Here is a 55,567-nt window from a genome sequence, read left to right on the forward strand (position 1 = left end):
GTAGACAGCTACGCTCGCGATCCCGGCATCCCGGCAGGCACGGGCGACACGAACAGCGATTTCGCCACGGTTGGCGATGAGCACCTTGCGCACGATGGCTCCCTCCTTGAAACAAGCTGAGTTTAGGGACTGCCGACACGGCCTCTCGACCTGACCCCACAGGTGAGCTTGCCCACACGGAGCGTGAATCGAGGGTCGCTCGGGTCGTGAATTCCCTTGTCGCACCAAGGTACGCAGGGTTCCTTTACGGCACAGTAGCTCCGAGGTGTGGCGCAGGTCTCTGTTCGTGGAGCCAGTCGCCATTCGGGTTTCTTTGTCGGGTCCCTACGAATGGCCCAACGATTCTTTGCCGCACCGTCGCCCTTCGGCCATCGCGTGCGGACTCTTGTCCGAGCGTTTACCGGCCAGTAGCCTTCGCGCTGTCGACCGTACTGTCGGTAACAAGCGAATCCAGGGGGTGGCCGAAATGGCCCGCAGACCGATCGCGTTCGTCACGGCCGCCGTCCTCCTCCTGGAGGCACCCGCGATCATCGGGATCAACGCGATCATGGCCCGTTTCGTGGAGGCCCAGTCGATGTCCCTGGACGGACTCGACCCCGACCACATGGTCACCGGCACCTGGGCCCTCGGCGTCGGGTCCGGTCTCGCCCTCGCGCTATGCGCCCTCGTCGCCTTCCTCGCCGGCCTCCGCGACCGCGCTCCCGGGCGTGTCGGCCGGGGGCTGCTCATCGGCTGCGCGGTCGTCCACGGCGTGCTGGGCGCGGTCGCCGTCGGCCTGCTCGGCTGGTCCGCCTTCGCCGTCCTGATGACCGTCGTCGGACTGATCGTGCTCACCCTGGTGGCGTACGGGAAGGAGCCCGCCGCCCCCGAGGAGGCGGCGGCCGCGGCGGCCTGAGGAAGCCTCAGGCCCAGAGCTCGGTGATCCCCACGTCCAGCTTGGCGAGGAGCCGGCGCAGCAGCGGCAGCGACAGGCCGATCACGTTTCCCGGGTCGCCGTCGATGCCCTCGATGAACGGCGCCGACCGGCCGTCCAGCGTGAACGCGCCCGCCACGTGCAGCGGTTCGCCGCTCGCCACGTACGCCGCGACCTCCTCGTCTGTAGGCTCGCCGAACCGCACCACGGTGGCCGCCGTCGCCGACTCGTACCGCTTGGCCGCCGTGTCGTAGACGCAGTGGCCGGTCTGGAGGATGCCGACCCTGCCCCGCATCTCCTTCCAGCGGGCGGTGGCCTCGGCGGCGTCCGCGGGCTTGCCCAGGGCGCGCCCGTCCAGCTCCAGGACCGAGTCGCAGCCGATCACCAGGGCGCCGCTCACCTCCGGGCGGGCGGCGACGTGGGCCGCCTTGGCCTCCGCGAGGGCGAGGGCGAGCTCCGCCGGGGTGGGGGCGTGGACCTTGTCCTCGTCCACGCCGCTGACGATCACCTCGGGGGCGAGGCCGGCCTGGCGGAGCAGGCCGAGCCGGGCGGGGGAGGCGGAGGCGAGGACGAGCCGGCGGGGCGTGCCGCCCGGACGATCAGCAGTCATGGGGGCAGCGTACTCAGCGCGCGCCCACCGCGAGCATCAGGACGACCATGGCCATCGCCAGCAGCACGCCGGATCTGCGCAGCATCTCCTGGGCCTCGCGCAGGAACTTCGGCGGCTTGTTCTCCGGGTCGGACCACAGCATGCCCCGATCCTGCTCCCCGGACGGCCGCGGCGCCTGAGTACGGATACTCAACACGGCGGCCGTACCGCCGCGGCCGCCCGGCACGGCGGCGCCAGCTCGTCGACGATGTCCAGGTAGGCGCGGACGAGCGGGTTCCGGCCGGCCGTGGGCCACATCGGGGCGTAGTCGACGGTCGGGGCGTCGCGGAAGGGCACGTAGGCGACCCCCGGCCGGCCGTGGAAGCGCTCCGCGCGGGCCGCGGTGGTGCCGACGCCGCCGCCGGCGGCGACATGGACCAGGACCTCCTGCCAGGAGTGCGCCGCGGGCCCCTGGGGGACCGGCCGTCCGGCCGGGGTCCGGCGCGGGAAGTGGCGGTCCATCCAGGGCCGCGGGGCGCGGGCGTCGGCGAGGGTGACGAGCACGGTCTCCGCGAGGTCCTCGACGGAGACGGACTCCCTGCGGGCGAAGGGGTGGTCCGCGGGGACCAGCAGCGCCCCCGGCTCCGCGAGGACCGGCCGTCCGGTGGTGATGTCCGGCTCGTCGACGGGGAGCTCGGTCAGCTGGACGTCGACGGTGCCGGCCCGCAGCCCGCCGAGGGGGTCGCGCAGCGGTACCTCCCGCAGCTCGACCTCGCAGCCGGGCCGCCGGGTCCGCAGGACGCGCGCGGCCCGCGCCGCGAGGTCGCCGCACCACGGCGCGGACCAGCCGACCCGGATCAGCCCCCCGGTCCGCCCCCCGCGTCCGGCCGCGATGGCCTGGGCGAGCCCGATGCCGATCTGCTCGTACGCGGGCAGCAGGTCGTCCCGCAGCCGCTCGCCGACCCCGGTCAGCGCGACGCTCCTGCTGGTGCGGGTGAACAGCGGGGTGCCGACCCGGCGTTCCAGCTTCCTGATGGTCTGGCTGATCCGGCTGGTCGTCACGTGGAGCCGGGCGGCCGTGCGCCCGAAGTGCAGTTCCTCGGCGAGCGTGAGGAACGCCTCCAGCTCCAGCCGGTCCAGCATCGGGTGCCGCACGGGGTGCCCGTCCCTTCGTGTAGCCACGCTCAACGAGCGTTCCTCCTTCCGGTCTTGTCGGCGGATCCGGCCGGTCCTGATGCTGGGTGGCCTCAGGAACCCCCTCTCGGCCAAGGAAGTGCACCGGCATGCGCAAGATCGTCAACTCGACGTACCTCTCCCTCGACGGCGACATCGAGAAGCTCGACCAGTGGTCCTTCGCCTACTGGAGCGACGACCTGGAGCGGTACGCGAACAAGCTCCTCTTCGCCGCCGACGCGCTGCTGTCGGGGCGGGAGACCTACGAGAACTTCGCCTCCGCCTGGACGGCGCGGGCGGGCACGGACGCCTTCGCGGACCGGATGAACGCCATCGACAAGTACGTCGTCTCCTCGACCCTCACGGGCGGCGCGTGGGGCGACACCACGGTGATCCCGAGGGAGGGGGCGGTCGAGGCGATCGCCGCGCTCAAGGAGCGGCCGGGCGGGGACATCCTGATGTACGGCTTCGGCCCGGTCGCCAAGACCCTGCTCGCGCACGGCCTGCTGGACGAGGTCCACTTCTGGGTGCACCCGGTCCTCGCGGGCGGCGGGACCCTGTCCGCCGACGGTTTCCAGGGGCGGCTCCGCCACGTCCGCACCGAGACCCTCGACACCGGCGTCGTGGTGCTCACCTACGCGCCCGCCTCCCCCGAGTAACTAGAAGACGAAACGTATCGTCTCGTCAGTTCACTATGGCGCCCTCCGCGCCCCGGGTCAAGCGGCCTTCCCGGGGCGCGGGGGGCGTCGGTGCGCTCAGGCCGTGTACGCGCCCGCCGTCGCGGCGGCCAGGGCGGCCGTCGCGGCCCGCTCGGCGTCGGCGGGGGTCAACTCCTCGTGGGTGACGGCGAAGCGGTAGTAGAGCGGCGCGGAGACGGCCCGCAGGAGCTCCAGCGGGTCGGTGCCGGCGGGGAGCTCGCCGCGCGCCACGGCCCGCTCGGCGACCGGCGCCCATTCGGCCAGCCGGGTCCGGTAGAAGCCGCCGAGGGCGCGGGCGCACTCCTCGTCGCAGGCGGCGGCCGCGATGACGGCGCGGAAGACGGCGCCCATCCGCGGGTCGGCGAGGGTCTGCCGCACGAGGACGGCGTTGGCCCGCAGGTCGCCCGCGAGGGTGCCGGTGTCGGCGGCGGGCAGCGACTGCTCGGCCATGTCGTGCAGGAGGTCCGTGACGAGACCGACGGGGGAGCCCCAGCGGCGGTAGACGGTGGTCTTGCCGACGCCCGCGGCGGCGGCGATCTGGTCCATGTTCAGGGTGTGGAAGCCGCCGGCGGCGAGGGTCTCCTCGGTGGCGTCGAGGACCGCGCGCCGGACCTTGGCGGTACGGCCTCCGGGGCGCTGGGTGCCGGGCACGGCCGACGGGCTCTCGCTCAAACGGGTCTCCTGTTCCATTAAGGCGGGGTGGTCTGCTACGGTCTCGTTCATCTTAACGGAACCAGTCTCCCATTAAGGGGTCCCGTGATGGCTTCCCTCGATGCTCCCCCCGCCCAGGCGACGTCCGCCCGCACGGACACCCGCGAAGACACCCGCGAAGACGTCCGCACAGACACCCGCACGGACGACCGCACGGGCACCCGCATGGACGGGCGGACCCGGCTCGTCCTCGTCGTCCTCCTCGTCGCCCAGTTCATGCTGGCCGTGGACTTCTCGATCCTGAACGTCGCCCTCCCCGTCATCGGCGAAGGGCTCGGCTTCTCCCTCGGCGGGCTCCAGTGGATCGCCACCTCCTTCGCCCTCGCCGCCGCCGGCTTCACCCTCCTCTTCGGGCGCCTCGCCGACCTCCTCGGCCGCCGCCGCGTCTTCCTCGCCGGCATGGGCGTCCTCGGCGCCGCCTCCCTCGCCGGCGGCCTCGCCACCACCCCCGAACTCCTCATGGCCGCCCGCGTCGCCCAGGGCCTCGCCACCGCCGCCGTCACCCCCGCCGGCCTCGCCCTGCTCACCTCCGCCTTCCCCGAGGGGCCGCTCCGCGCCAAGGCCCTCGGCCTCAACGGCGCCCTGATGTCCGCCGGGTTCACCACCGGCGCCGTCCTGGGCGGCGTCCTCACCGACCTGCTCTCCTGGCGCTGGGCCTTCCTCGTCAACGTGCCCGTCGCCCTCGCCGTCCTCCTCGTCGCCCCCGCCGTCCTCAAGGAGAGCCGCCCCGCCACCCGGCCCCGGCTCGACGTCCCCGGAGCCGTCACCGTCACCGGCGGCCTGCTCGCCCTCGTCCTCGGCCTCACCGCGGCCGGCGAGCACGGCTGGACCGCCCCCGGCACCCTCGTCCCGCTCGCCGCGGCCGCCGCCCTCCTCGCCGCCTTCCCCCTCGTCGAACGGCGCTCCGCCGCACCCCTCGTCCCCCTCCGGGTCCTCGCCCGCCGCACCGTCGTCGTCGGGAACCTCGCCGGGCTCGCCGCCTTCGCCACCGAGACCTCACTGGTCTTCCTGATGACCCTGCACCTCCAGGACGTGCTCGGCTTCTCCCCGCTCGCCGCCGGCCTCTCCTTCGGCGTCCTCGGCGCCGGCACCGTCCTCGGCGGCCTGCTCGCCCCCCGCTTCACCCACCGCTTCTCGCCCCGCGCCGCCCTCGTCGCGGGCGGCGCCCTCCAGGCCGCCGCCACCCTCGCCCTCCTCGGCATCGGCGACGGGCGGAGCACCTACGGGCTGCTGCTCGCGGCCACCTTCGCCGGCGGCGTCGGCAACATGCTCGCCATCGTCGGCTTCATGATCACCGCCACCTCGGGCCTCCCCGACACCGAGCAGGGCATGGCGACCGGCATCGCCACCATGACCCAGCAGATCGGCATCACCCTGGGAACCCCGGTCATGAGCGCCGTCGTCGTCACCGCCGCCGCGCTCCCCGACGGCATCGCCCGCGCCGTCGCCGTCAACGCGGCGCTCGTCGCCCTGGCCGCCCTCGCCTCCGCGCTCCTGCTGCGCCGCCGCTGAACGCACACGACGAGGGCCGGACCCCCCGCACACGGGGTCCGGCCCTCGCCGACGTACTCCTCTAGACCGGCCAGTAGGACCGCGCCCAGGCCCGCGGGCCCGGCCGGTGCCGTACCGAACGCGCGATCCGCGACGGGTCCGACCAGCCCTCCGGTGCCGCCGGGCCGCCGCCCTGCGCGGCCGCCGCCGCCGTGGCCGCGGCCCGGGCCTGGACCACCGCCAGTGCGGCGGCCAGCTCCTCGGGCGTCGGGTTGCCTCGTACGACCTTGATCATCGTGCTGTCCCTCCCGAGGGCTAGAGCGGGATGTTGCCGTGCTTCTTCGGAGGCAGGGATTCCCGCTTCGTCCGCAGCTGACGCAGGCCCTTCACGACCTGGGCCCGGGTCTCCGACGGCAGGACCACCGCGTCGATGTAACCGCGCTCCGCCGCGATGTACGGGTTGAGCAGGGTGTCCTCGTACTCCTGGATCAGCCGCGCCCGCACCGCCTCGACGTCCTCGCCGGCCGCCTCCGCCTCCGCGATCGTCCGCCGGTGCAGGATGTTCACCGCGCCCTGCGCGCCCATGACCGCGATCTGCGCGGTCGGCCACGCCAGGTTCAGGTCGGCGCCCAGGTGCTTGGAGCCCATCACGTCGTACGCCCCGCCGAACGCCTTGCGGGTGATGATCGTGATCAGCGGGACGGTCGCCTCGGCGTACGCGTAGATCAGCTTCGCGCCGCGCCGGATGATGCCGCCGTACTCCTGGTCCACGCCCGGCAGGAAGCCCGGCACGTCCACGAAGGTCAGCACCGGGATGTTGAAGGCGTCGCAGGTGCGCACGAACCGCGCGGCCTTCTCCGAGGCGTTGATGTCCAGACAGCCGGCGAACTGCATCGGCTGGTTGGCGACGACGCCGACCGGGAAGCCCTCCACCCGGCCGAAGCCGGTCAGGATGTTCGGCGCGAACAGCGCCTGCGTCTCCAGGAACTCGCCGTCGTCCACGACGTGCTCGATCACCTTGTGCATGTCGTACGGCTGGTTCGCCGAGTCCGGGATCAGCGTGTCGAGCTCCAGGTCCTCGCCCGACACCTCCGTCTCCGCCGTCTCCGGGAAGGCCGGCGCCTCCGAGAGGTTGTTCGACGGCAGGTACGAGAGCAGCTGCTTCACGTACTCGATGGCGTCCTTCTCGTCACCCGCCATGTGGTGCGCCACGCCCGAGGTCGCGTTGTGCGTCCGCGCGCCGCCCAGCTCCTCGAAGCCCACGTCCTCGCCGGTCACCGTCTTGATGACGTCCGGACCCGTGATGAACATGTGGGAGGTCTGGTCCACCATCACCGTGAAGTCCGTGATCGCGGGGGAGTACACCGCGCCGCCCGCGCACGGGCCCACGACCAGCGAGATCTGCGGGATCACACCGGACGCGTGGGTGTTGCGGCGGAAGATCTCGCCGTACATGCCGAGCGCGCTCACACCCTCCTGGATGCGGGCGCCGCCGGAGTCGTTGATGCCGACGACCGGGCAGCCCGTCTTCAGCGCGAAGTCCATCACCTTGATGATCTTCTGCCCGTACGTCTCGCCCAGCGCCCCGCCGAAGACGGTGAAGTCCTGCGAGAACACGGCCACCGGACGCCCGTCGACCGTGCCGTAGCCGGTGACGACACCGTCGCCGTACGGCCGGTTCTTCTCCAGGCCGAAGTTGGTCGACCGGTGCCGGGCCAGCTCGTCCAGCTCCACGAAGGAACCCTCGTCGAGCAGCAGGGCGATCCGCTCGCGCGCGGTCAGCTTGCCCTTCGCGTGCTGCTTCTCCACCGCGCGCTCCGAGCCGGCGTGCGTGGCCTCGCCGATGCGCCGCCTCAGATCCGCGATCTTGCCCGCGGTCGTGTGAATGTCGATCTCGTACTGCTCTGCCGGCTCGGACATCGGGATGCGGCTCCCTGCCTGGTCACGGGGGGTTCGTTGACTGCGAATGGGCTAATGACGGCCTACTGACCCGTAGCGTATCGGCGCGACCACGGCAGCGCAGTGCGGTCTATCCCACACCTAGTCTGGCTTGCATGACGTCCTCCCACGCATCAGGCGGACCCTGGTCCGACCTCGACCGGCCCCCGCTCAACGTCCGCGCGCTGCGCCAGGCACTGCTGCTCCCGGACGGCCTGTGGACCTCCCTCGACGTGGTCCCCACCACCGGTTCCACCAACTCCGACCTCGCGGCGCGCGCCGACGAACTGGCCGAGGGCGCCGTCCTCGTCGCCGAGGAGCAGACCTCGGGCCGCGGCCGCCTCGACCGCACCTGGAGCGCCCCCGCCCGCTCCGGCCTCTTCCTCTCCGTGCTGCTCAAGCCGGACGTGCCCGCCCACCGGCTCGGCTGGCTGCCGCTGCTCACCGGCCTCGCCGCCGCCACCGGCCTCGTCAAGGCCGCCGGCGCCGACGTCTCCCTCAAGTGGCCCAACGACCTCCTGGTGAAGGTCGGGGACGAGGAGCGCAAGACCGGCGGCATCCTCGCCGAGCGGGCCGGCGAGCACGGCGTCGTCGTCGGCCTCGGCATCAACGTCTCCCTCCGCGCCGACGAGCTGCCCGTCCCCGCGGCCGGCTCCCTCCTCCTCGCCGACGCCGTCTCCACCGACCGCGACACCCTGCTGCGCGCCGTCCTCCGCTCCCTCGCCGACTGGTACGGCGCCTGGACGCGGGCCGGCGGCGACCCCGAGACCTCCGGGGTCCGGGCGGCCTACGCGGCCGGCTGCGCCACCCTCGGCCACCGGGTCCGCGCCGACCTGCCGGGCGAGCGGATGCTGGAGGGCGAGGCGGTCGACCTGGACGGCGACGGACGCCTCGTCGTCGCCACCGAGGGCGGCGGCACGGAGGCGGTCGGCGCCGGCGACATCGTCCACCTGCGCGCGACCGGCTGACCCCGCCGCGCGCGACGGGCCGATCCCCCGGCCGTTCCGGGGTGAGCCAGCCCACACCTGTCGTATCGTGGAGCGCGATCCAGGCGAACAGATCGGCAGAGCGAACAGTGGGCAGCGGCAGGGAACGGGCAGGAGGCGGCCGGTGACCGTCGACGACGCGAACACGGGCGACGACCCGTCCGAGCCTTCCGAGCGGTCCGAGACCGCAGCGGAGACCTCGGCGTACCCGACCCCCCACCACGCCGTCGACCACACGGCCGAGCCGACCGACGACCCGCTCGCCATCCGCCTTGAACAGCTCATCCTCGGCGCCGACCGCCGCTACACCCCCTTCCAGGCCGCCCGTACCGCCGGCGTCTCCATGGAGCTGGCCTCCCGCTTCTGGCGGGCCATGGGCTTCGCCGACATCGGACAGGCCAAGGCGCTCACCGAGGCCGACGTGCTCGCCCTGCGGCGGCTCGCCGGCCTCGTCGAGGCGGGGCTGCTCAGCGAGCCGATGGCGGTGCAGGTCGCCCGCTCCACCGGGCAGACCACCGCCCGACTGGCCGAATGGCAGATCGATTCCTTCCTGGAGGGCCTGACCGAGCCGCCCGAGCCCGGCATGACCCGCACCGAGGTCACCTACCCCCTCGTCGAGCTGCTCCTGCCCGAGCTGGAGGAGTTCCTGATCTACGTGTGGCGGCGCCAGCTCGCCGCCGCCACCGGCCGGGTCGTGCAGGCCGCCGACGACGAGGAGATGGTCGACCGGCGGCTCGCCGTGGGCTTCGCCGACCTCGTCGGCTTCACCCGGCTCACCCGCCGCCTGGAGGAGGAGGAGCTCGGCGAACTGGTCGAGGCCTTCGAGACCACCTGCGCCGACCTGGTCGCCGCGCACGGCGGCCGGCTCATCAAGACCCTCGGCGACGAGGTGCTGTACGCGGCGGACGACGCCGGCATCGCCGCCGAGATCGCGCTGCGCCTCATCGAGACCCTCAGCCAGGACGAGACCATGCCGTCCTTGCGCGTCGGCATCGCCTTCGGCACCGTCACGACCCGGATGGGCGACGTCTTCGGCACCACCGTGAACCTCGCGAGCCGGCTCACCTCGATAGCGCCGAAGGACGCCGTCCTGGTCGACAGCGCCTTCGCCGAGGAGCTGACCAGGACCGGCGAGGTGCCGGTGTCGGAGGCCGAGGCGGCCGAGGAGGCCGCCCGCGCCGAGAAGGAGGGCCGGCCCCACCGGACGTACCGCTTCGCGCTCCAGCCGATGTGGCAGCGCTCCGTCCGCGGCCTCGGCGTCGTGGAGCCCTGGCTCCTGAACCGCCGGCCGACCTAAGATCCCTCCCGGGACGGTGTGAACCGTCGTTAACCGGGAGGGCGTGAGGGATGACCGAGCAGCGTTTTGGTGAGTTCGTGCTGGTCCGCAGGGAGGGGCACGTCGCCGAGTTCGTCCTCGACCGGCCTAAGGCGATGAACGCCGTCTCCTCCGCGATGGCCCGCTCCATCGGCGAGGCGTGCGCGGCCCTCGCCGCCGACCCCGCCGTCCGGGTCACCGTCCTGACCTCCTCGAACGACCGCGCCTTCTGTGTCGGCGCCGACCTGAAGGAGCGCAACTCCTTCACCGACGCCGAGCTGGTGCGTCAGCGGCCCACCGCCCGCGCCGCCTACACCGGCGTCCTGGAGCTGCCCATGCCGACCGTGGCCGCCGTGCACGGCTTCGCCCTCGGCGGCGGCTACGAGCTGGCGCTCGCCTGCGACCTGATCGTCGCCGACGCCACCACCGTCGTCGGCCTCCCCGAGGTCTCCGTCGGCGTCATCCCGGGCGGCGGCGGTACGCAGCTGCTGCCGCGCCGGGTGGGCGCGGCGCGCGCCGCCGAGCTGGTCTTCACGGCCCGGAGGGTGGAGGCCGCGGAGGCCCGCGAGCTGGGCCTGGTGGACGTCGTCGCGGAGGAGGCCAGGGCGGCCGCGCTGGAGCTCGCCGGGCGGATCGCCGCGAACTCGCCGGTCGGGCTGCGCGCCGCGAAGAAGGCGATGCGGCTGGGGCAGGGACTGGACCTGCGGGCCGGCCTGGAGGTCGAGGACGCGGCCTGGCGCTCGGTGGCCTTCTCCGGCGACCGGGCCGAGGGCGTGGCGGCGTTCAACGAGAAGCGGAAGCCGGAGTGGCCGGGGGAGTGAGCGTTCCCTCGTTCGCCTGCCCTGAATGATCCCATTTTGTACCGAATATCACTTTCCGTGACACCTCGGAAGGGAAATCGGATCAAACCTCCCTAAGCTGGAGGAATGGGAGAGGACGTGCGGCTGCGGGCCGTGGTGGCGCTGGCGCAGGGGATGGCGGCGGCGCACACCCCGCGGGAGTTCTGGCGGGCCGCGGCGCTCGGAGCGTGCGCGGGGCTCGACGGGAGCTTCGGCGCCCTGTCGGTCTGGGAGCGGGACCACGGCCGGCTGCGGGTGCTGGTGAACGCCGGGGCGCGGGCGGCCGGCGAGGAGGAGTTCCCGGACGGGGAGACGTACCCGGTCCACCAGTTCCCCGAGATCACCGAGTTCCTGCACGAGCGGTGGGCGGTCGGCGCCGGCCCGCACGCCTGGGTCGAGACCGCGGACGCGCCCGTCGTGACCGGCCGGGTCGAGGGCCTGCGGCGGCGCGGCCGGTCCTGCTGCGTGGTCGCCCCGGTGGTGCTGCACGGGCGGGCCTGGGGCGAGCTGTACGTGGCCCGGCCCGCGGGGGCGAAACCTTTCACCGAAGCGGACGCGGACTTCGCGAACGTCCTCGCCGCGGTCGTCGCGGCCGGCATCGCGCAGGCCGAACGCCTTGAGGAGGTCCGCAAGCTCGCCTTCACCGATCCGCTCACCGGCCTCGCCAACCGGCGCGCGGTCGACGCCCGTCTCGACGAGGCCATCGAGCGCTACCGGGCCGACGGCGCGGTGGTCAGCCTCGTCGTCTGCGACCTCAACGGCCTCAAGCGCGTCAACGACACCCACGGGCACGCCGTCGGCGACCGCCTCCTCGAACGCTTCGGCTCCGTGCTCTCCCGCTGCGGCGCGCGCCTGCGCGGCGCCCTCGCGGCCCGTCTCGGCGGCGACGAGTTCTGCCTCCTGGCCGTCGGCCCCGCCGCCGACGAGGTGGTCGCGGTGGCCGAGGAGCTGTGCGTCCGCGCCGCCGAGCTGGAGCTGGGCGAGGGCGTCGCCTGCGGGGTCGCCTCCACCGGCGACCCGATCGGCCCCCTCAAGTCCGCCCGCCGCCTCTTCCGCCTGGCCGACGCGGCCCAGTACCAGGCCAAGGCCGCCCGCTCCGCGAAGCCGGTCGTGGCCGGCCGCGACGGCACGGTCATCCGCCTGGCCGACGCCCCGCCCGGCGGCCGCGACCGCCGCCGCTTCCGCGACGCACCGACGGTGCAACTACCGCCGGAGCCGTGACGGCTGGCCGGCGCACCTCGCCGCCGACAGCCGGGCGGGGCCTCTGGCCCGGCACGCCACGGCCTTCGACGGCCGAGGCGTACAAGCAGCGCAACGCGGTCGAGCGGTGCATCAACCGGTTCAAGCGGTGGCGGGGCCTGGCCATGCGAACGGACAGGCTCGCGCTCGCCTATCGGGCCGCACTCCGCCTACCCGCCACCCTCATCTGGGTACGCGGGTGATGGGCGGGAGGCTGTAGGTGCCGTCGAAGACGCCTGTGCGGGGCTGGTACATGCGCAGGACGGGCCGGAAGCGGCCGGGCGGGGTGGGCAGCCAGTTCGCTGCGGCCTCAGGATCGGCGGGCCGCTGCGGCTGGAGGTGCAGGGTCAGCGAGCCGTCGGGAGCGTGGTGCAGGCGGGGGGTGCGGTCGCCGATGGAGTAGCGGTCGAGGGGGTTGTCGACGAGGTAGTAGTCGGGCAGGTCGTACATGGTGATCGACCAGAAGGCGTCCACGGGCGGGGGCGTGGTGAAGGTCAGGGTGTAGGCCTGGGTTCCGTCCAGGGGTCGGCCGTCGCCGTCGTTCCAGGTCATGGCGTACGCGGCCTCGTAGGCGTGGTTGCCCCACAGGCCGGCGCGGGCGGCGGCGGCCCGTTCGATGCGGGCGGTGGCCCGGTCGGCGATCACCCACTGGGGGGTCTCCAGGGTGCCGGTCTGGAAGAAGTCGAGGTTGTAGTCGAAGACGTGGTAGGTCAGCTTCCACCCGTTCTGCTCGGGGCTGTTGCCGTGGGCGGTGGCGTACTCCACCCGCTCCTTGCCCTGGCGGTAGCCGGCCGTCAGGACCTGGGCTGTCTCGGTGGCGGCAGCGGCGTAGGGGCTGGTCTCGTCCAGGAGGCCGAGTGGCGCGAACCGCTCCTGGTAGGCCCGATCGGCGGTGGAGGGCGGGAAGGCCCGGATCCAAGTGCGCAGCTTCTCGAAGAACAGCAGTTCGCCACCCTCGACCCCGTCATGCGGTGCGGGAAGCCCCGCGGGCGGTGTCGCGGCGTCGAGGGGTTCCAGCGTGGTGGCCTGCTGCAGGGCGCTGACGGCGGCCAGGTCACCGGGGCCGTCGCAGGCCCACCGCCCGACGATCGTGGCCACGGCGGTGGGCGCTGCGATCCGGGTGGCGCCCGCGGGGACCTCGCCTCTCCAGCCGGGACCGGTCAGCAGATAGCTTCCGGCGGCGGTGCCGGTGGCGCGCCGGCCGACGTAGGCGAAGTTGTTCGTCCAGGCGTCAACGAACTGGAGCACGTAGTACCGCCCTGCCGTGTCGGGCACGCGCAGCAGGAGCGGGCCGCCGCTCAGGTCGACCTGGGCGATGGAGTACACGGTGTCGTTGTTGACGGTTACGAAGGTGTCCTTGGGTCCGGCCAGGCCGGTGGCGTGGCTGAACCGGTTGAAGGGAGCCGCCGGCAGCGAGGCCATGCCCTTGCGGGTGAAGCGGTCCACTTCGTCCAGGTTGCACACCATCGGAAAGCCGTAGACGTACGCTTCCGCCGCCAGCGCCTTGAGATCCGACACCTCACACCGCCCTCTTCTGACCAGACCGGACAGCCAGCCTCCCCCCGGACGGTCCCCCTCGCCACCGGGACGAAAGCCCGTTGATCAGGCGCCTCGGACACACGCCAGACCCCCACCACTGACAGCGACGGCTCGCCGAAGGGACAGGCCCTAGGCGACGCACCGGGGGCACAGGTCCTCGTCGCCCACGGGTCGGAAGAGGTACGCCTGGTCGTGCCGTCCCTCGCACTCCCGCATCCCGGCGAGCCGCGTCGAGACCGGGGGTGCGGGGGAGGGCGGCGGGGGTACGAGCCCCGGGAGCGGCGGCGGTACCTGCTCCGGCACCTCCCGGAGCAGGTACCGCACCAGCCCGCCGGGCCGCAGCACCGGCGTACCGTCCTTCGGCAGCCCGGAGCGGATGTGGGCGCAGACGTCGGCGGGGGTGTGTCCGGCCTCCAGCCAGCGGGCGGCCAGCCGCGCCAGCTCGTCCCGCATGCCGGGCGGGATGTGCCGCAGGGCGGGCGAGAGCACGGGGAGCGCGCCGATGACGGCGCGGGCCTCGTCCGAGGGGGCCGGTTCCTCCACGGCGGGGGCCGTGGGTGCGGCGGGCGGAAGGAGGGAGGTCTTTCCCGCGGTGGGTTCTTGCTCTGGATGACCGTCGGCGGCCTGACGCACCGGCCCACCGGCGGCCGGGATCCCGTCGCTCGGCGCGACCTGCGGTGTCACCGGTCGGGGCGCCGCCCCCTCCCCGGCGTAGGCGGGCATCCCGGCGAGGATCTTCGCCGCCTCGCCCGCGCTCAAGGGGCGGCTGGAGACGAGCTGTTGGGTCATCCAGCGCCCGCCCCCGATCTGCACCCGCCGCTCGTGGACGAAGCCCTCCGTCTTCAGCTGCCGCTTGGCCGTCCCGAACGCGCATGCCCCGATCCGGGCACGTTCGGCGGTGCGGGACAGCGGTTCGCGGGCGTCCTGGGGGAGGGAGAGCTGCCAGGTCAGCAGCCGTACGGCGTCGGAACTGAGCCGGGGATGCCGGATGATCTCGTGCGAGAACCGGGTGAAGGCGCGCGAGGGCGCGATAAAGTTTCGGTAGATCACGGTGGCTGTTCTCCACTGGTGGTCCAGGCCCTCGCGCATGGGTGCAACCATCGCGGGGGCTGATTTCTTTGGCGAACGTACCGCACGGCATATGCCCGTCGAGCCGATCGAAACAAAGATCCACCGTACGGGTGACGGGTGTTGCTCAGTGGGCCTGGCGCCGGGCGGTGCTGATGACGCGGACCCCGCCGGCGGGCGTCAGGCCGGCCCGTTCCTGCGGGCTCGCCTTCCAGCACTGGTCGGCCTCGGCCTCCCACAGGAACCCGCTGGGCCGCAGGAGGACGAGCGTCCTCCCGTGCACGGCGTGGACCTGCCCGGTGAGGGCCCGGGTCGCGTCGGTCACGTACTCCCCGATGCGGTACATCACCGGCCGCTCCTGGCCGAGTTCAGGACGGCGGTCAGCCGCAGGGCCCCGGCGAGCGTGAAGGTCCCGATCCCGTAGAGGTGGGTGTCGGTGCCTGAGCCGCGCAGGACCTCGCGGTACAGACCGTTGGTCGGCAGCCCGGTCGCCTCCATGGCGGCCTTGAGCTCCCGGTAGGCCCGCGCGGCCTCGGCCTCGGAGACGGGGCGGACGGTGTGGACGGGGTGAGGGGGGAGGTGGTCGGCGGGAGGGGTGCTGAACGCGTGCATGGAGGGCTCACTTTCTGACGGATCTCCTCCGGGAACCCCTCCACGATGACGCCGACCCCCCTACGCTCACCAGGAGTTGGGTGACTGCGGGCGGGCGGGGAACGAGGCATATGCCAGGACCACAGGATCTGGAACCCGGAGAGAGCATCGAGCAGTACCTCGGCAACGTGGTCCGCGAGGCCCGGCTGGCCCTCGGGCGGGACTGGACGCAGGCGTACGTGGCGGGGAAGACGTTCAGCAGCGGGACGAGGATCTCCGAGATCGAGCGCGGGGAGGACCCGCCGGACCGGGAGCTGGCGAGGCGGCTGGAGATCGTGCTGAGGCTGCCGCCGGGGACGCTGGTGAACCTGGTGAAGATCCTCACGGAGCGGACGGTCCGTGACTACGCGAAGACCTACTTGAGACGGCAGCTCGAAGCCACAGCCATCCACGAGTTCTCCATCGTCGTCCCGGGACTTCTCCAAACCGCCCGATACGCCCGTGCCGCGATGCAGGCCGGACTGGCCGGCACCCCGGCGCAGATCGACGACTACGCAAGGCGGCGGCTGGACCGCCAGGCCGTACTCGACCGTCCTGACCCGCCATGGATGATGCTCGTCCTCGACGAAGCCTGTCTGCGCCGTGACATGGGCGGCGCCCAGGCCATGCGCGAGCAGATCGAGCATCTGCTCGCGATGGGCGAGCGGCCTCAGGTGAATATCCAGGTGCTGCCCATGAAGGGCGCGCCGGTGGCCGGCTCGGTGTCCCTCCTCACGTTCGCGAAGGGGCAACGAGGGGCCTACACGGAAGGATTCAACACGGGCAACTACACCGAGGATCCAGCCGAGGTGATGCACTTTCAGCGTGTCTATGATCTGCTGCAACAGGCTGCCCTGGGCGTTCGGGCCTCCCGAGAACTGATGCGCGACATCGCGAAGGAACAAGATGACTGAGCCCTCGCCGAACTGGCACAAGAGCACCTACAGCGGCAACACCAACGACTCCTGCGTCGAGATCGCCGATAACGCCCCCGACGTGATCCGCGTCCGTGACACCAAGGACCACGCCCGGGGCGAACTGACCGCCACCCCTACCGCCTGGACCGCGTTCACCGCCTTCGCGCGGACGCACGTGGTCTGAGCGGTCTACTTCGACGGGTAGAAGCCGGCTGTGAAGCCGCCGACCCACGAGCTCTTGCCGTGCTCGGGGACGTACGCGGCGACACCCTCCGCCACCCAGGCGGGAGGTTCGACGTCCGGGCCGAGCGGGGTGACCTTGTCGGCGGCGAGGTCGACCTCGACCGGGAGCGCGGGGTCCCGGCGGGAGTCGGCCGGGACCGTACCGTACGCGACACCGCGCCCGGCGTCGACGGACGTGAACGTGACCCGCTTGCGGTCCTCGGTCTCCTCGAAGCAGTAGCCCTTGTCCGCGCGCAGGTCCAGCACGACGGGACCGGCGTGGACGTAGCGGCCGCCGGACAGGGTGGGAACGGGCGGGCCGGTGTCCAGGTCCGGACGCTCCCCTTCGCAGCGCACCGCGACCCGCACCTTCCCGGTGGCGGGGTCGCGGACCTCGTACCGCCGGAGCTCTCCGCTGTGACCGGCCGTCCAGTCGGCGACGATGACGCCACCGAGGTAGTGGGGTCGCACGAGCTGGAAGGCACCGGTCCCCACCGCGTCGGACGGCTCGCTGGTACCGCTGTGCCAGGTGCCTCCGCCGAGCCAGAACGAATTGCCGTACGCGTCCGTCAGGGGGCCCTGGGGCGAGACGCCGAAAAGGTGGGCCCGCTTGTCGCAGTCGGCCTGCCCGATCATCCGCCGTTCGGTGCAGCGCCTGACACCCTTCGGCGCGGCGAACTGCCGCTCCGTGTAGGTGGTCTGGGTGCCGGTGGCGACGTCCAGCGCCACCGGTCGGGTGTCCTTGTCCGCCGTCGAGGCGCGGTTGTGCACGATCCCTTCGCTGTCCTGGGCGGTGAAGGTCTGCGTCTTGTACGGGAACTCGAACGTCCGGGCGGCCTCCACGGTGCCCGTGCCTCCGGCGGGGAAGACGGTGAGCTGCGTCGTGGACCTGGCCTTGGACACGCCGTCGCCGCCCTTCTCGCCCACGAAGCTCACCACCGCGTAGTCGGTGTCGCCCTTCGAGGTCACGAGGAGCCTCACCTCGCCGTCCACCCTGCCGTGCTGTCCCGACACCGGAAGGGGCACCGGCGCACCGGTCCAGCGCACCTCACCCGTGCGGAGATCGCGCGCCACGACCTGCGTGGACTCGCCGTCCTCGGCCTTCTTGAGGAACAGCACCTCCTTGGCGTGCGGCGCGTACACGGGACTGCGGAGCCCCTCCGAGGACTCGACGGCCCAACCCCTGGCGCCGTCGAAGGCGGCGGGGACCTCCACCCGGGGCTTCCGCTTCTCCGGGGGCGCCGCGCTCGTCGTGGCCGCCGGCTCCTGCCCGCCGGGCTTCGGCCCGCCCTCGGCACCGTCACCCCCGCCGCCAGTGCATCCCGCCAGCAGTGCCACGACCGCGACCAATCCGGCGGCACCCGTCCCCGCACGACGCTCGACCCTCACAACTCCGCCCCCGGCTCCCTCGCCCAACTCTGCACTTGCGCAACGTCGTTATGACCGTACAGCGCCGCTCCGACACCCCACCCGCCCGGCGCCCGCCGGTCCGCGACATCCGTATGTGCTGTTTCCGGTGGGGCAGCTGGTGAGCAGCGAAATGGTGAGGGTCGCTGTCCCGAGGGCGAGACGACGCATTGACTTCCCTTACTTTCCAGTGGTCTTGCCCTTGGGTTACTTGCACCAGGTAGCGGTGAGGCCGGGAACGTACGTCCGCATGAACTGTTCCGTGCTTGTCCGGAGATCGGTCGTTGAATCGGGCTTCTCCTCGCCTCGCCCGACTTCGACTATCAAACGGAGCCGGGTGTACGGGAAGCCCGGTATTTCTTCCTGCGGCTGACCGGGCTTCGGTAGGCAGTCGATCAACGCGGCGGCGCCATTGTCTCCTACTCCGGCACTCGTGACAGGTCCTCCCGGTGAGACCCTTCCGAGGCCTTCGATCTCCTTTTGCCAGTACGGGAAGAGATCTTCGGTCCCGCCACCACGCAAAACCGAAATGGCCAGTCCGGGTTTCTTGTCGACGACCACCCTGCAGATGAGATGCTCGAAATCGACGGCCTCGTCACCCGATACCCTTGCTTCCTTCCCTGGGGGGAGAACATTTTTCAGCGAGGAAGGGTCGACTTCGACGCCACACACCTGTGATGGGATGGCGTAGTCGTATCCCGGCTCGCCGTCGGAGCATCCAGAGGCGAGGAGAGACGCGGCCAGCAGCGTCCCGTGAAAGATCCTGCGATTTCTCATGAGCCGCCCCCTGCCGCCCCGCGCGCCGGTGCGGGCCTGAACGCGCGCAGGGGCGTTCACCTGCACCAGGTTCTGGTCAGTTCTGGAATGTAAGACCTCACGAAAGTCTCCATTCCTTTGCGTAGTCCGGTCGCTTTCCCGGAATTTCCCGTCTCTCTGTCGACTTTTATTTTCAGCCGGACATGTGTGTACGGAACTCCGGACATGTCTTTCTGAGGTTGACTCGTTCTCGGGTGACACTCCAGGGCGGCCGCGGCTCCATCGTCCCCCACCCCCGCGAGCACGGCGGCTCCCCCGAGCGAGGTCCTCGTGAGGTTATCGAACTCCTTCTGCCAGTATCCGAAGGCGTCGCCTGCCCCGATGTCGCGCAAGATCGATACGGACAGCACGCTTTTCCCGTCGATGATCACCGTGCAGGTGTGGTGCCTGAAGTCGTTTGTCCCACCATCCGCGGCCCCTGCTTTCTTCCCCGTCGGGAGTACTTCCTTCAGAGCTGACTGATCGACTCCGACGCCGCACACCTGTGATGGGATGGCATAGTCGTAGCCTGGCTCATCGCTGGAGCATCCAGCGGTGAAAAGAGCGGTGGCTGTGAGCAGACCCCAGAATTGACCGCGCTTCATGATCCCCCGCCTGCTAGGCCGCGTGCCGTGCTGTTCCCGTCGTTCACGGTGCCGTTTATCTTGGAGACCGTCACGTCCAGTGTTTCCCCGGTGGCCTCACTGGGATTCGCCCGCCTCCACACGTCGGCCAGCGCACCGATGCGGTTCTCTTGGTTCCTGGATGTCTCGGTATTGTCGGTGGCGAGTCTCTCGTTGATATGCCGTGTCTCGTCCTCCAACCACTTGGTCGTCAGGACGTCCACCCCCCGCTGCGCCGCGTCTCCCGCCTGAGGGATGAAGTTCACCAGGCCACCCCACTGGTGGTAGTCCATCTTCGCTTCCCACATGGCCTTGCTCTTCGCGTCGTCGGCATCGACCGCGAGCCCTTGATAGCGGGCTTCTTCGAGGAATCCGACCGTGTGGCCCGCCTTTCTCCAGGTCTCCTCAGGGCCTCCGACGCCCGTGTTGATGTCGTGGACGATCTCGTGGTTGATGGTGTCCTGGAGGGTGAAGTAGGCGAAGCGGTCGCGGGAGATCTGCTTCGACACCTCAAGGACCTGGTCACGGTCCAGCGGGCTGCTTGAGTCGAGTTGGGCGCTCGTCGTGGCGTGGACGTCGTCACCGTGATTGCCCATGACCACGGCCATCGGGGTGCGCAGACTCGGAGGGAAGTCGTCGCCCTCGGCGGAGAGGTGCTTCAGTGCGCCTTCGAACACGCGGTTGTTCGCGTCGGAGTGCTGGACGTAGCCGCCGCCCGAGTCGTTCGGGTCGATGCCGGTCGTGGCGGCGATGAGGGCCGCGCCGAAGCCGGCCCTGGTCTTCGCGTCCTCCATGTCGGAGCTGCGAAGGGGGTCGCCGAGGATGCCGTCGGGGTTGTACGCGATGTCCATGTACCGGTTCCCGTCGACGACGTCCCAGTCCCGCTGACGCGTCAGGTACTCCAGCCGGTCGCCGCCCTCGGACTCCGGGTCGAGGAACTCCGCCGCCGCGTCCGGGTCCTTGCTCATGAGGCCGAGCAGGCCGTCCAGGGGGTCGTTCGCGAACCATTCGTCCCGTGGCCCCGTGAACCGGGCGGGCAGGTCCCAGTTGTCGTTGCCCCTGTCCCCGCGCTCGGCGGCGATCAGGTCGTCGCCGAGGTCGTGGAGGAAGCGGTCCGAGTAGCCCTCGCCGTGCTGCATCAGGGTGACGAGGGACTGGTAGCCGCGGACCTGCTCGCCCTGCCACTCGTAGCGCTTCATCCCGGCCTCCTTCAGGCCGTCGCGGAACTGCCGGTAGAGCGGGGATCCCGGGTTCTGCGTGGCCGTGGCGAGGGCGTTCGCCAGTCCTCGCTCGCCGCTCAGGTAGTGCTGCCTGTTCCCGGAGTCGGAGTCGTAGGCGAGGGTGTTGATCTGGTTGGTGAGCCGGATGGTGCCCTCGGGGCCCAGGTGGCTGAGAACCATCCGGCTGAACCCCTCGTCGCCCGCGTTGTCGCGCATCAGGCGCGCCCACTCCTCCGGGTCGGCGGGCTTCTCGCCGGCCAGGATCCGGTCCGCGTACCTCTTCGCCTCACGTGCCTCGACCAGCTCGATGTCGCCGATCGCGCCGGCGTTGAAGCCGTGGCCGACGCCACGGGCGTTGTCGAGCGCCTGCTCGAAGAAGCCCTTGACGCCGGCGGCGTCCCGGAGGGCCAGCTTGGCTCCCTCGTCGGCGTCGTCCACCGCCTGGACGGCGGCGGCGACGGCGGCGGTCCAGCTCGCCTCCTGGGCGGCGCGGACGGTCGCGTCGGCGAGGCCACCGTGCTCCTTGTTCCCGGCCCTGCTCGGGTCCAGGCGTGCCCGGCCTTGTGCGTCGACGTGCAGCCCGGCCTCCTTCGCCGACGTGACCAGTTTTCGCACCGCCGCGATCCGTTCGGTGAACTGCCCGTGGATGTCGCGCAGGATGGACGCGATGGCCCGCGCCTCGGTCGCGGCGGCGGCGAACTGCTTGCGTGTCGACGCGAAGCTCGTGCCGGCGGCGTCGGCGCTCGCGCCCGCCCATTCGCCGCCCGTGGCGACGGTCTGGACCGTGTTCCCGTACACCTCGCCGAGGTCTTCGAAGCCGTCGGCCATCCGGTCCCACGACCCGGCCGCCGTGGTCAGCGGGGTCAGGCGCATCGTGAGGACGTCCTGGTAGGTGAGCATGCCCGCTTCCTTGAGGTCAGACGTTCCTGCGCGAGTCCCGCTCCGGCGGGTCGATCCGCGCCAGGGTGCTCCGGACGTCGAGGTCGATCTGCTGGAACTCCCGCTTCGTCCTGCTCAGCGCCGCCCGGTCGCGTTCGAGGCGGGCCTTGAGGCTCTTCACCTGTGACGCCCACGCGTCATGCGCGTCCTTCAGACCGCTTCCCGTCGCCCAGCCCGTGAACGCCGACTCCGCCGCGTCCGTCTGCGGGTCGGCGTGGCCTCCGGCCCGGTCCACGCCGGGGAGCAGTACGCCCTCCAGGGCCTTGACCGCCGCTCGTTTCCCCTGCGCGCTGGTTTTGAGATCGGCCCCGGAGGCCGCGCCTCCCGTCCCGTTCAACTCCATGCGGCCCCCGCCGTCGCCCCGGGCCGCCACGTCCGCCTTGATCCGCTCCCACTCGTCCCAGGCCATCCCTGCCCCCCGTACGTGCCGCGTTCGCGGTATGCGTTTTTCGTCCCCGTATCAACCTATCCAGGGAGCCGGCCTCGCCTGCCAGTACGGAACGCGCCAATGTCCAACCTGCACGCCGGGTCGCGCGGGCGGCCATCGAGCCCCGCCCACTCCGTCAGGTCGCGTACGCAGGAACCGCCACCCCGGGAGTGCCGCCTCCGCTGCCCCCGGCCCCTCGCGCGTCAGACTGGAACCGCCCCGTCCGCCACCGGGTCGCGTAAGGGTCCGTCCTGGTGAGGGACGGTGACGAAGTCGCCTAGTGACAGACAGGTCTTCAATCCGTAGGGTGCTGAATATGGATATGCAGACAGTCGTTCTCGGCACGTCCGGCACGACCCCGCAGGACGTCATCGCCGTCGCCCGCCACGGCGCCCGTGTCGAGCTGTCGGAGGAGGCCGTCCAGGCGCTCGCCGCCGCCCGTGCCGTCGTCGACGCGCTCGCCGCCAAGCCCGAGCCCGTCTACGGCGTCTCCACCGGGTTCGGCGCCCTCGCCACCCGGCACATCGACCACGAGCTGCGCACCCAGCTCCAGCGGAACATCGTCCGCTCGCACGCCGCCGGCATGGGCCCGCGCGTCGAGCGCGAGGTCGTCCGCGCCCTGATGTTCCTGCGCCTCAAGACCGTCGCCTCCGGGCACACCGGCGTCCGCCCCGAGGTCGCGCGGACCATGGCCGACGTCCTCAACGCCGGCATCACCCCGGTCGTCCACGAGTACGGCTCCCTCGGCTGCTCCGGCGACCTCGCCCCGCTCTCCCACTGCGCCCTCGCCCTCATGGGCGAGGGGGACGCCGAGGGCCCCGACGGCACCGTGAAGCCCGCCGGCGAGCTGCTCGCCGCCGCCGGCATCGAGCCCGTCGTCCTGCGCGAGAAGGAGGGCCTCGCCCTCCTCAACGGCACCGACGGCATGCTCGGCATGCTGATCATGGCCCTCGCCGACCTCGACACCCTCTACAAGTCGGCCGACGTCACCGCCGCCCTCTCGCTCGAAGCCCTCCTCGGCACCGAGAAGGTCCTCGAACCCGAGCTGCACGCCATCCGCCCCCACCCGGGCCAGGCCGCCTCCGCCGCCAACATGCTGGCCGTCCTCAAGGGCTCCGGCCTGACCGGCCACTTCCAGGCCGGCGAGGCCCCCCGCGTCCAGGACGCCTACTCGATCCGCTGCGCCCCCCAGGTCGCCGGCGCCGGCCGCGACACCATGGCCCACGCCCTGCTCGTCGCCGAGCGCGAGCTGGCCGCCGCCGTCGACAACCCGGTCGTCCTGGGCAGCGGCGAGGTCCGCTCCAACGGCAACTTCCACGGCGCCCCCGTCGCGTACGTCCTCGACTTCCTCGCCATCGCCGCCGCCGACCTCGGCTCCATCGCCGAGCGCCGCACCGACCGGCTCCTCGACAAGAACCGCAGCCACGGCCTGCCGCCCTTCCTCGCCGACGACGCCGGCGTCGACTCGGGCCTCATGATCGCCCAGTACACCCAGGCGGCCCTGGTCAGCGAGATGAAGCGGCTCGCCGTCCCGGCCTCCGCCGACTCCATCCCCTCCTCCGCCATGCAGGAGGACCACGTCTCCATGGGCTGGTCCGCCGCCCGCAAGCTGCGCACCGCCGTCGGCAACCTCGCCCGGATCATCGCCGTCGAGCTGTACGCCGCCACCCGCGGCATCGAGCTGCGCCACGGCCTGACCCCCGCCCCCGCCTCGCGGGCCGCCATCGACGCCCTGCGCGCCGCCGGTGTCGCGGGCCCCGGTCCCGACCGCTTCCTCGCGCCCGACCTGGCCGCCGCCGACGCCTTCGTCCGCGAGGGCCGGCTGGTCGCCGCCGTCGAGCCGGTCACGGGCCCGCTGGCCTGATCCGTACGAAGACGGCGGGGCCGCCCCTCACGGGGGCGGCCCCGCCGGCGTCAGGACGCGCGCCCGTGCCGCCGCATCGCCAGGGCCACGAACCCGGCGCCCACGCCGAGGAAGCCCGTCCCGCCCAGCAGGTACGCCGTCGTGTCGGGACCCCCGGTCTCGGCGAGGCGGTCGCCGCCGGGGGCGGCCGGGTGGGAGCTCCGGGCCGCGGCCCCGGCCGCTCCGTCGGAGGCGTTCGCCGACGGGACGAACCACAGGGCGCACAGCAGGGTCCCCGCCGAGGTGGCGGTCAGCAGCGGGCGTCGGGCGGCGGACACGCGGATCTCGATCTCCCTCACGGAAAGCCCCGCGGGACCCCGCGGTGGCCAGATGGTAGTGAACACAGCGGGTCGCGGGAAAGCGGAGGCCGGGCAGACCCTACGCTCCCAGCCATGAGCACCTCCGAAGCCCCCGGCACCCCGGGCACCGAGACCACCACCCGCCACGTCCGCCTCCGGGTCGACATCGTCCTGGAGATCGACGGACCCGCCGAGCTGACCGCCGCCGCGGAGGGGCGGATCGACTCCGACGAGTTCATGCCGGCCGAGGAGCGGGACCACGCCCGAGCCGCCGTCCAGGAGGACCCCTCGGAGGCCCTGGCCTACCTGGTGGAGCCGTTCGACCTGGTCCGCGACCTGCCCGGCGTCGAGCTCGTCCAGGCCGCCTGGAGCAGCGAGGAGATCGAGTACGACCCCGACGCGATGGAGTGGGAGCTCGACGAGGAGGATGGGGACGAGGAAGACGACGAGACCGATCGGCCGTAGGGCGTTCCTCCCGGACCGGGGCCGGTCCGGGAGCCAGGGCCCCGGGCGGTGTCCCGGGGCCTTTTCGCGCCGTTGCGCGGCGAGCGGGAACCGGAACGTTCCGCCGAGCGTGTCGATCAGTGGTGTTCCCCACAAACCCCCCGCTTCCGGAACCGGACGGGTGGCAGGGGTGTTCTGATGGACTGACAGGGAATCGGCGACGATGGAGAAGCGTGTGATGACGGTCGGCAAGCGCCGCAGGAGCCTGGCAGCCGCGGCGGCGGTGCTCAGCGGCGTACTGGTGCTCTCTGCCTGCAACGACGACGACGCCGGTACGGCCGCGTCCGGCTCGCCGTCCGCCACCTCACAGGCCCAGGTCGACGAGGCCGCCGAGCAGAAGACCTCCAAGGCGCAGATCACCATCTCGCCGGAGAACGGCGCGAAGAACGCCTCGATCAACAACGACGCCAAGGTCGCCGTCACCGAGGGCAAGCTCACCGAGGTCACCATGACCTCCGCCGAGGGCACCGCGGTCAAGGGCGAGATAGCGGCCGACGGCCTCTCCTGGAAGCCGACCGGCCAGCTGGAGCGCGCGACCGTCTACAAGATCGCCGCCACCGCCGTCGACGCGTCGGGCCTGGAGGCGCACGAGAACTCCTCCTTCACCACCGTGTCGAAGGAGAACAGCTTCATCGGCAACTTCACCCCCGAGGACGGCTCGACCGTCGGCGTGGGCATGCCGGTCTCGATCAACTTCAACAAGGCGATCACCGACAAGAAGGCCGTCCAGGGCGGCATCAAGGTCACCTCCAGCTCCGGCCAGGAGGTCGTCGGCCACTGGTTCGACGCCACGCGCCTCGACTTCCGCCCGGACGACTACTGGAAGGCCGGCTCGACGGTCACCCTCAAGCTCGACCTCGACGGCGTCGAGGGCGCCGACGGCGTCTTCGGCGTCCAGCAGAAGACCGTCACCTTCAAGGTCGGCCGCAGCCAGGTCTCCACGGTCGACGTCGCCACGAAGACCATGACGGTCGTGCGCGACGGCAAGGTGCTCCGGACGATCCCGATCTCCGCCGGCTCCCCGGAGAACACCACCTACAACGGCCAGATGGTGATCTCCGAGAAGTTCAAGGAGACCCGGATGAACGGCGCCACCGTCGGCTTCACCGACTCCGACGGCAAGGGCGAGTACGACATCAAGGACGTGCCGCACGCCATGCGCCTGTCCACCTCCGGCACCTTCATCCACGGCAACTACTGGGGCGCCCGCTCCATCTTCGGCTCCGTGAACACCAGCCACGGCTGCATCGGCCTCGCCGACGTCAAGGGCGCCGGCGACCCCAAGCAGGCGGCCGCCTGGCTCTACGACCAGTCGATCACCGGCGACGTCGTCATCGTCAAGAACTCCAAGGACGACACGATCGCCCCCAGCAACGGCCTCAACGGCTGGAACATGAACTGGTCGGCCTGGAAGGCCGGATCGGCGCTCTGACCAGCCCGTACGCATGACGAGGGCCCCCTCCGGGAACGGAGGGGGCCCTCGTCATGACCTCCGGGGTAATCGACCCCGCGGGACGGCTCCGACAGGCTGTACCCATGACCGCATACGCGATGGCGAACCTGAGCCCGAAGCCCGTCCTCGACCCCGAGGTGTTCGACTACATGGAGCGGATCCAGGCCACCCTGGACCCCTTCGGCGGACGCTTCCTCGTCCACGGCGCCCCCCGGCGCGAAGTGCTCGAAGGAGACTGGCCCGGCGCCGTCGTGATCATCGCCTTCCCCGACTTCGACGCGGCGAGGGCCTGGTACGACTCCGAGCCGTACCAGGCCCTGCTCCCGCTGCGCACCCGCCACATGCCGGGCGACGTCCTGATCGTCGACGGCCTCCCCGACGGCTACGACCCCGCCACGACCGCCGCGGCCCTGCGCGCCGCCTCCGCCGCACAGGACGGCACGGAGGCGTGAGAGACGGCCTCAGCCGTCCGCACGCCGGTACTTGCGGACGGAGAGGGTGCGGAAGATGACGACGATCAGGACCGAGTAGATCAGCGACGCCCACACCGGGTACTGCATCGGCCACGCGTCGGACGGCGAGAGGCCCGGATCGCCGAAGAGCTTGCGGCACGCCTGGACGGTCGCGCTGAAGGGGTTCCACTCCGCCACCGGCTGGAGCCAGCCGGGCAGCTTGCTGGAGTCGACGAAGGCGTTCGAGATGAAGGTGACGGGGAAGAGCCAGATCAGCCCTCCGGAGGTCGCGGCCTCCGGAGTGCGCACGGAGAGGCCGATGAGGGCGCCGATCCAGGTGAAGGCGTATCCGAGCAGGAGCAGCAGGGCGAAGCCGAGCATGATCTTCCCCGCGTTGGTCGGCGCGGCGTAGCCGGGCCGCCAGCCGATGAGCAGGGCGACGATCGCGAGGACCAGCAGGGTCACCGCCGTCTGCACGAGGTCCGCCATCGTGCGGCCGGTCAGCACCGCGCCCCGCGCCATCGGCAGCGACCGGAACCGGTCGATGAGGCCCTTGTGCATGTCGTCGGCGATGCCGGCGCCCGCTCCCGCGGTGGCGAAGGTGACGGTCTGCGCGAAGATGCCCGCCATCAGGAAGTTCTTGTAGACGTCGGGGTCCGTGCTGTTCCCGATCTGCATCGAGCCGCCGAAGACGTACGTGAACAGGATGACGAACATGACGGGCTGGATCAGCCCGAAGAGGATCATCTCCGGGATCCTGGACATGCGGATCAGGTTCCGCTTGGTGACGACCAGGGAGTCCCCGAAGGACTGGGCGAGGCCGCCGCGCGCGGCGGGCGTCCGCGGGGCTCCGTCGGTGAGGGTGGTCACGCGGCCGGCTCCTTCCGGTGCTTGCGGGCCCTGTCGGCGGGCTCCGCGCCGTTCTCCTCGGCCGGCGTCCGCTCGGCGGTGTGGCCCGTGAGGGAGAGGAAGACGTCGTCGAGGGTGGGACGGCGCAGCCCGATGTCGTCGATCTCGATGCCGGCGCCGTCGAGGTCGCGGATGACCTCGGCGAGCAGCTTGGCGCCGCCGGCGACGGGGACGGTGAGCTTGCGGGTGTGGTCCTCGACGGCGACGGCGTCCGGGCCCCGGTCGCCGGGGCCGTAGCGGGCGAGGATCGTCCGGGCGGGGGCGATGGCGTCCCGCTCGTGGACGACGACCTCGACGCGTTCGCCGCCGGTGCGGGCCTTGAGCTGGTCGGAGGTGCCGCGGGCGATGACCTTGCCGTGGTCGACCACGGCGATGTCGTGGGCGAGGTGGTCGGCCTCCTCCAGGTACTGGGTCGTGAGGAGGAGGGTGGTGCCGCCCGAGACGAGTTCCTTGATGACGTCCCACAGGGCCTGGCGGTTGCGGGGGTCGAGGCCGGTGGTCGGCTCGTCCATGAACATCACGGGCGGGGCGACGACGAGCGCGGCGGCGAGGTCGAGACGGCGGCGCATGCCGCCGGAGTAGGTCTTCGCGGTGCGGTCGGCGGCGTCGGCGAGGTGGAAGCGCTCCAGGAGCTCGCCGGCCCGCTCCTTCGCCGCCCTGGCCTTCATCTGGTAGAGCTGTCCGACCATCTGGAGGTTCTCGCGGCCGGTGAGGTACTCGTCGACGGCGGCGAACTGGCCGGAGAGGCCGATGGAGCGGCGGACCTCGTTGGGGTGCCGCAGGACGTCGATGCCGGCGACCGTGGCGGTGCCGCTGTCGGGGCGGAGCAGGGTGGTCAGGACCCGTACGGTGGTCGTCTTCCCCGCTCCGTTGGGGCCCAGCAGGCCGAGGACGGTGCCCTCGGGCACGTCGAGGTCCACCCCGTCCAGAGCTGTGACGTCGCCGAAGGTCTTCACCAGTCCCTCGGCGTGGATCGCGCCTGGCATGTCCACACTCCCGGATCAATTCGGGCATTTCTGCCGATCCTAGGGCAGTGCGGAGTGCGGCGCTCAGGCCAGGACCGTGTACCCCGCCTCCCGCAGCGCCCCCTCCACCTCCCGGCAGTGCTCCGGCCCCTTCGTCTCCAGACGCAGCTCCACCTCCACCTCCGTGAGGCCGAGCCGCGGGTCGGTCCGCACATGACTGACGTCGAGCACGTTCGCGTCGACCACCGTCAGCACCGCCAGCAGCGTCGCCAGCGCCCCCGGCCGGTCCGCCACCCGCAGCCGCAGACTCAGATACCGCCCGGCCGCCGCCATGCCGTGCCGCAGGATCCGCTGGAGCAGCAGCGGATCCACGTTCCCGCCCGAGAGGACCGCGACGACCGGACCCCGGAACGACTCCGGATCGCTCAGCAGCGCCGCCACCGGACTCGCCCCGGCCGGCTCCACCACCAGCTTCGCCCGCTCCAGACACAGCAGCAGCGCCGAGGAGAGCGCGTCCTCCGAGACCGTGCGCACCTCGTCCACGTACTCCTGCACCAGCCCGAAGGGCACGTCCCCCGGCCGCCCCACCTTGATCCCGTCGGCCATCGTCACCGGCGCGTCCACCACCACCGGATGCCCGGCGGCCAGCGACGGCGGATAGGCCGCCGCCCCCTCCGCCTGCACGCCCACGATCCGCACGTCCGGCCGGACCGACTTCACCGCGAGGCCGACCCCGGCCGCGAGACCGCCGCCGCCCACCCCGACCACGATCGTGCGGACCTCCGGGCACTGCTCCAGGATCTCCAGACCGACCGTGCCCTGCCCCACGATCACGTCCGGGTGGTCGAAGGGATGGATGAAGACCGCCCCGGTCTCCCGCGCGTACTCCTGCGCCGCGGCCAGCGTCTCGTCCACCACGTGCCCCTGGAGCCGCACGTCCGCCCCGTACTCCCGGGTCGCCGCGACCTTCGGCAGCGGAGCGCCGACCGGCATGAACACGGTCGCGCGCACCCCCAGCAGCTGTGAGGCGAGCGCCACACCCTGCGCGTGGTTCCCCGCCGAGGCGGCGACCACCCCCGCCGCCTTCTCCTCCGGCCGGAGCCCCGCGATCCGCACGTACGCCCCGCGCAGCTTGAACGAACCCGTCCGCTGGAGGTTCTCGCACTTGAGCAACACCGGCGCCCCCACCAGCGACGACAGGTGCCGGCTCCCCTCCAGGGCGGTCATCCGGGCGACCCCCGACAGCATCCGCTGCGCGCCGCGCACGTCGTCGAGCATCAGGCGGTGCAAGGGGTGTCGCGTACTGAAGGTCATGACCCCAAGTCTCGCAGCTCACCGGGGTCGCGGGCGCGCGGGCCACGGCCCCGGCGCCGGTTTGCGCACGGCCGGTACGGAGCCCGCCGCGTCCGCGTACTCTGTCCCCCACACCGACCACCCCCGCACGAGAGAGCCCCCCAGCCATGCCCCCATCTCAGGACATGACGACTGAGCTTGACCCCGGTCTCCTCGATGCCCTCCAGCACCAGGTGGCCGTCTTCGCCCGCCGGGCCGAGCAGACCCGCCTCGGCGGCACCGGCCAGCTCCGCAACTCCATGGACCGGGCCGCCTACCTCCTCCTCAACCGCCTCGACCAGGAAGGGCCGATGGGCGTCAAGGCGCTCGCGGCGGGCATGGGGATCGACTCCTCGACCGTCACCCGCCAGGTCGCCCCGCTCGTCGACTCCGGCCTCGTCAAGCGCACCTCGCACCCCGAGGACGGCCGCGCGGTCGTCCTCCAGCTCTCCGCACGCGGCCTGGAGCGCCTGGAGGAGGTCCGCTCCTCGCGCCGCACGCTGATGGCCGAGGTCACCGACGGCTGGACCGAGGACGAGCGCGACTCCTTCTGCTCGCTCCTCACCCGCTTCAACGCCGCCCTCTCCGCCCGCCAGTCGGCCCACCAGACCGGCACCGGGGGTTCCGCGCACGGGGGTTGACCCCGACTCCCGCCCGGGTCCTTGATGAGGCGTGGGCACGCACCGGACCCGATCCGAACACGCCGCCCGCGCCCAGGAGTTCGACGCCTTCGTGGCGGGCGCGGCGGGGCGGCTGCTGCACGTCGCCACCCTGCTCACCACCGAGACGCGGATCCGCAACCCGTACGCCCACGCCCTGCTGACCGCCGCCCTCGCCCACACCTACGCCGTCCGCGACCGGGGCGGCGACGAGGACCCCTACGCGCTCACCCGGGACGAGCTCGCCCTGCGCTTCGCCCGCACCGCCTGGCGGCACCGGGCCGGCCGCGGCGGGATCCTCGGCGTCCTCACCCCCCGGGAGCGGCTCGTGCTGGTGCTGCGCCTGTACGAGGGCGTGCCCGAGGAGCAGACCGCCGCGCTGCTCGGCCTCCCGGAGACCCGGATCCGCGCGGTCCACGCGCGGGCGGTGGCCCGGCTGCGGTCCGCGGGCGCGCGGGAGGCGGCGTGAGACCGCGTACGGGCGGGAGGCGGCCCGGGACCGGCGTGCGGAAGGGCCGTGGCACGGCAGCGGCGGACGGGAGGGCGGCGGCGTGAGCCACGGCGACAAGGAGGAGGCCGTCAGGCGGCTGCTCGACACCCCGCATCCGCGGGTACCGGCCGGCCTCGGGGCGCGGGCGGCGGAGCGCGGCGGCCGGATGCGGCGACGGGAGCGGGCGGTACGCAGGACCTGCGGCGCACTGGCCGGGCTCGCGGCGCTCGCCCTCACCGTCTGGGCGGCGGAGGCCCGGCCCTGGGAACCGCCGCCGGCCGCCACCACCCCGCCGTTCGCCGGGCCGTGACGACGGACCTAGCCTGGAAGGAGGGGTCGGTCGGAACACCGTCGCAGGACCAGGAGGCCGACATGACCAGGAAAGCCGCCGACTGCCGGGACGCGCCGAGCGTGTCGGGCTGCTCGCTCTACATCTCGGGCGAGGAGGAGGAGGTCGTCCGCGCCGCCACCGAGCACGCGGTCTCCGTCCACGAGCACACGGACACCCCGGAACTGCGCGAGGAGGTCAGAGCGGGCCTGAAGGACGCACTGCCCGGCACCTGACCGGGCCCGCCGACCCGGGCGCGGAACGCCGCACCCGGGCCGCGGGGAGCCGGAGCCGCGCCCGGGTCGCCGGGAGCCGGAGCCGCCCCCGGGAGGCCGGAGCCGTACCCGGGCCACGGGGAGCCGTACCCGGCCCGCAGGTAGCCGGAGCCGCCCCCGGGAGGCCGGAGCCGTACCCGGGCCCCGGGGCCGCACCCCGGCCGCAGCGTGCCGTGCGGTTCAGCCCAGCGACTCGCGCAGGTCCGCGATCAGGTCGTCCGCGTTCTCGATGCCCACCGAGAGGCGGACCAGGTCCGCGGGGACCTCCAGGGCCGAACCCGCCACGCTCGCGTGCGTCATCCGCCCCGGGTGCTCGATCAGCGACTCGACGCCGCCCAGCGACTCACCCAGCGTGAAGAGCTTCGCCCGGTTGCAGACGCCGACCGCCGCCTCCTCGCCGCCCTCGACGCGGAAGGAGATCATGCCGCCGAAGGACCGCATCTGCTTCGCCGCGATCTCGTGGCCCGGGTGCTCGGCGAGCCCCGGGTACAGCACCTGCGTCACCTTCGGGTGCCGGGTCAGGAAGTCCGCCACCTTCGTCGCGTTCTCGCTGTGCCGGTCCATCCGGACGGCGAGCGTCTTGATGCCGCGCAGCACGATCCACGAGTCGAACGGACCGGCCACCGCGCCCATCGCGTTCTGGTGGTACGCCAGCTCCTCGCCCAGCTCCGCGTCGGCCGCGATCAGCGCGCCGCCGACGACGTCCGAGTGGCCGCCCATGTACTTGGTGAGGGAGTGCACGACGACGTCCGCGCCGAGCGCCAGCGGCTGCTGGAGGTAGGGCGAGGCGAAGGTGTTGTCGACGACGAGCTTCACCCCGGCCTGCCGGGCCACGCCCGCGATCGCCTCGATGTCCGTGATGCCGAGCAGCGGGTTCGACGGCGTCTCGACCCAGATCAGCTTCGTACGCTCGTTCAGCGCGCCCCGCACGGACGCGATGTCCGAGGTGTCCGCGACGGAGAAGTCCACACCCCAGCGCTGCACGACCTTGGCGAAGAGCCGGAAGGTGCCGCCGTAGGCGTCGTTCGGGATCACCACGTGGTCGCCGGGGGCGAGGAGCGTGCGCAGCAGGCAGTCCTCGGCGGCGAGCCCGGAGGCGAAGGCGAGGCCGCGCCGGCCGCCCTCCAGTGCCGCCAGGTTCTCCTCCAGGGCGGTACGGGTCGGGTTGGCGCTGCGGCTGTACTCGTAGCCGCCGCGGAGCCCGCCCACACCGTCCTGCTTGTAGGTGGACACCTGGTAGATGGGCGGGACGACCGCGCCGGTCAGCGGGTCGGCGGTGTTGCCCGCGTGGATCGCGCGGGTCTCGAAGTTCTGGTGGTTGTGCTGGTCGCTCATGGTCAGGAGCGTAGTGCCGGGGCCCGCCCACCGCCGCGATTCGTCCACGACGGTGTCCTGGACAATGGACACATGGAGATTCTCTGGTTCCTGATCGCACTGGGCCTGCTCTTCGGCGTCCTCGGCCCCTACATGCTGCGCCGCCGCTCCGGCGGCATCCGGCAGGTCGCGCCCGGCACGCCGGACGCCGCCGACCCGGAGGCGTACGGGTTCGTCCGCCAGGAGGACCTGGACGTGCGGCTCCCCGGCCCGGACCAGGATCTCCTGGACGTCCTCGACGTCGTCCAGGCCACCCAGGACTGGCGGGCCGCCGCCCAGCTGCTCGCCGGCACCCCCAAGGAGGGCGAGGTCCGCTGGCAGCGCGTCCAGGCCTTCGCCGGAGCGGCCTCCCTGGAACTCGCGGAGAAGCCCGGCGTCGGCGGCGCCTGGCTGCGCGCCTGGCGCTCGGACGCGCCCAAGGACGCGGGCGCCGCGGCCGTGCACGCCGAGTTCCTGGCACAGCAGGCATGGCGCTCCTCGGCGGCCGGCTCCGACGACTTCCGGATCATCCTGGAGGAGGCCCGGAAGGTCGGCGACGAGGCGGCGCTGCTCGCGCCCGGCGACCCCGTCCCGTACATCACGCAGCTCGCGGTGGCCCGCGGACTCGGCTACAGCCACGAGCAGTTCGACCAGGTGTGGGCCAAGGTCATCGACCGGGCCCCGCGGCACATGGGCGCGCACCTGGCCGCGCTGCACTACTGGTGCGAGAAGTGGCACGGCTCGCGCGAGGAGGCCGACCACTTCGCCACCACCGCCGCCGCCCGCGCCCCGCAGGGCTCGCTGCTCGCCGCGCTGCCGCTCTTCGCGGTCTTCGAGCACGTGCCGGACGTGGTGCTCGTGCAGGACTTCTACCGGACGGCCGTGGTGAGCAAGGCGATGGAGGGCGCGCTGTACGCGGTGCACTCGGCCCGCGCCGACGACCCGATGCTCGCGCACGTGCGCCACCTGCTGGTCCTCTTCCTGGTCCGGGGCGAGCGCTGGGCCGAGGCGATGCACCAGCTGGTCCGCGTCGACGGGCACGTGGGCGCGCTCCCGTGGACGCTGAGCGGCGACCCGGCCGCCGACTACACCCTCCACCGCAACCTCGCGGTGGCCGGCTACGAGGCGAACGGCGGCACCCCGGCCACCCTCAGCCGGTGACCGGTCCGGGGGCCCCGGGAACAGGGCCGCCCGCGCCGGTGTTGTGAGGACTGCCGAACCGCGTCGAGGAGAGATGCCGCATGTTCCTGTCCCGCACCCCCGTCCTGCCCACCCCGGAGCAGGCCCTGCGCGGCCGCCCGGAGCCGGAGTTCTCCGTCCCCGAGCGCCACACGGTGCTCGGCAACCCGCTGCTCGGCCCGTACCCGGAGGGCCTCGAGGTCGCCGACTTCGGCCTCGGCTGCTTCTGGGGCGCCGAGCGGAAGTTCTGGCAGACCGAAGGCGTCTGGACGACGCTCGTCGGCTACCAGGGCGGCCACACGCCGAACCCGACGTACGACGAGGTCTGCTCGGGCCTCACCGGGCACACCGAGGTCGTCCGGGTCGTCTTCGACCCGTCGAAGGTGTCGTACGAGACCCTGCTGAAGCTCTTCTGGGAGTCCCACGACCCGACGCAGGGCTTCCGCCAGGGCAACGACGTGGGCACCCAGTACCGCTCCGCCGCCTACACCCACTCGCCCGCCCAGGCGGAGACCGCCGAGGCGTCCCGCGCCGCCTACCAGAAGGTCCTGTCGGCCTCGGGCTACGGCGAGATCACCACCGCCGTCCTCCCGGCCGCCGACCGCCCCTTCTACCCGGCCGAGGCGTATCACCAGCAGTACCTGGACAAGAACCCGGCCGGCTACTGCGGCATCGGCGGGACGGGTGTCTCCTGCCCGATCGGGGTGGCGAAGGCCTAGGGTCCCGGTCCGGCCGGCGCTCCCGGAGACGACGAAGGGCCGGCCCCCTGTGGGGGCCGGCCCTTCGGCACGTGGGGAAGGGGCTCAGCCGGTGTACGGCTTCGCGCTGAGGATCTTCACCATGGCCTTCTTGCCGTTCGGCAGCTCGTACTCGGCGTCGTCACCGGCCTTCTTGCCGTTCACGCCGACGCCGAGGGGCGACTGGGGCGAGTAGGTCTCGATGTCACCGCTCGCGTACTCGCGGGAGGCGAGCAGGAAGGTCATGGTGTCGGACTCGTCGCCGTCGAAGGCGATCGTCACGACCATGCCGGGCTCGACGACGCCGTCGTCCGCGGGAGCCTCGCCCACCTTCGCGTTCTGGAGCAGCTGGGTGAGCTGGCGGACCCGGAGCTCCTGCTTGCCCTGCTCCTCCTTGGCCGCGTGGTACCCGCCGTTCTCGCGCAGGTCGCCCTCCTCGCGCGCGGCGGCGATCTTCGCGGCGATCTCGGTACGCGCGGGACCAGACAGGTACTCAAGCTCGTCCTTGAGCTTGTTGTACGCCTCCTGGGTGAGCCAGGTGACGTTGTCGCTGGTCTGGGTCACAGGTGCTCCTCGTAGGTACTGGGAATACAAAGCATCGCCCTACGCGGGAGGTCTTCGCTTCCCGGGTGGGCGAAAGCACGAGCCTAACAATGAGTGGCGGAAAGCGGGAGGACATAAACCATCAGGATGGCGTCGGTCCAGGTCACCGCGGCGACCCGCCGGAACTCGCTCCTCCTCACCTACCCACCGCTACCGCTCCGTACACCCCATGAGCTCGGCGCTGGTCGCGCGGGCGGTGGTGCGGAGGGAGTACACGCGGTCGATCCTGCCGTCCGGCTCGTCGACGGTGACGTCCTTGCGGGCGACCTCGGCGCCGTCCTCGGACCGGGAGCGGAGCGTGCACACGCCCTGGACGCCCTGGTCCTTGCGGATCTCCAGGTGCACCTGCACCTCGGTGTCGCTCACCACGTCGAACTTGATCAGCTCGGCGCTGATCTTGTTGCCGGCCACGTGGTGCCAGCCGAACCAGCCGAGCATGGCCACGAAGAGGACCCCGAGGACCGCGCCGAGGATCCGGAGCTTCCGGTCGGCCCGCTCGTCCGCAGAGCGCCCGTAACGCCCCTCGGGCAGCTGGTCTCGCACGGCGCTCATCGTTCAGTCCTCTCGGGCGGGGGCGGCGGAATTTTCCTCCCCCCGATTCCGTCACTATAGAGACCACCCTCCGCGTCGAATCACTGAGGATCGAGTCTTGACTGAGCAGCTGCGACTGATGGCCGTTCACGCCCACCCCGACGACGAGTCGAGCAAGGGCGCGGCGACCATGGCCAAGTACGTGTCCGAGGGGGTGGACGTCCTCGTGGTGACGTGCACGGGCGGCGAGCGCGGCTCGGTCCTGAACCCCAAGCTCCAGGGCGACCCCTACATCGAGGAGAACATCCACGAGGTCCGCCGCCGGGAGATGGACGAGGCCCGGGAGATCCTCGGCGTCGAGCAGGAGTGGCTCGGCTTCGTCGACTCCGGCCTGCCCGAGGGCGACCCGCTGCCGCCGCTGCCCGAGGGCTGTTTCGCCCTGGAGGACGTGGACCACGCGGCCGGCGAGCTGGTCCGCAAGATCCGTTCCTTCCGTCCGCAGGTCATCACGACCTACGACGAGAACGGCGGGTACCCGCACCCCGACCACATCATGACCCACAAGATCACGATGGTGGCCTTCGACGGCGCGGCCGACGCCGAGAAGTTCCCCGAGGCGGAGTTCGGCCCGGTCTTCGAGCCGCGGAAGCTCTACTACAACCAGGGCTTCAACCGCCCGCGCACCGAGGCCCTGCACCAGGCGCTGCTCGACCGGGGCCTGGAGTCCCCGTACGGCGAGTGGCTGGAGCGGTGGAAGGAGTTCGAGCGCAAGGAGCGGACGCTGACCACCTTCGTCCCGTGCGCCGACTTCTTCGAGACCCGTGACCGGGCGCTGATCGCCCACGCCACCCAGATCGACCCCGAGGGCGGCTGGTTCCGGGTCCCGATGGAGATCCAGAAGGAGGTCTGGCCGACGGAGGAGTACGAGCTCAGCAAGTCGCTGGTGCCGACCTCCCTCCCCGAGGAAGATCTCTTCGCGGGCATCCGCGACAATGCCTGACATGAGCGCACACCTCGCACTGACGCAGCTGGTCCCCTTCGCCGCCGAGGAGCTGGACAAGAACAAGGTGACCCCGGGCGTCCTGGGCTTCGTCGTCTTCGCGGTCCTCGCCGCGGCGGTCTGGATGCTGATGAGGTCGATGAACCGCCACATGAACCGGATCTCCTTCGACAAGCCCGCGGACCCGGCCGAGGCCGGGGCGCCGGCCGGGGAGAAGACCGGGAAGAAGGCGTCCGCCGCCTCCTAGGGCCCGTCCCGGCCCCGGACAGCGCACCGGCCCGTACCCGCGGAGAGCGGGTACGGGCCGGTGCGGCGCGTCTCAGACGAGGGGGCGGTAGTCGAGGTTCGGGAAGTAGTCCTCCCGGACACCGTCACGCCGCACGTCCCAGGTGGCGCAGTGGAGCGAGCCGCCGTACTCGAAGACGTTCCGGAAGGGCACCGGGAAGACCTCGAAGCCGAGGCCGTCCAGCATGTCCTGGAGCGGCTTCTCCTGCTCCTCGCAGATCACCTTGGTCGGCGAGATGCTGAGCACGTTCATCGACAGCCACTTCGAGGACTGGCAGTACTCGGGCATCTCCTCGTTGGTGAGGACCGGCTCCGGGACCTCGACCAGCTTCCAGTCGTTCTCCAGGAACATCCGCTCCTCGCCCTCGCGCAGCGGGCGGTCCGGGTTGGTCAGGATCAGACCCGGGCGCAGCGGCACGAAGGTGCAGTCGATGTGCGAGGGGAAGAAGTCCAGCGGGAAGTGGACCGGGTGGACGCGGAAGCCCTTGGGCTCCAGGTGCCGCTTCAGCCAGCGGACGCCGGCCCGGTTGGTGGTCATCGACTCCTGGACGAGGACGTCACGGCCGAACCGGCTCATGTCGGCCGCGTCGAAGATCACCTCGTCCTGGTTCACGCAGAACTCGAAGCTGTGCATGCGCTCGTGCCGCTCCTCCAGCGGCCAGTCCCAGAACTCCTCGCGGTACATGCGGTCCGCCATCGACGGCTTCGGCGCCGTGGTCCACTGCACGCGCGGGTCGGCGTTCCAGTACTCGTAGACCAGCTTGCGGTAGGGCTGGTACTCGAAGTACCGGGCCCGGCGCGACATGGTCGCCTCGATGATCTCGTTGCCGAGGGTGATCATGACGTCGCGCGGGCAGACCGCGCAGTACTGGTTCTCGACCTCGAAGTCGGGCGTGCTCACCGGGGTGGAGAAGTCGTGGGTCTCGGGCCTGCGGACCGTGATGCCCTGGCCTTCGAGCACCTTCACCAGACCGGCCAGTTCCTCGTTGGCCAGGTCGATGGCCTCCTTGGACTTCGGGCCGGTGGGGAAGGGGGTGTCGGGGCGGTTCCGGATGCCGGGGCGGCTGCCGGGCTCGACGGGCTCGAACTGGGCGTTGTCGGCGGAACCGACCACGATCTCCTGGAGCGGGTCCCACTCGTTCCACGAGTTGACCTGGGGAAAACTCTGCTGCATAGGAGGCTGCCTGTCTGTGGAGTGCTGACGGGGAGCAAAGGTGGGGGGTGTGCAGGAGAAGGGACGGGGGAGTGGGGCCGGCCGCCAGGGGGGCGGGCCGGCGGGTCAGGAGGAGAGGTCCGAGCCCAGCTTCAGGGGCCGGTTCCGCTCGTCGACGAAGACGACCTTCGGCTCCAGCTTCTCGGCCTCCGCGTCGTCGACCGAGGCGTAGCCGATGAGGATGACCAGGTCGCCGGGGGCGACCAGCCGGGCGGCGGCGCCGTTGAGGCAGATGACGCCGGAGCCGCGCTCGCCCTCGATGACGTACGTCTCCAGCCGGGCGCCGTTGTTGATGTTGACGATGTGGACCTGCTCGCCCACGAGGAGGTCCGCGGCCTCCATCAGGTCGCGGTCGACCGTCACGGAACCGATGTAGTTCAGGTTGGCCTCGGTGACGGTGGCCCGGTGGATCTTGGACTTGAGCATGATGCGCTGCATGGCGTGTGGCTTCCTTGACGGCGGGGCGGACCCCGGCGGATCGGTCAGACGGCGTCGGCGAGGCTCGCCGGTCGCATATCGGTCCAGTGCGTCTCGATGTATTCGAGGCAGCTCTTGCGGTCGGTCTCGGTGACGACGACGTTCCAGCCGGGCGGGACCACGGCGAAGGCGGGCCACAGGCAGTGCTGGCGCTCGTCGTTGACCAGCACCAGGAAGGTGCCGTCCTCGTTGTCGAACGGGTTGGTCATGGCGTTCTCGTCCTTCTGGTCGGTCTCGGTCTCGGTGGTGCGGTCGGTGGTGCTCAGGCGGTACGGGGCCGGGCGACGGCCGCCGCCAGGGCGCGGGCGGTGCGGGCCCGGAAGACGGTGGCGACGTCCACCGGGCGGTCCAGCTCGGCCTCCAGGCGGCCGGCGAGGCGCAGCGCGAGCAGCGAGTCGCAGCCCAGGCCGAAGACGTCCTCGTCGGCGCCGACGGCGTCCCGGCCGAGGACCTCGGCGACCAGTTCCGTCACCCGGCCGCGCAGGGCGCCGTCCGGGTCGGGCTCCGGTGCCAGGAACCGCAGGACCGGTTCCGTCATGGCCTCGGGCAGTGCGTCGAGCAGCTCCCGCAGCAGGCCGGCGACCTCCGCGGCGACCTCGTCCCCGACGAGGTCGGGGCGGTGGCCGAGTTCGAGACGGAGCCGGTCCCCGGGCACCACCATCAGCTTCAGCGGGTAGTGGTACGCGTCGTGCCCGGACACTTCCACGAGGCGCAGGGTGTCGTCGGGGTCGGCCGGCAGCTCCTCGGCGCCCGGGAAGTTCTCGAAGACCACGCAGGTGTCGAAGAGCGGTCCCAGGCCGGCGGCCCGCTGCACGTCCGGCAGCGGCACGTGGTGGTACGGCAGCAGCTCGGCGTGCTCCTCCTGGAGCCGGGCGAGGAGCGCCGCGACGCTCTCCTGCGGCTGGAGCCGCACCCGTACCGGGAGGGTGTTGATGAACTGACCGACCATCTCCTCGACCTCGGGCAGCTCGGCCGGACGGCCGGAGACCGTCGCGCCGAAGACGAGGTCGTGGCTGCCGGTCCGGCGGTGGAGGCACAGTGCCCACGCGGCCCTGACCAGGGTGTTCACGGTGACGCCGTGGGTGCGGGCCGCCGTGTGCAGGGCCGTCGTGCGCTCCTCGGTGAGCTCGACGACGGTCGTCCTGGGCAGGGCCCGGACCCGCGCGGTCTCCTCGGGCGCGGAGAGCAGGGTGGGCTCCCGCAGTCCGGCGAGCGCCGCGGACCAGGCCGACAGGACCTCGGCCGGATCCTGGCCGGCCAGCCAGGACAGGTAGCGGGGGTACTCGGGCGGCGTGGGCAGCTCGGTGCCGGCGGGGTCGTCGTACAGGGCGAGCAGGTCGCGCAGGACGAGGGCGGTGGTCCAGCCGTCCACCAGCAGGTGGTGGAGGGTGAGCACCAGCTGCCGGCGGCGCGGGGCCAGGTCGATCAGCGTGCACCGCATCAGCGGCGGCCGGGCCGGGTCGAAGCGGCGGTGCCGGTCCTCGTCGAGGAGCGCGGCGAGCCGGTCGTCCCGCTCCGCCGGGTCCAGGCCGGTCAGGTCGTGCCGGTGCCACGGCATCCGGGCCTCGGCCGGGATCGCCTGCACCGGTTCGCCGGAGCGCAGCTGCGCGAAGCCCGCCCGCAGCATCGGGTGGCGGCGCAGCAGCGCGTCGCAGGCCGTCCGCACCCGGTCCGCCTCCAGGTCGCCCTGGACCTCCAGGACCATCTGCACGGTGTAGACGTCCAGGTTCCTGCTGTCGTAGCGGGCGTGGAAGAGCAGGCCCTCCTGGAGCGGGGTCATCGGCAGCACCTCGGCGACCGGCAGGCCGGTGCGGGCGGTGAGCCGCGCCAGCTCCGCCGGGTCGGCCTCGACGGTGCCGGACGGCAGGCGCCGGGCGCGGACCGTCTCGGCGTGCTCCACGAGCGCGCGGAGCGCGGCGGACCAGAGCCGGCCCAGCTCGGCGGTCTCGGCGTCGGTCAGGTGCAGCCGGGCCCAGAGCCAGTGGGCGACGAGCCGGGGGCCGGTCGGGGAGTCGTCGATCGCCGCGTTCACCTCGACGACGTGCGTCATCGGCATCCTCGGGTCGGCACCGAGCGGCAGCGCGTCCGCCTCCGCGGCCGGGCTCCAGTCCTCGTCGCCGTCGTCGGAACCGCCTTGCCTGCCCAGGTAGTTGAAGCCGATCTGGGGGGCGGGGCAGGCGGCCAGCTCGGCGCTCGTCTCCCGGTTCAGATGGCGCAGCAGCCCGAAGCCGATGCCGCTCTCCGGCACCTCGGCCAGCTGGGCGGCGACCCGGCGCACGGCGGCGCCGAGCCGCGGGTCGGCCGGGTCGCCGTCCGCCTTCCAGTCACCGGTCCCCGCGTCGACGCGCACCGGGTACATCGAGGTGAGCCAGCCGACGGTGGCGGACAGGTCGGTGGTGTCGTCGAGCGGCTCGCGGCCGTGCCCCTCGACGTCGATCAGCACGGCGGTGTCGGCACCGGCGCCGCCGGTCCCGCGCCAGGCCGAGACCGCCAGGGCGAGGCCGGTCAGGAGCACGTCGACGGTCCGCACCCCGAACGCGGCGGGCACCGTGGTGAGCAGCGGCGAGGTCAGCTCGGACGGCAGCGTGAGGACGAGCTCGCCGGCCGTCGCGTAGATGTCGTGGGCGGGGGAGAGGCGGGCCTCGCTGAGCGGCACGGAGCCCGCGCCGAGCGTCCGCCGCCAGTACGGGAGCTCCCGCAGCACCTCGGGGCTGTGGGCCGCCGCGTCGAGCCGCCGGCTCCACTCGGCCAGCGGGAACGGCACCGGTTCGAGGGCGGGCGCGGCGCCCGAGGCGACGCTCCGCCAGGCCAGGTACAGGTCGGTGAGGAGGATGCGCCAGGAGACCGCGTCCACGGCCAGGTGGTGGATGGTGACGAGGAGGCGGCCCGGCCGGGCGGGGCCCAGGTCGAACCAGGTCGCCCGGACCATCGCCCCGCGGCGGGGCGCGAGGGCGGCGGCGTCCTGGCGGGCGTGGACCGTGAGCTTGGCGCGCAGCGCGTCCTCGGTGAGGCCGGAGACGTCGACGCGGCGGACCGCCTCGCGGATCGCGGCCTCGTCGACCGGCTCCACGACGAGATCGCCGGTCTCGTTCAGCCGTCCGCGCAGCGACTGGTGACGCTCCGTCATGGCCTGCACGGCGGCGGTCAGATGGTCGATGCCGAGGCCGGGCGGGACGCGCAGCAGCGTCGACTGGTGGAAGGCGTCGATCGCGCCGCCGCTCTCGTGGAGCCAGCGCATGATCGGGGTCGCGGGCACGACCTCGGCGGGCGGGGTCTCGGCGGGCGGGGCGTCCTGCTTCGGCGGGCGCGGTGCCTGCGTCGTCGTCCTCCGGGGCGCCGTGTCCGCCGTCGGGCGGGACGGGGACGGGGGAGCGGTGGGGGCGTTCTGCTGGAGGAATTCGGCGAGGGCGGAGGCGGTGCGGTGGGTGAAGACGTGCTTCGGGGTGAGGCGGATGCCGGCCTTGCGGGCGCGGGCGACGAGCTGGATGGCGGTGATGGAGTCGCCGCCGAGGGTGAAGAAGTCGTCGCCGTCGGCCGCGTCCTCCAGGTTGAGCACCTGGCCGAAGAGCTCGCGCAGGGTGGCGATGACCTCCCGGTCGCTCGGCGCGTCCTTCGGGTCCTTCCGGGGCTTCTCGGTCCGCTCGCCCCGGGCGTCGTCCGCGCGCGGAGCCTCCGCGCGGTCCGCGGCCGGCGGGGTGGGGGCGTTCTGCTGGAGGAATTCGGCGAGGGCGGAGGCGGTGCGGTGGGTGAAGACGTGCTTCGGGGTGAGGCGGATGCCGGCCTTGCGGGCGCGGGCGACGAGCTGGATGGCGGTGATGGAGTCGCCGCCGAGGGTGAAGAAGTCGTCGCCGTCGGCCGCCCCCTCCAGGTTGAGCACCTGGCCGAAGAGCCGGGACAGCGTCTCCCGCACCGACGGGGCCGGCTCCTCCTCGGTCGTGGGCGGCGCGGCCTGGTCCTTCGCCTCCCCGCGCGGCTCCTCCTTCTCGGGCGTCCGCTGGCGCGGCTCCTCCTTCTCGGGCGTCCGCTGGCGCGGCACCTCCTGGGAGGGGGCCGGGGGTGTCTCGCGCGGGTCGCCTGCCAGGCCGCCGCCCGGGGCCCGTACCGGCTCCTGCTCGTGCTCCGGGCCGGGGGCGGGCAGCGCTCCGCGGTCCACCTTGCCGTTGCGGGTCACGGGCAGGTCGGCCAGCGGGACGAAGGCCGCCGGGACCATGTAGGCGGGCAGCCGGCGGGCGGTGCGCTCCGCGAGGCCGGGGAGCTCCGCGTCCCGGCCCGCCGCCGGCACCACGTACGCCACCAGGCGGGCCCGGCCGCGCCGGTCGGGGCGGACCGCGACGGCGGCCCGGGCCACCGCCGGGTCGGCGCCGAGGGCGGACTCCACCTCACCCAGTTCGATGCGGTAGCCGCGGATCTTCACCTGGTCGTCCACCCGGCCGCCGTAGACCAGCACGCCGTCGGGCCGCCACCAGGCGACGTCGCCGGTGCGGTACAGACGGGCGCCGGGCGGGCCGAACGGGTCGGCGACGAAGCGGGTCGAGGAGAGCCCCGGCCGGTTGAGATAGCCGCGGGCGAGCACCTCGCCGCCGATGTAGATCTCGCCGGGCACACCGGCCGGCACGGGACGGAGGAAGCCGTCGAGGACGTGGATCCGGGCGTCCGGCACCGGGCCGCCGATCGGCACCGCGCCGCTGGGCGTCGGGTCGCCCGGTTCGAGGCGGTACTCCATGCAGCCGACGGTCGCCTCGGTGGGACCGTACTCGTTGACCACCGTCACGCCGGGGTGCAGCTCCCGCCACGAGGCCAGTGCCTCGCCGGTCAACTGCTCTCCTCCCAGCACGAGTTCACCGGTGGGCGAGAACGTCTCCTCCGAGGCCTCCAGGATCGGGAGGTGGCTCGGGGTGGCCTTCACGAACGCCGGCGGGGTCCGGTGGTCGAGACCGGCGTCCGCCTGGTGGTCGTCCTCCAGGTCGACGACCCGCACCAGACCGCCCGCGGTGAGCGGACCGAAGATGCCGGTCACGGTCAGGTCGAAGGAGGGCGGCGAGTGCACCAGCGCCTCCGTCGCGAGACCGGGGTACGCGCCGCGGGCGAAGGCCAGATAGCTCTGCACCGTCCGGTGCTCCACGGCCACGCCCTTGGGCAGACCGGTCGAGCCCGAGGTGTAGATGACGTACACGAGGTCCTCGGACCGCGCCGGGCGGCCGCGCTCGGCCTCCGAGGGCGCCGTGTCCGGCATCAGCAGCAGCTCGGCCTGGACCGCCGGGTCGCCCAGCGGGAGCGGCGCCGGATGTCCGGCGAGCGCCGGGTGCGAGGTGTCGGCGCACAGCACGACACGCGGCTCGACGTCCTCCAGGACGAAGGTGATCCGCTCCGCCGGGTGGGAGAGGTCGACCGGCACGTAGTACGCGCCCGTCTTCAGCACCGCGAGCAGCGAGACGATCAGCTCCGTGCCGCGCGGCAGGGCGACGGCGACCGGGTCGCCGGGCCGCACCCCGTGGTGGAGCAGCAGCCGGGCCAGCCGGTTCGCCGCCGTGTCCAGCTCCCGGTAGCCGAGCGAGCCGAGCGCGTCGGCCACGGCCGGGGCGTCCGGGCGGAGCAGGACCTGCTCGGCGAAGCGGCCCAGGATCGTCTCCGTCGCGTCCGGCGCCGTCCGGCCCGACTCCGGCCGGCGGCCCCAGGTCTCCAGGACCCGGTGCCGCTCCTCCTCGGTCAGCAGCGGGACCTGCGCCACCGGGGTGGTGGGAGCCTGGGTGAAGGTGTCGAGCAGCAGCCGCAGCCGGGAGGCGACCAGCTCCACCCGCGCGGTGTCGAACACGTCGGCGCGGTGGTTGAGTTCGAGGCGCAGCCGGGCTCCGGGGACGGCGACCACGCTCAGCGGGTAGTGCGTCGAGCCGCTGATCTGCTGCTCGCCGCCGTCCCCGTCCCGTGTCGCGTCCTCCGCGAGCGGGCTGAGCCGCAGGCCGGGGGCGATCTCCTCCAGCGACGACCAGTCGGAGGGGGCGTTGCCGAAGCCGGTGGAGGTGTCGTACAGGGCGCCGAGCCCGGCCAGCCGCTGCACCTCGTCGAGGCCCAGGTGCTGGTGCGGCCCGAGCGCCAGCTGCTCCGCCTGCACCCGGGAGAAGAGCTGGGCGAGCGACTCGCCGGGCGTGATGCGCACCCGTACCGGTACGGCGTTCATCACCAGGCCCACCATCGCGTCGGCGCCCGGCAGTTCGGCGGGCCGGCCGTGCACGGTCTGGCCGAAGACCACGTCGTCGCGGCCGGTCAGCAGCGAGAGCAGCAGCGCCCAGGCGCCCTGCACCACGGTGTTGAGCGTCAGACCGTGGGTCCGCGCCGTCGCCGTCAGCGCCTCGGTCGCCTCCTCCGAGAGCGTCACCGGCACCATCGCCGGCATCGTCCCGATCCCCGCGGGCGGGGCGCCGGGCGCCACCAGGGTCGGCTCCTCCAGGCCGTGCAGGGCCTCCTGCCACGCCTTGCGGGCCGTGGCGCCGTCCTGCCGGCCGAGCCAGCGCAGATAGTCGGGGAACGGGGTGGCCGGCGCGAGAGCGGCGCCCGAGGGGTCGGCGTACAGCGCGCACAGGTCGCGGATGACCAGCGGCAACGACCAGCCGTCCAAAAGAATGTGATGATACGTCAGGGCCAGGACGTGACGCTGCTCGGCGAGCCGGATCAGCGTGAACCGCATCAGCGGGGGTGCCGCCATGTCGAAGCGGCGCAGCCGGTCCTCCTCGAAGAACGCGAGCAGTTCCGCCTGCCGCGCCGCACCAGCGCGGTCCGCCAGGTCCAGCTCCTTCCACGGCGCCGTCACCGTGCGCCGCACCAGCTGAACCGGCTGCCCGTTGGCCCGCACCCGGAAGCCGGTCCGCAGCACGGGGTGCCGGGCCAGGACGCCCGCGCAGGCGGCGCGCAGCCGCTCCGCCGACACCTCCCCGTGCAGCTCGAAGGCCGCCTGGATGGTGTAGACGTCCACCGCTTCGGTGTCGTACAGCGCGTGGAAGAGCATGCCCTGCTGGAGCGGTGTCAGGGGCAGGGCTGACTCGATCGGCGACTGGGTCACTTCGTTCACTGGAGGTCCTCCCCGGACGCGGGCGGGGCTCGGCTGCGCAGGGGCGCGCAGGGCGGGTGGCAGGGGGTCGGCGGGCGGGGGAGGGGGGAAGGCCGCCGCCTCGGCACCGGCGATGCTTCCGTGCGGCCGGAGGCAGGGGCCAGGCACACGACCGGCAACTTCCGGCCGTGCCCGGCCCGTCCGCGACTCAGTCGCGGGTGATCAGGTCCGTCATCGAGACCAGCACCCGCCGCTCGCCGGTGAACGCCTCGCGCCCGTGCGACCAGCGCATGTTGTCGATCACCATCAGGTCGTGGAGCTCCCAGTCGAAGCGCTGCGTCCGCCGGCCGAACGCCTCCCTGACCGCCGCCACCAGCGCGTCCGGGATCGGCGCGCCGTCCCCGAACACCACGTCGTTCGGCAGCCCGTCCTCGCCCAGCACCGCCAGCAGGTCCTCCCGCAGGCTCCCCGGCAGCGACGACTGGTGGAAGAGCACCAGGTGGTTGAACCACAGCCGGCGCCCGGTGCGCGGATGCACGGCGAGCGCGGGCGCCCGGCGCACCGTCCGCAGACAGTCGTCCTCCAGCCACTCCCACTCCATGCCGGCGTCCGCGCAGAACCGGTCGACCTCGGCCGGGTCGTCGGTCTGGAAGGCGTCCCGCCAGTCCAGACCGGCCCCGCTGCCGTAGTTCCGCACGTACCGCAGACCGCGCCGCTCCAGCTCCTCGACCACCTCGGCCGGGATGTCGTCGAGCACCCGCGTGACGTCCGTGATCGGCGTCGCGCCGCCGGTCAGCGCCGGCACGGCGCTGAAGAAGGCCAGCCGGCCCGGCCACGCCCCGGCGTACGAGGACTCGCAGTGCTGCGGGATGACCTCGCGCGCCGGATACTCCGTCGACGTGAAGACCCCGTCCCCGACCTCGCTGCGCGGGGTGGAGCGCTCCGTGTACTGGAGCGGGTCGAAGCCCAGCCGCTTCAGCGCCCGCCCGAACTCCTCCGCCCCGTCGGCGACGGCCCCGCGGACCAGGACCGCGCCCGCCTCGGAGACGGCGGCGCCGATCTCGGCGGCGTGGTCCCGGGCGTAGGACTCCAGGCCCGCGCCGGCGGCCTCGAACACGACAATGCCGGTCAGATCGTTCAACTCTTACAACTCCCTGGGAATGAGCGGCGGAGCCGGTGCCCCCGTGGCGGGGCCGGCCGGGGCGCCGGGGCCGGCGCCGGTGCCGTCAGAGCAGCGTCGCGGCCAGCGCGGCGGTCATCGCCGCCGCGCCGGTGAACAGGTAGTCGTGCCCGCCGGGCAGCAGCCGCGAGGTGAACCCGCCCGCGGCGCACTCCCGCCAGAGCTCCAGCTGCTCCCCGCCGATCAGCGGGTCCTCGGCCCCGCCGAAGACGTGCAGCGGGCAGTCGACCGGGACGGCGGCGGCAGGCCGGTACCCCTCGACCAGCGCCAGGTCGCGGCGGACCGTGCGCAGCGCGTACGTCAGATAGGCGGGGTAGCGGGACAGCTCCGGCGGGAAGCCGCCGAAGCCCTCCAGCCACGCCAGCAGCTCGGCGTCCTCCAGCTGCGAGACGCGCCGCCGCACCGGGGCGTGCGGCGCCCGCGAGGCGGACACCACCAGGGCGGACGGCGGGCGCAGGCCCAGCTCCGCCACCCGCACCGCGATCCGGTGGCCGAGGAGCGCGCCGAAGCTGTGGCCGAACAGCGCGTACGGCATGTCCAGCTCGTCGCGCACCCCGTCGATCACGGCGTCGGCCAGCTCTTCGAGGGTGCCCGGCACCGTCTCGCCGCTGCCCACCCCCCGGCCCGGCAGCTCCACGGTCGCCAGCTCGAAGCCGGGCAGCCCCATGGCGAGCCGCCAGGGTGCGAACGAGCCCGTGCTGCCGCCGGCCTGGGGCAGGCAGAGCAGCCGCAGCCGGTCCTCGGGGCCGCCGACCCGGCCGACGACCCACGGACGGCCCGCCGTGCCGGCGGCGTCCCCGCCGGGCCGGTGCGACGGCGCGTCCGCGACCCCGGGCCCCGGGCCGCCCGCAGGGGCGGGCTCCGTGGCGAGTTCCGCGGCGTAGGTGCCCATCCCGCTCCCCCGATTCCGTCTCGTGACGCTCCGGCCGGCGCCCGCTGGGGCGGCGGCCCGTTGCGGACATCGTGGGCAGCGGGCGGGCGCGGGACCAGGCACAGGCACCGGCAACCGGGCTGCCGCCTAGTTGCCTCGCAGGTTCCTGGAGGGGGGCCGGAGCCGCGCCGCACACTCCTGCCATGACCACTGTTCCCGATGAGGCGTCCGACGCGACGTTCTTCACCCTGGACTCCGTCGCCGCCGAACTCATGGAAGTCGACGCGGTGTTCAAGGCGTGCATGAACTGGAACTACGGATCCCGAGACAGCCGTGTGTGGAGCCTCTACGAGAAGAACAAGGTCTCGCAGTGGAACGCCGCCACCGACATCGACTGGAACCACGACATCCAGTTCGGTGCCCCGCTGAGCGAGGAGAACGGCGCCAAGCTCGCCTCCTTCGTCATCGGCGAGGACAGCCCCGTGCCGCACCACATGCTGACCGACTTCCGCTGGGAGTACCAGGCGTGGATGTGCAGCCAGTTCCTCCACGGCGAGCAGGGCGCGCTCGTCACCACCGCGCGCCTCGTCGAGACCGTGCCGGACCTGGACGCCAAGACCTACGCCGCCTCCCAGGTGGCCGACGAGGCACGGCACGTCGAGGCGTTCGCCAAGTACGTCGACGAGAAGCTCGGCGTCGTCTACCCGATCAACCCCGGCCTGAAGACCCTGCTCCAGGACCTCCTGTCGGAGTCCCGCTGGGACATCGTCTACCTCGGCATGCAGGTCGTCGTCGAGGGACTGGCGATCACCGCGCTGCGGCTCGCCAGCAGCAGCTTCGGCGACCCGATCATCCGGCAGATCACGCGGATGGTCGCGCAGGACGAGGCCCGCCACATCGCCTTCGGCGTCTCCGCCCTCAACGGCATGTACGCGGACGTCACCTCGGCGGAGCTGAAGGAGCGCGAGGACTTCCTGCTGGAGGCCATCCGGCTGATGTCCCGCCGCTTCATGCTCCGCGAGATCTGGGAGCGCATGGACCTGGACGTCGAGCACGGTCTGCGCTTCGCCCGCCACAACCCGATGATGTCGGCGTACCGCCAGATGCTCTTCCAGCAGATCATCCACATCCTGCGGCAGCTGGGCATGCTGTCGGACAGGGTCAAGGAGCTGCTGCTCGCGGAGAACCTGGTCCGCTCGGAGGAGATGCAGCTGCGCTGAGCCGGCCGGCGCCACCCACCACGGGTGCCGTGCGATCCCTTCCCGGGGGGCGCGCGGCACCCCTTTCGCGTGCGGGGTGCGCGGTGCGGGGTGTGCGGTGTGCGGTGCGTGCCTGGTGGGTGCCGCCCCCGGCAGCCCGGCGACGCACGGAAGGGGCCGGCGCGGATCGCGCGCCGGCCCCCTCCGTGGGTGGTTGCGGTACCGCGTCCGGACGGCCCACCCGGCGGGTGGCACCGGACTCCGGACGGACGCCCGCCCCGTCGGCGGGGCGGTGGACGGTGTGCGGACGCCTCGCCCCGGCTACTCCGCCGTCAGCGGTGACGCGGACGTCTCGTACCGGCCCGCGCAGAGCGCCTTCCACATCACCCGGCGGCGGGGCTTGCCGCTGGAGGTGACCTCGATGCCGCCCCGCCCGACCTCGACCGCGAGCAGCCGGGCGTCGCCCAGCCACTCGGACAGCACCTCGTGGGCCGCCTCGCGCCAGCCGGGCCGTACGTTGCCGAAGACGACGACGCCGGTCGGGGCGCCGTCGCGCACCCCGAGCAGGACCGCGACCTGCCGGTCCGGGATCCCCCGCTGGTGCAGCAGCGTCTCCAGGCTCTCGGCGAAGACCATCTTGCCGCTCACCTTGAGCCCGTCGCCGAGCCGGCCGATCACGTACAGCTGCCCGTCGCGCAGGAAGCCCGCGTCACCGGTGTGGAGCCCGGCCTCGCCGAGGGCCGTGCCCGAGGCGGAGCTGGTGTCGCCGACGTACCCGCTGGCGATCGAGACGCCGGTGACGACGACCTCGCCGACCTGCCCGTCGGGCAGCTCCTCGCCGTCCTCCGAGAGGATCCTGACGGTGCGGTTCTCCAGCGGCGTGCCGCAGCCGACGACGGCGGTGCCGGCCAGCGCCGACGCGTCGCCCTCGTCGGGCGCCGCGACCGTCCACCCCGCCCCCGGTGCGAGACCGGTCACCGCGAGGGTCGCCTCCGCGCCCCCGTACGCGGGCAGCAGCGCGCCGCGGTCCAGGCCGTGCGGGCCCATCAGCGCGTGGAAGTCCTCCAGGACCTGCGGGTCGACCCGCTCGGCGCCGATGATGATGGCCCGCATCGAGTCGAAGCGCAGCCCCTCCAGGCGTTCCGGCCGGACCCGCCGCAGGATGTAGGCGAGGCCGAAGTTGGGCATGCCCGTGATGGCGGTCCGGTTGTCGCTCATGCACTTCAGATAGCGCTGCGGCGAGCGGATGAAGTCGTCGGGCTGCATCATCCAGCCGCTGGCGCCGGTGACGACCACGTTCAGCAGATAGCCGACCAGGCCCATGTCGTGGTGGACCGGCAGCCAGCAGATGCCGGGCAGGTCCGGCGTCCAGCCGAAGCGGCGCCGCATCCCCGTGAGGTTGTCGCGCAGCGCCTCGGCGGAGATCAGCACCCCGCGCGAGTAGCCGCTCGACCCGGACGTGAACTGCATCAGCGCCGTCTCGGGCAGCGGCAGCGGCGCGGCCAGCGGCTCGACACCGTCGACCAGGGACTCGAAGACGACCGGCTCGGGCAGCGACAGACCGGCGGAGAGCTTGCGGATCCGCTCCTCCGACTCGTCGTCGCAGATGATCAGCTTCGGGTCGGCCGTCTCGAACAGGCGGGCCACGTGCGTCTCGTACTCGTCCGCCCGCTGGAACGCGAACGGCGGCGCGATCGAGCACGGCGTCGCACCGGCCGCCAGCGCACCGAAGAACCCGGCCACGAAGCCGGGGCTCGACCGCAGCACCAGCGCCACCACGTCCCCGCGCCCCACGCCGTTCGCCCGCAGCGCGGCCGCGGTGCGCAGCACCAGATCGGCGAGTTCGCGGTACGACCGGAAGTCCCAGCCGTCGTTCTTCTCCGCGTAGTACAGGCCGCGCTCGGCGGACGCCTCGTCCAGCCAGTCGAGCAGACCTCGGTCCGGGATCGCCAACGTCCTCGTCCTCTCCGGGATTCCAGGGCAGGCCCGGCGCATCCGAGTGGGGGACTCGGACGCACCGGACCGTCGGCATCCTCGCCCCGGGGTCCCGCGGTGGCCAGGCAAGCGGCCGGTAACTCGGCGGGCGCCGGGCGGCAGCTGACCGGGCACCCCGATTGCCGGTCGGTTGCCTGGTGACGGGCGCGGGGGGCGGGGCAGCATCGTCGCGCACCGTCCGTCCCCGGCCCCGCCGCGGCACGCCCCGCACCGAGCGGCACGGGCGGCCCGCCGGCCCGGCCACCGGGACGGTCCACCGGGGACGGCGCACCGAGAGCGGCTCACGAGAGAGCGGTTGACGATCCGAATGACTTCACGTGACGCGGAGACCTCCGTCCGCCCCGAGTCCGTCCGCCCCGAGGACGGCGGCACGCTGCCGCTCACGGCCGCCCAGCGCGGCGTCTTCTACGCCCAGCGGCTCGCCCCCACCGACCCGGCCTTCAACACCGTCGTCGTGATGGAGGTCAGGGGACCGGTGGACGGGCCGCTGCTCGCGCGGGCCGTGCGGGTGGCCGAGGGCGAGAGCGGAAGCTTCGACGTCGCGTTCGAGGAGCCGGCCGACGGCCCCCGGCAGCGCCCCGTCACCCCCGGCTGCTCGACCTGGCGGGAGCTGGACCTCACCGGCGAGGCGGACCCCTTCGCCGCCGCCCACGCCCTCATGGACGAGGACCGCCGCACCGCCAACGACCTCTTCACCGGGGTGCTCTCGGCGCACGTGCTCATGCGCGTGGGCGAGGACCACTACCTCTGGTACCAGCGCAGCCACCACATCCTCTCGGACGGCTACGGCTCCGTGCTGCACTCACGCCGGATCGAGGAGGTGTACGAGGCGCTGGTCGCCGGCGAGGAGCCGGCCGGCCGGCCGCTGGGCCCGCTCACCGACATCCTCGCCGACGAGGCCGACTACCGGGCCTCGGAGCAGTACACGGCCGACAAGGAGTACTGGACCCGGGCCTTCGAGGACCGGCCCGAGACGGTCAGCCCCGCCCCCGGCGTGCCCACCGGCGCCGCCGGGATCGCCCACGCCGGCTCCACCGAACTGGGCGAGGCCGGATACCGCGCGCTGCACGGCGCCGGACGCGAGGCCCGCGCCCCGTGGAGCGTCGCCATGCTCGCGGCGGTCGCCGCCTATCTGCACGGCATGACCGGCGCGCGCGACCTCACCCTCGGCGTCCCGGCCACCGCCCGGCTCGGCCCGCGCTCCCAGAACGTGCCCGGCATGCTCTCCAACACGCTGCCGCTGCGCCTCACCGTCGACCCCGCGGCGAGCCGCACCGAGCTGATCCGGCACGTCGGCAAGCGCCTCGGGGAGCTCCTCACCCACCAGCGGCACCCCTACGACGACCTCCGCCGCGACCTGCGCCTGCTCGGCTCCAACGAGCAGCTCTTCGGCGTGCTGGTCAACATCATGCCCGCGGGGTCCGAGAGCAACTTCGCGGGCCGCGAGGCCACCCTGACCGCGCTCTCCGGCGGACCGGTCATCGACCTCAACCTCACCTGCCACCCGGAGCCGGACGGCAAGGGCGTGCGGATCGCCTTCGAGGCCAACCCCGACCGCTACTCGGAGGCCGAACTCGCTGCCCACCAGGCCCGGTTCACCGCCTTCCTGGACCGCTTCCTGGCAGCCCCCGGCGACCTGCCGCTCGGCCGTGTCGACGTCGCCACGGACGCCGAGCGCGCCCGCCACCTCGCCGCCGGCCTGCCGGTCGCGCCCGCGGAGCCCGTCCGCACCTTCCCCGAGCTGTTCGCGGCGCAGGTCCGGGAGACCCCGCACCGCCCCGCCGTCGTCTCCGCGGACGGCGAGCTCGACTACGCCGGGCTCGCCGCCCGTGCCGACCGGCTGGCCCGGGAACTGGCCGCCCGCGGCGCCGGCCCCGAGCGGGTGGTGGCCGTCGCGCTGCCGCGCGGGACCGCCGCGGTCGTCGCCGCCGTCGGCGTGCTGACCTCCGGCGCCGTCCACCTGCCGATCGACCTCGCGTACCAGCGGTCCCGGGTCACCGCCATGCTCGACGACACGGCCCCCGCGCTGCTGCTGACCTCGCGCGCCACCGACGACCCGGAGCTGGCACCGGGCGTGCCCCGGCTGTTCCTGGACGAGGACGGGCTGGTCCCCGAAGCCGAAGCCACAGCCGAGGGCGGAGCCGGAGCCGAGGCCGAGGCCGAAGCCGGAGCCGGAGCCGGAGCCGACCCCGTCGCGGCGGAGGGCTCCGCGCCCGCCGGCCCGCGCCCCGAGCACCCCGCGTACGTCATCTACACCTCCGGCTCCACCGGCCGGCCCAAGGGCGTCGTCGTGACGCACACCGGCCTCGCCGGACTCCTGGCCCACCAGCGGACGCTGCTGGAGACCACGCCGGACCGGCGCGTCCTCCAGTTCGCCTCGCCGGGCTTCGACGCCTCCGTGTGGGAGTTGTGCACCGCGCTGCTGACCGGCGCGGCCCTCGTCGTCGCCCCCGCCGAACGCCTCACCCCGGGCCCGGAGCTGGCCGCACTGATCCGCGAACTCTCCGTCGACTGCCTGCTGATGGCGCCCTCCGCGCTGGCCGCGATGCCCGCGGACGGGCTGCCCGAGGGCGTGACCCTCGTCGTCGGCGCCGAAGCGTGCTCGCCCGAGCTGGTCGACCGCTGGTCGCCCGGCCGCCGCATGGTCAACGCGTACGGCCCCACCGAGTCCACCGTCATCGCCACCCAGACCGGCGCCCTCTCCGGCCGGATCGTGCCGCCCATGGGCGGCACCGTGCCCGGCAGCCGGGTACGGCTCCTCGACGACGCCCTGCGCCCGGTGCCGCCCGGCGTCGCCGGCGAGATCCACCTGGCCGGCGACGGCCTCGCCCGGGGCTACCTGGGCCGGCCCGGCCTCACCGCCGAGCGGTTCGTCGCCGACCCGTACGGCCCGCCCGGCAGCCGCATGTACCGCACCGGCGACCTGGCCCGCTGGACCCCGGAAGGCGACCTGGTGTACCTCGGCCGCTCCGACCGGCAGGTCAAGGTGCGCGGCTTCCGCATCGAGCTCGGCGAGATCGAGAGCGTCCTCGCCGGAGCGCCCGGCGTCGCCCGGGTCAGCGTCGTCGTCCGCGAGGACCGGCCCGGCGTGCGCCAGCTCGTCGCCTACGCCGTCCCGGCCGACGCCACCGCCGTCCCCGACGCCACCGCCGTCCCCGACGCCGCCGCCCTGCGGCAGCGGGTGCGCGACGCCCTGCCGCCGTACATGGTCCCCGCCGCCGTCGTCCTCCTGCCGGACCTGCCGCTCACCGCGAGCGGCAAGCTGGACCAGCGGGCGCTGCCCGCCCCCGAGTACGTCGGCACCGCCTCCGAGCGGGCCCCGCGCGACGAGCGCGAGGCCGTGCTCTGCGGGCTCTTCGCCGACCTCCTCGGCGCCACGGACGTCGGCGTCGACGACAGCTTCTTCGAACTGGGCGGCGACTCCATCGTCGCCGTCCGGCTCGCCTCGCGCGCCGCCCGCGCCGGCATCCCGCTCACCCCGCAGGACGTCTTCGCGCACAAGACCGTCGCCGCGCTCGCCGCCCGCGCCGGACTGGCCGGACCCGCCGGTGAGGACCGGACCGCCCCCGCGTACGACCCCGACGCCGAACTGGTCGCGCTGCCCGCAGGGGAACGCGAGCGGCTCGCCGCCACCTGGCGGAAGCCGGACGCCGACGGCGGGAGCGGCCTGGCGGACGTGCTGCCGGTCACCCCGCTCCAGGAGGGCATGCTCTTCCACGCCGAGTTCGGCGACGCCGCCGACGCGTACACCGTGCAGAAGGTCTTCGGCCTCGCGGGCCCGCTCTCCGCCGACGCCTTCCGCGACGCCTGCCGCGCGCTCGTCCGCCGCCACACCGCGCTCCGCGCCGGCTACACCCGCTCCGCCGCCGGCGAGGCGCTCCAGCTGGTCGCCCGCGACGCCGAGGCCCCGGTCCACGAGCACGACCTGCGCGGACTGCCGGCCGCCGACCGCGAGGCGCGCCTGGCCGCCCTGCTCGCCGAGGAGAAGCGGACCCGCTTCGACATGGCCAGGCCGCCGCTGCTGCGCTTCGGCCTGGTCCGGCTGGACGACGAGCGGCACCTCTTCGTCCTCACCGGCCACCACATCGTCTTCGACGGCTGGTCGGTGCCGCTGATCCTGCGCGACCTGCTCGCCCTGTACCGGGGCGACGGCGCCGCGCTGCCCGCGCCGGTGCCCTTCCGCGCCTATCTGGCCTGGGCCGCCGCCCAGGACCGTGGCGCGGCGGAGGAGGAGTGGGGCCGGGCCCTCGCGGGCCTGGACGGCCCCACCCTGGTCGCCCCCCGCGCCATAGAGGACGGCGAGGGCGAGGACGCCGACGCCCTGCCGGGTCTGCTCGTGGCCGAGCTGCCCGCCGAGCTGACCGCGGACGTCCAGCGCGCCGCCCGGTCCCGGGGAGTCACCCTCAACACCGTGGTGCAGGGCGCCTGGGCGCTCCTCCTGCACTCGCTCACCGGCCGCGACGACGTCGTCTTCGGCGGCACGGTCTCCGGACGCCCGCCCCGGCTGGACGGCGTCGACGAGATCGTCGGCCTGCTGATGAACACCGTCCCGGTGCGCGTCCGGCTCCGCCCGGAGGAGCCGCTGGGCGGCCTCCTCGCCCGGGTCCAGGGCGAGCAGCTGGCCCTCACCGACCACCACCACATCGGCCTGCCC

53 protein-coding genes and 1 pseudogene (1 of these 54 cut by a window edge) are annotated in these 55,567 nt (G+C 72.9%); 24 read left to right on the top strand and 30 right to left on the bottom strand.

Features of this window, described 5'->3' with window-relative positions:
• The coding region (locus ACFYT9_RS37540) for a biotin carboxylase N-terminal domain-containing protein (RefSeq protein ID WP_280842533.1) at nt 1-93 on the bottom strand (93 nt) is incomplete at its 3' end.
• Nucleotides 94-466: 373 nt separating this feature from the next.
• On the opposite strand from ACFYT9_RS37540, the gene ACFYT9_RS37545 reads away from it, so the two are divergent.
• Nucleotides 467-895 (top strand): hypothetical protein, encoded by a 429-nt coding sequence (locus ACFYT9_RS37545; RefSeq protein ID WP_389171262.1) that lies wholly within the window; start codon nt 467-469, stop codon nt 893-895.
• 7 nt (nt 896-902) lie between these two features.
• Here the strand turns inward: ACFYT9_RS37545 and ACFYT9_RS37550 are convergent, their stop codons facing one another.
• From ACFYT9_RS37550 to ACFYT9_RS37560, 3 genes are read right to left on the bottom strand one after another with little or no spacing between them, the layout of a single operon-like run.
• Nucleotides 903-1,523, bottom strand: a complete 621-nt coding sequence (locus ACFYT9_RS37550) for a nucleoside triphosphate pyrophosphatase (RefSeq protein ID WP_360310881.1) — start codon at nt 1,521-1,523, stop codon at nt 903-905.
• Between the two features lie 13 nt (nt 1,524-1,536).
• Nucleotides 1,537-1,665, bottom strand: coding sequence for a morphogenic membrane protein MmpB (mmpB, locus tag ACFYT9_RS37555; protein ID WP_360310879.1), 129 nt, complete (start codon nt 1,663-1,665; stop codon nt 1,537-1,539).
• Between the two features lie 47 nt (nt 1,666-1,712).
• Nucleotides 1,713-2,684 (bottom strand): LysR family transcriptional regulator, encoded by a 972-nt coding sequence (locus ACFYT9_RS37560; RefSeq protein ID WP_389171265.1) that lies wholly within the window; start codon nt 2,682-2,684, stop codon nt 1,713-1,715.
• A gap of 101 nt (nt 2,685-2,785) precedes the next feature.
• Here ACFYT9_RS37560 and ACFYT9_RS37565 point away from each other — a divergent pair, with 101 nt between their 5' ends.
• Nucleotides 2,786-3,334 carry a dihydrofolate reductase family protein gene (locus ACFYT9_RS37565; protein WP_376599330.1) on the top strand — a complete coding sequence of 183 codons (549 nt, stop codon included), beginning with the start codon at nt 2,786-2,788 and terminating at the stop codon, nt 3,332-3,334.
• Nucleotides 3,335-3,430: 96 nt separating this feature from the next.
• On the opposite strand, the gene ACFYT9_RS37570 is transcribed toward ACFYT9_RS37565, so the two are convergent.
• Nucleotides 3,431-4,063: a TetR/AcrR family transcriptional regulator gene (locus tag ACFYT9_RS37570; protein WP_389171267.1), complete on the bottom strand. Its 633-nt coding sequence runs from the start codon at nt 4,061-4,063 to the stop codon at nt 3,431-3,433.
• Between the two features lie 186 nt (nt 4,064-4,249).
• Here ACFYT9_RS37570 and ACFYT9_RS37575 point away from each other — a divergent pair, with 186 nt between their 5' ends.
• Nucleotides 4,250-5,596: an MFS transporter gene (locus tag ACFYT9_RS37575; RefSeq protein ID WP_389171342.1), complete on the top strand. Its 1,347-nt coding sequence runs from the start codon at nt 4,250-4,252 to the stop codon at nt 5,594-5,596.
• A 61-nt stretch (nt 5,597-5,657) separates the two neighbouring features.
• Here the strand turns inward: ACFYT9_RS37575 and ACFYT9_RS37580 are convergent, their stop codons facing one another.
• Both ACFYT9_RS37580 and ACFYT9_RS37585 read right to left on the bottom strand, forming a co-directional pair.
• Entirely contained in the window at nt 5,658-5,870 is a 213-nt protein-coding gene (locus ACFYT9_RS37580; protein WP_389171270.1) for an acyl-CoA carboxylase epsilon subunit, read from the bottom strand.
• Nucleotides 5,871-5,890: 20 nt separating this feature from the next.
• Nucleotides 5,891-7,495, bottom strand: a complete 1,605-nt coding sequence (locus tag ACFYT9_RS37585) for an acyl-CoA carboxylase subunit beta (protein WP_387279175.1) — start codon at nt 7,493-7,495, stop codon at nt 5,891-5,893.
• Nucleotides 7,496-7,629: 134 nt separating this feature from the next.
• Between ACFYT9_RS37585 and ACFYT9_RS37590 the strand changes: the two genes are divergently transcribed.
• The 5 genes and pseudogenes from ACFYT9_RS37590 to ACFYT9_RS37610 form a co-directional block, all read left to right on the top strand.
• Nucleotides 7,630-8,481 (top strand): biotin--[acetyl-CoA-carboxylase] ligase, encoded by an 852-nt coding sequence (locus ACFYT9_RS37590; RefSeq protein WP_389171274.1) that lies wholly within the window; start codon nt 7,630-7,632, stop codon nt 8,479-8,481.
• Between the two features lie 142 nt (nt 8,482-8,623).
• The gene (locus tag ACFYT9_RS37595; protein WP_376599339.1) at nt 8,624-9,796 is read left to right on the top strand and encodes an adenylate/guanylate cyclase domain-containing protein; all 1,173 of its coding nucleotides are present in this window, start codon (nt 8,624-8,626) and stop codon (nt 9,794-9,796) included.
• Between the two features lie 50 nt (nt 9,797-9,846).
• Nucleotides 9,847-10,635, top strand: coding sequence for an enoyl-CoA hydratase/isomerase family protein (locus ACFYT9_RS37600; protein ID WP_389171277.1), 789 nt, complete (start codon nt 9,847-9,849; stop codon nt 10,633-10,635).
• A 105-nt stretch (nt 10,636-10,740) separates the two neighbouring features.
• Nucleotides 10,741-11,874 (top strand): diguanylate cyclase domain-containing protein, encoded by a 1,134-nt coding sequence (locus tag ACFYT9_RS37605; protein WP_389171280.1) that lies wholly within the window; start codon nt 10,741-10,743, stop codon nt 11,872-11,874.
• A gap of 71 nt (nt 11,875-11,945) precedes the next feature.
• A pseudogene (locus ACFYT9_RS37610) lies at nt 11,946-12,095 on the top strand (IS5/IS1182 family transposase); the annotation flags it as partial.
• Here ACFYT9_RS37610 and ACFYT9_RS37615 read toward each other — a convergent pair.
• From ACFYT9_RS37615 to ACFYT9_RS37630, 4 genes are all read right to left on the bottom strand, one after another.
• Nucleotides 12,076-13,410, bottom strand: coding sequence for a DUF1254 domain-containing protein (locus tag ACFYT9_RS37615; RefSeq protein ID WP_389171283.1), 1,335 nt, complete (start codon nt 13,408-13,410; stop codon nt 12,076-12,078). The pseudogene ACFYT9_RS37610 and the gene ACFYT9_RS37615 overlap by 20 nt on opposite strands.
• A 150-nt stretch (nt 13,411-13,560) precedes the next feature.
• Complete coding sequence (locus ACFYT9_RS37620; RefSeq protein ID WP_389171287.1) at nt 13,561-14,520, bottom strand: hypothetical protein; 960 nt, start codon at nt 14,518-14,520, stop codon at nt 13,561-13,563.
• 106 nt (nt 14,521-14,626) lie between these two features.
• Entirely contained in the window at nt 14,627-14,848 is a 222-nt protein-coding gene (locus tag ACFYT9_RS37625) for a hypothetical protein (protein WP_389171289.1), read from the bottom strand.
• Nucleotides 14,845-15,111 (bottom strand): hypothetical protein, encoded by a 267-nt coding sequence (locus tag ACFYT9_RS37630; RefSeq protein WP_376599348.1) that lies wholly within the window; start codon nt 15,109-15,111, stop codon nt 14,845-14,847. The genes ACFYT9_RS37625 and ACFYT9_RS37630 overlap by 4 nt, the downstream gene beginning before the upstream one ends.
• A 110-nt stretch (nt 15,112-15,221) precedes the next feature.
• On the opposite strand from ACFYT9_RS37630, the gene ACFYT9_RS37635 reads away from it, so the two are divergent.
• A complete protein-coding gene (locus ACFYT9_RS37635) occupies nt 15,222-16,043 on the top strand; it encodes a Scr1 family TA system antitoxin-like transcriptional regulator (RefSeq protein ID WP_389171292.1) in 822 nt (273 codons plus the stop codon).
• On the top strand, nt 16,036-16,230 hold the full coding sequence (locus ACFYT9_RS37640) for a DUF397 domain-containing protein (protein ID WP_389171295.1): 195 nt from the start codon (nt 16,036-16,038) through the stop codon (nt 16,228-16,230). Before ACFYT9_RS37635 ends, ACFYT9_RS37640 begins: the two co-directional genes overlap by 8 nt.
• Before the next feature lie 5 nt (nt 16,231-16,235).
• On the opposite strand, the gene ACFYT9_RS37645 is transcribed toward ACFYT9_RS37640, so the two are convergent.
• The 5 genes from ACFYT9_RS37645 to ACFYT9_RS37665 all read right to left on the bottom strand — a co-directional run bounded on the left by ACFYT9_RS37645 (nt 16,236) and on the right by ACFYT9_RS37665 (nt 21,661).
• Nucleotides 16,236-17,606: a hypothetical protein gene (locus tag ACFYT9_RS37645; protein ID WP_389171297.1), complete on the bottom strand. Its 1,371-nt coding sequence runs from the start codon at nt 17,604-17,606 to the stop codon at nt 16,236-16,238.
• Between the two features lie 276 nt (nt 17,607-17,882).
• On the bottom strand, nt 17,883-18,452 hold the full coding sequence (locus tag ACFYT9_RS37650; RefSeq protein ID WP_389171299.1) for a hypothetical protein: 570 nt from the start codon (nt 18,450-18,452) through the stop codon (nt 17,883-17,885).
• A gap of 56 nt (nt 18,453-18,508) precedes the next feature.
• On the bottom strand, nt 18,509-19,075 hold the full coding sequence (locus tag ACFYT9_RS37655) for a hypothetical protein (RefSeq protein ID WP_389171302.1): 567 nt from the start codon (nt 19,073-19,075) through the stop codon (nt 18,509-18,511).
• Nucleotides 19,072-21,213 (bottom strand): hypothetical protein, encoded by a 2,142-nt coding sequence (locus ACFYT9_RS37660; protein ID WP_389171304.1) that lies wholly within the window; start codon nt 21,211-21,213, stop codon nt 19,072-19,074. Before ACFYT9_RS37660 ends, ACFYT9_RS37655 begins: the two co-directional genes overlap by 4 nt.
• A gap of 16 nt (nt 21,214-21,229) precedes the next feature.
• Nucleotides 21,230-21,661, bottom strand: coding sequence for a hypothetical protein (locus ACFYT9_RS37665; RefSeq protein ID WP_389171307.1), 432 nt, complete (start codon nt 21,659-21,661; stop codon nt 21,230-21,232).
• A gap of 340 nt (nt 21,662-22,001) precedes the next feature.
• Between ACFYT9_RS37665 and hutH the strand changes: the two genes are divergently transcribed.
• Nucleotides 22,002-23,543 carry a histidine ammonia-lyase gene (gene hutH, locus ACFYT9_RS37670; protein WP_389171345.1) on the top strand — a complete coding sequence of 514 codons (1,542 nt, stop codon included), beginning with the start codon at nt 22,002-22,004 and terminating at the stop codon, nt 23,541-23,543.
• A gap of 50 nt (nt 23,544-23,593) precedes the next feature.
• Here hutH and ACFYT9_RS37675 read toward each other — a convergent pair whose 3' ends face one another.
• Nucleotides 23,594-23,860: a hypothetical protein gene (locus ACFYT9_RS37675; RefSeq protein WP_389171348.1), complete on the bottom strand. Its 267-nt coding sequence runs from the start codon at nt 23,858-23,860 to the stop codon at nt 23,594-23,596.
• A gap of 114 nt (nt 23,861-23,974) precedes the next feature.
• Between ACFYT9_RS37675 and ACFYT9_RS37680 the strand changes: the two genes are divergently transcribed.
• The 3 genes from ACFYT9_RS37680 to ACFYT9_RS37690 all read left to right on the top strand — a co-directional run bounded on the left by ACFYT9_RS37680 (nt 23,975) and on the right by ACFYT9_RS37690 (nt 26,290).
• Nucleotides 23,975-24,346 (top strand): hypothetical protein, encoded by a 372-nt coding sequence (locus ACFYT9_RS37680; protein ID WP_376601840.1) that lies wholly within the window; start codon nt 23,975-23,977, stop codon nt 24,344-24,346.
• 202 nt (nt 24,347-24,548) lie between these two features.
• Nucleotides 24,549-25,817, top strand: coding sequence for an Ig-like domain-containing protein (locus tag ACFYT9_RS37685; RefSeq protein WP_389171310.1), 1,269 nt, complete (start codon nt 24,549-24,551; stop codon nt 25,815-25,817).
• Nucleotides 25,818-25,921: 104 nt separating this feature from the next.
• Entirely contained in the window at nt 25,922-26,290 is a 369-nt protein-coding gene (locus ACFYT9_RS37690) for a DUF1330 domain-containing protein (protein ID WP_389171312.1), read from the top strand.
• Between the two features lie 9 nt (nt 26,291-26,299).
• Here the strand turns inward: ACFYT9_RS37690 and ACFYT9_RS37695 are convergent, their stop codons facing one another.
• From ACFYT9_RS37695 to ilvA, 3 genes are all read right to left on the bottom strand, one after another.
• Complete coding sequence (locus ACFYT9_RS37695) at nt 26,300-27,160, bottom strand: ABC transporter permease (protein ID WP_376601836.1); 861 nt, start codon at nt 27,158-27,160, stop codon at nt 26,300-26,302.
• Nucleotides 27,157-28,185, bottom strand: a complete 1,029-nt coding sequence (locus ACFYT9_RS37700; RefSeq protein WP_389171315.1) for an ATP-binding cassette domain-containing protein — start codon at nt 28,183-28,185, stop codon at nt 27,157-27,159. Before ACFYT9_RS37700 ends, ACFYT9_RS37695 begins: the two co-directional genes overlap by 4 nt.
• A 63-nt stretch (nt 28,186-28,248) precedes the next feature.
• The gene (gene ilvA, locus ACFYT9_RS37705) at nt 28,249-29,478 is read right to left on the bottom strand and encodes a threonine ammonia-lyase (RefSeq protein WP_376601832.1); all 1,230 of its coding nucleotides are present in this window, start codon (nt 29,476-29,478) and stop codon (nt 28,249-28,251) included.
• Nucleotides 29,479-29,624: 146 nt separating this feature from the next.
• Between ilvA and ACFYT9_RS37710 the strand changes: the two genes are divergently transcribed.
• The 4 genes from ACFYT9_RS37710 to ACFYT9_RS37725 all read left to right on the top strand — a co-directional run bounded on the left by ACFYT9_RS37710 (nt 29,625) and on the right by ACFYT9_RS37725 (nt 31,209).
• On the top strand, nt 29,625-30,137 hold the full coding sequence (locus ACFYT9_RS37710) for a MarR family winged helix-turn-helix transcriptional regulator (protein WP_376601830.1): 513 nt from the start codon (nt 29,625-29,627) through the stop codon (nt 30,135-30,137).
• A gap of 31 nt (nt 30,138-30,168) precedes the next feature.
• Entirely contained in the window at nt 30,169-30,624 is a 456-nt protein-coding gene (locus ACFYT9_RS37715; RefSeq protein ID WP_376601828.1) for a sigma factor-like helix-turn-helix DNA-binding protein, read from the top strand.
• Nucleotides 30,625-30,706: 82 nt separating this feature from the next.
• Nucleotides 30,707-30,955, top strand: a complete 249-nt coding sequence (locus ACFYT9_RS37720; protein WP_387280147.1) for a hypothetical protein — start codon at nt 30,707-30,709, stop codon at nt 30,953-30,955.
• A 62-nt stretch (nt 30,956-31,017) separates the two neighbouring features.
• Nucleotides 31,018-31,209, top strand: a complete 192-nt coding sequence (locus tag ACFYT9_RS37725) for a DUF1059 domain-containing protein (RefSeq protein ID WP_360310843.1) — start codon at nt 31,018-31,020, stop codon at nt 31,207-31,209.
• Nucleotides 31,210-31,428: 219 nt separating this feature from the next.
• Here the strand turns inward: ACFYT9_RS37725 and ACFYT9_RS37730 are convergent, their stop codons facing one another.
• Complete coding sequence (locus tag ACFYT9_RS37730; protein ID WP_376601825.1) at nt 31,429-32,583, bottom strand: cystathionine gamma-synthase; 1,155 nt, start codon at nt 32,581-32,583, stop codon at nt 31,429-31,431.
• A 72-nt stretch (nt 32,584-32,655) separates the two neighbouring features.
• Between ACFYT9_RS37730 and ACFYT9_RS37735 the strand changes: the two genes are divergently transcribed.
• Together ACFYT9_RS37735 and msrA are read left to right on the top strand one after the other, a co-directional pair.
• Nucleotides 32,656-33,762: a hypothetical protein gene (locus ACFYT9_RS37735; RefSeq protein ID WP_389171320.1), complete on the top strand. Its 1,107-nt coding sequence runs from the start codon at nt 32,656-32,658 to the stop codon at nt 33,760-33,762.
• 80 nt (nt 33,763-33,842) lie between these two features.
• Nucleotides 33,843-34,499: a peptide-methionine (S)-S-oxide reductase MsrA gene (gene msrA / locus ACFYT9_RS37740; RefSeq protein WP_387280142.1), complete on the top strand. Its 657-nt coding sequence runs from the start codon at nt 33,843-33,845 to the stop codon at nt 34,497-34,499.
• A gap of 84 nt (nt 34,500-34,583) precedes the next feature.
• On the opposite strand, the gene greA is transcribed toward msrA, so the two are convergent.
• Both greA and ACFYT9_RS37750 read right to left on the bottom strand, forming a co-directional pair.
• Nucleotides 34,584-35,081 carry a transcription elongation factor GreA gene (gene greA / locus ACFYT9_RS37745; protein WP_376600185.1) on the bottom strand — a complete coding sequence of 166 codons (498 nt, stop codon included), beginning with the start codon at nt 35,079-35,081 and terminating at the stop codon, nt 34,584-34,586.
• Between the two features lie 189 nt (nt 35,082-35,270).
• On the bottom strand, nt 35,271-35,672 hold the full coding sequence (locus ACFYT9_RS37750; protein WP_376600183.1) for a DUF4307 domain-containing protein: 402 nt from the start codon (nt 35,670-35,672) through the stop codon (nt 35,271-35,273).
• 97 nt (nt 35,673-35,769) lie between these two features.
• Between ACFYT9_RS37750 and mca the strand changes: the two genes are divergently transcribed.
• The gene (mca, locus tag ACFYT9_RS37755) at nt 35,770-36,651 is read left to right on the top strand and encodes a mycothiol conjugate amidase Mca (RefSeq protein ID WP_376600181.1); all 882 of its coding nucleotides are present in this window, start codon (nt 35,770-35,772) and stop codon (nt 36,649-36,651) included.
• Nucleotide 36,652: 1 nt separating this feature from the next.
• Nucleotides 36,653-36,898 carry a hypothetical protein gene (locus ACFYT9_RS37760; protein ID WP_387280586.1) on the top strand — a complete coding sequence of 82 codons (246 nt, stop codon included), beginning with the start codon at nt 36,653-36,655 and terminating at the stop codon, nt 36,896-36,898.
• A 72-nt stretch (nt 36,899-36,970) separates the two neighbouring features.
• On the opposite strand, the gene ACFYT9_RS37765 is transcribed toward ACFYT9_RS37760, so the two are convergent.
• From ACFYT9_RS37765 to ACFYT9_RS37790, 6 genes are all read right to left on the bottom strand, one after another.
• Nucleotides 36,971-38,110, bottom strand: coding sequence for a glycine amidinotransferase (locus ACFYT9_RS37765; RefSeq protein ID WP_389171324.1), 1,140 nt, complete (start codon nt 38,108-38,110; stop codon nt 36,971-36,973).
• Nucleotides 38,111-38,215: 105 nt separating this feature from the next.
• Nucleotides 38,216-38,587 carry an aspartate 1-decarboxylase gene (gene panD / locus ACFYT9_RS37770; protein ID WP_376600176.1) on the bottom strand — a complete coding sequence of 124 codons (372 nt, stop codon included), beginning with the start codon at nt 38,585-38,587 and terminating at the stop codon, nt 38,216-38,218.
• A gap of 44 nt (nt 38,588-38,631) precedes the next feature.
• Nucleotides 38,632-38,835, bottom strand: a complete 204-nt coding sequence (locus ACFYT9_RS37775) for an MbtH family protein (protein WP_360310823.1) — start codon at nt 38,833-38,835, stop codon at nt 38,632-38,634.
• A gap of 53 nt (nt 38,836-38,888) precedes the next feature.
• Nucleotides 38,889-45,689 (bottom strand): amino acid adenylation domain-containing protein, encoded by a 6,801-nt coding sequence (locus ACFYT9_RS37780; protein ID WP_389171328.1) that lies wholly within the window; start codon nt 45,687-45,689, stop codon nt 38,889-38,891.
• 187 nt (nt 45,690-45,876) lie between these two features.
• Nucleotides 45,877-46,809, bottom strand: coding sequence for a TauD/TfdA family dioxygenase (locus ACFYT9_RS37785; RefSeq protein WP_376600172.1), 933 nt, complete (start codon nt 46,807-46,809; stop codon nt 45,877-45,879).
• Between the two features lie 85 nt (nt 46,810-46,894).
• Entirely contained in the window at nt 46,895-47,740 is an 846-nt protein-coding gene (locus ACFYT9_RS37790) for a thioesterase II family protein (protein ID WP_389171332.1), read from the bottom strand.
• A 182-nt stretch (nt 47,741-47,922) separates the two neighbouring features.
• Between ACFYT9_RS37790 and ACFYT9_RS37795 the strand changes: the two genes are divergently transcribed.
• Nucleotides 47,923-48,939 carry a diiron oxygenase gene (locus tag ACFYT9_RS37795; RefSeq protein WP_376600168.1) on the top strand — a complete coding sequence of 339 codons (1,017 nt, stop codon included), beginning with the start codon at nt 47,923-47,925 and terminating at the stop codon, nt 48,937-48,939.
• A 300-nt stretch (nt 48,940-49,239) separates the two neighbouring features.
• Here ACFYT9_RS37795 and ACFYT9_RS37800 read toward each other — a convergent pair whose 3' ends face one another.
• Nucleotides 49,240-50,871 (bottom strand): AMP-binding protein, encoded by a 1,632-nt coding sequence (locus ACFYT9_RS37800; RefSeq protein WP_387272704.1) that lies wholly within the window; start codon nt 50,869-50,871, stop codon nt 49,240-49,242.
• Between the two features lie 349 nt (nt 50,872-51,220).
• On the opposite strand from ACFYT9_RS37800, the gene ACFYT9_RS37805 reads away from it, so the two are divergent.
• Nucleotides 51,221-55,567: the 5' portion of an amino acid adenylation domain-containing protein gene (locus ACFYT9_RS37805; protein ID WP_389171335.1), read on the top strand. Its footprint extends 2,187 nt past the window's final position; only the first 4,347 of its 6,534 coding nucleotides appear in the window; it begins with the start codon at nt 51,221-51,223; its stop codon lies beyond the right edge, outside the window.

The sequence above is a fragment of the Streptomyces sp. NPDC004435 genome (assembly GCF_042873895.1).
In the GTDB taxonomy this organism is placed as follows: Bacteria; Actinomycetota; Actinomycetes; order Streptomycetales; family Streptomycetaceae; genus Streptomyces.

Coding starts and splice junctions, on each gene's coding strand:
- mmpB (WP_360310879.1), bottom strand. CDS start 1,665: ATGCTGTGGTCCGACCCGGAGAACAAGCCGCCGAAGTTCCTGCGCGAG.
- panD (WP_376600176.1), bottom strand. CDS start 38,587: ATGCAGCGCATCATGCTCAAGTCCAAGATCCACCGGGCCACCGTCACC.
- ACFYT9_RS37655 (WP_389171302.1), bottom strand. CDS start 19,075: ATGAAGCGCGGTCAATTCTGGGGTCTGCTCACAGCCACCGCTCTTTTC.
- ACFYT9_RS37570 (WP_389171267.1), bottom strand. CDS start 4,063: ATGGAACAGGAGACCCGTTTGAGCGAGAGCCCGTCGGCCGTGCCCGGC.
- ACFYT9_RS37690 (WP_389171312.1), top strand. CDS start 25,922: ATGACCGCATACGCGATGGCGAACCTGAGCCCGAAGCCCGTCCTCGAC.
- ACFYT9_RS37650 (WP_389171299.1), bottom strand. CDS start 18,452: ATGAGAAATCGCAGGATCTTTCACGGGACGCTGCTGGCCGCGTCTCTC.
- ACFYT9_RS37750 (WP_376600183.1), bottom strand. CDS start 35,672: ATGAGCGCCGTGCGAGACCAGCTGCCCGAGGGGCGTTACGGGCGCTCT.
- ACFYT9_RS37565 (WP_376599330.1), top strand. CDS start 2,786: ATGCGCAAGATCGTCAACTCGACGTACCTCTCCCTCGACGGCGACATC.
- ACFYT9_RS37550 (WP_360310881.1), bottom strand. CDS start 1,523: ATGACTGCTGATCGTCCGGGCGGCACGCCCCGCCGGCTCGTCCTCGCC.
- ACFYT9_RS37735 (WP_389171320.1), top strand. CDS start 32,656: ATGGAGATTCTCTGGTTCCTGATCGCACTGGGCCTGCTCTTCGGCGTC.
- ACFYT9_RS37765 (WP_389171324.1), bottom strand. CDS start 38,110: ATGCAGCAGAGTTTTCCCCAGGTCAACTCGTGGAACGAGTGGGACCCG.
- ACFYT9_RS37775 (WP_360310823.1), bottom strand. CDS start 38,835: ATGACCAACCCGTTCGACAACGAGGACGGCACCTTCCTGGTGCTGGTC.
- ilvA (WP_376601832.1), bottom strand. CDS start 29,478: ATGACCTTCAGTACGCGACACCCCTTGCACCGCCTGATGCTCGACGAC.
- ACFYT9_RS37640 (WP_389171295.1), top strand. CDS start 16,036: ATGACTGAGCCCTCGCCGAACTGGCACAAGAGCACCTACAGCGGCAAC.
- ACFYT9_RS37660 (WP_389171304.1), bottom strand. CDS start 21,213: ATGCTCACCTACCAGGACGTCCTCACGATGCGCCTGACCCCGCTGACC.
- ACFYT9_RS37760 (WP_387280586.1), top strand. CDS start 36,653: ATGAGCGCACACCTCGCACTGACGCAGCTGGTCCCCTTCGCCGCCGAG.
- ACFYT9_RS37665 (WP_389171307.1), bottom strand. CDS start 21,661: ATGGCCTGGGACGAGTGGGAGCGGATCAAGGCGGACGTGGCGGCCCGG.
- ACFYT9_RS37585 (WP_387279175.1), bottom strand. CDS start 7,495: ATGTCCGAGCCGGCAGAGCAGTACGAGATCGACATTCACACGACCGCG.
- ACFYT9_RS37605 (WP_389171280.1), top strand. CDS start 10,741: ATGGGAGAGGACGTGCGGCTGCGGGCCGTGGTGGCGCTGGCGCAGGGG.
- ACFYT9_RS37685 (WP_389171310.1), top strand. CDS start 24,549: ATGGAGAAGCGTGTGATGACGGTCGGCAAGCGCCGCAGGAGCCTGGCA.
- ACFYT9_RS37700 (WP_389171315.1), bottom strand. CDS start 28,185: ATGCCAGGCGCGATCCACGCCGAGGGACTGGTGAAGACCTTCGGCGAC.
- ACFYT9_RS37600 (WP_389171277.1), top strand. CDS start 9,847: ATGACCGAGCAGCGTTTTGGTGAGTTCGTGCTGGTCCGCAGGGAGGGG.
- ACFYT9_RS37590 (WP_389171274.1), top strand. CDS start 7,630: ATGACGTCCTCCCACGCATCAGGCGGACCCTGGTCCGACCTCGACCGG.
- ACFYT9_RS37620 (WP_389171287.1), bottom strand. CDS start 14,520: ATGCGCGAGGGCCTGGACCACCAGTGGAGAACAGCCACCGTGATCTAC.
- ACFYT9_RS37635 (WP_389171292.1), top strand. CDS start 15,222: ATGCCAGGACCACAGGATCTGGAACCCGGAGAGAGCATCGAGCAGTAC.
- hutH (WP_389171345.1), top strand. CDS start 22,002: ATGCAGACAGTCGTTCTCGGCACGTCCGGCACGACCCCGCAGGACGTC.
- msrA (WP_387280142.1), top strand. CDS start 33,843: ATGTTCCTGTCCCGCACCCCCGTCCTGCCCACCCCGGAGCAGGCCCTG.
- ACFYT9_RS37710 (WP_376601830.1), top strand. CDS start 29,625: ATGCCCCCATCTCAGGACATGACGACTGAGCTTGACCCCGGTCTCCTC.
- ACFYT9_RS37730 (WP_376601825.1), bottom strand. CDS start 32,583: ATGAGCGACCAGCACAACCACCAGAACTTCGAGACCCGCGCGATCCAC.
- ACFYT9_RS37680 (WP_376601840.1), top strand. CDS start 23,975: ATGAGCACCTCCGAAGCCCCCGGCACCCCGGGCACCGAGACCACCACC.
- ACFYT9_RS37580 (WP_389171270.1), bottom strand. CDS start 5,870: ATGATCAAGGTCGTACGAGGCAACCCGACGCCCGAGGAGCTGGCCGCC.
- ACFYT9_RS37795 (WP_376600168.1), top strand. CDS start 47,923: ATGACCACTGTTCCCGATGAGGCGTCCGACGCGACGTTCTTCACCCTG.
- ACFYT9_RS37630 (WP_376599348.1), bottom strand. CDS start 15,111: ATGCACGCGTTCAGCACCCCTCCCGCCGACCACCTCCCCCCTCACCCC.
- ACFYT9_RS37790 (WP_389171332.1), bottom strand. CDS start 47,740: ATGGGCACCTACGCCGCGGAACTCGCCACGGAGCCCGCCCCTGCGGGC.
- ACFYT9_RS37725 (WP_360310843.1), top strand. CDS start 31,018: ATGACCAGGAAAGCCGCCGACTGCCGGGACGCGCCGAGCGTGTCGGGC.
- ACFYT9_RS37575 (WP_389171342.1), top strand. CDS start 4,250: ATGGACGGGCGGACCCGGCTCGTCCTCGTCGTCCTCCTCGTCGCCCAG.
- ACFYT9_RS37545 (WP_389171262.1), top strand. CDS start 467: ATGGCCCGCAGACCGATCGCGTTCGTCACGGCCGCCGTCCTCCTCCTG.